This is a genomic window from Methylosinus sp. KRF6 (assembly GCF_018887255.1).
GTDB classification, from domain to species: Bacteria; Pseudomonadota; Alphaproteobacteria; order Rhizobiales; family Beijerinckiaceae; genus Methylosinus; species Methylosinus sporium.
This window is the reverse complement of the sequence record NZ_JAHLJF010000001.1, coordinates 1,948,510-2,006,180: the sequence shown is the minus strand read 5'-3', so window position 1 is coordinate 2,006,180 and position 57,671 is coordinate 1,948,510. Positions and strand designations below refer to the sequence as shown.

Annotated in this window: 48 protein-coding genes, 1 tRNA gene and 2 pseudogenes (1 of these 51 running past the window's edge); 31 read left to right on the top strand and 20 right to left on the bottom strand. The window is 61.9% G+C overall.

Annotated elements, in window-relative coordinates; genetic code table 11:
- Both KP010_RS09670 and KP010_RS09665 read right to left on the bottom strand, forming a co-directional pair.
- On the bottom strand, positions 1–83 hold the 5' portion of the coding sequence (locus KP010_RS09670; RefSeq protein WP_142863240.1) for a hypothetical protein. Its footprint begins 226 nt before the window's first position; 83 of the gene's 309 nt are visible here — the first part of the coding sequence; the start codon lies at positions 81–83; its stop codon lies off the left edge, out of view.
- Between the two features lie 194 nt (positions 84–277).
- Positions 278–1,021, bottom strand: a complete 744-nt coding sequence (locus tag KP010_RS09665) for a 16S rRNA (uracil(1498)-N(3))-methyltransferase (RefSeq protein WP_142863241.1) — start codon at positions 1,019–1,021, stop codon at positions 278–280.
- 176 nt (positions 1,022–1,197) lie between these two features.
- Here KP010_RS09665 and KP010_RS09660 point away from each other — a divergent pair, with 176 nt between their 5' ends.
- The 4 genes from KP010_RS09660 (at position 1,198) to dcd (ending at position 3,535) form a co-directional block, all read left to right on the top strand.
- Complete coding sequence (locus KP010_RS09660) at positions 1,198–1,614, top strand: hypothetical protein (RefSeq protein ID WP_142863242.1); 417 nt, start codon at positions 1,198–1,200, stop codon at positions 1,612–1,614.
- Positions 1,611–2,555: a 4-hydroxybenzoate octaprenyltransferase gene (ubiA, locus tag KP010_RS09655; protein ID WP_142863243.1), complete on the top strand. Its 945-nt coding sequence runs from the start codon at positions 1,611–1,613 to the stop codon at positions 2,553–2,555. The genes KP010_RS09660 and ubiA overlap by 4 nt, the downstream gene beginning before the upstream one ends.
- Positions 2,556–2,714: 159 nt before the next feature.
- Positions 2,715–2,978: a hypothetical protein gene (locus KP010_RS09650; protein ID WP_142863244.1), complete on the top strand. Its 264-nt coding sequence runs from the start codon at positions 2,715–2,717 to the stop codon at positions 2,976–2,978.
- Complete coding sequence (dcd, locus tag KP010_RS09645; protein ID WP_216280810.1) at positions 2,975–3,535, top strand: dCTP deaminase; 561 nt, start codon at positions 2,975–2,977, stop codon at positions 3,533–3,535. The genes KP010_RS09650 and dcd overlap by 4 nt, the downstream gene beginning before the upstream one ends.
- Before the next feature lie 21 nt (positions 3,536–3,556).
- On the opposite strand, the gene KP010_RS09640 is transcribed toward dcd, so the two are convergent.
- The gene (locus tag KP010_RS09640) at positions 3,557–4,087 is read right to left on the bottom strand and encodes a DUF6101 family protein (RefSeq protein ID WP_142863246.1); all 531 of its coding nucleotides are present in this window, start codon (positions 4,085–4,087) and stop codon (positions 3,557–3,559) included.
- Positions 4,088–4,327: 240 nt separating this feature from the next.
- Between KP010_RS09640 and KP010_RS09635 the strand changes: the two genes are divergently transcribed.
- From KP010_RS09635 to lpxK, 4 genes are all read left to right on the top strand, one after another.
- Positions 4,328–5,161, top strand: a complete 834-nt coding sequence (locus KP010_RS09635) for a 3'(2'),5'-bisphosphate nucleotidase CysQ (RefSeq protein WP_108917136.1) — start codon at positions 4,328–4,330, stop codon at positions 5,159–5,161.
- The gene (locus KP010_RS09630) at positions 5,158–5,406 is read left to right on the top strand and encodes a DUF4170 domain-containing protein (RefSeq protein ID WP_108917137.1); all 249 of its coding nucleotides are present in this window, start codon (positions 5,158–5,160) and stop codon (positions 5,404–5,406) included. Before KP010_RS09635 ends, KP010_RS09630 begins: the two co-directional genes overlap by 4 nt.
- Before the next feature lie 114 nt (positions 5,407–5,520).
- Positions 5,521–6,798 (top strand): 3-deoxy-D-manno-octulosonic acid transferase, encoded by a 1,278-nt coding sequence (locus tag KP010_RS09625; RefSeq protein ID WP_142863247.1) that lies wholly within the window; start codon positions 5,521–5,523, stop codon positions 6,796–6,798.
- A gap of 21 nt (positions 6,799–6,819) precedes the next feature.
- Complete coding sequence (gene lpxK, locus KP010_RS09620; RefSeq protein ID WP_216280809.1) at positions 6,820–7,803, top strand: tetraacyldisaccharide 4'-kinase; 984 nt, start codon at positions 6,820–6,822, stop codon at positions 7,801–7,803.
- Positions 7,804–7,809: 6 nt separating this feature from the next.
- Here the strand turns inward: lpxK and KP010_RS09615 are convergent, their stop codons facing one another.
- Together KP010_RS09615 and KP010_RS09610 are read right to left on the bottom strand one after the other, a co-directional pair.
- Positions 7,810–8,037 carry a DUF2093 domain-containing protein gene (locus KP010_RS09615; protein ID WP_108917140.1) on the bottom strand — a complete coding sequence of 76 codons (228 nt, stop codon included), beginning with the start codon at positions 8,035–8,037 and terminating at the stop codon, positions 7,810–7,812.
- A 227-nt stretch (positions 8,038–8,264) separates the two neighbouring features.
- Entirely contained in the window at positions 8,265–9,920 is a 1,656-nt protein-coding gene (locus tag KP010_RS09610) for an OprO/OprP family phosphate-selective porin (RefSeq protein WP_246728701.1), read from the bottom strand.
- Between the two features lie 569 nt (positions 9,921–10,489).
- Here KP010_RS09610 and KP010_RS09605 point away from each other — a divergent pair.
- The 3 genes from KP010_RS09605 (at position 10,490) to KP010_RS09595 (ending at position 15,937) form a co-directional block, all read left to right on the top strand.
- Positions 10,490–12,148, top strand: a complete 1,659-nt coding sequence (locus tag KP010_RS09605) for an OprO/OprP family phosphate-selective porin (protein WP_216280808.1) — start codon at positions 10,490–10,492, stop codon at positions 12,146–12,148.
- A gap of 212 nt (positions 12,149–12,360) precedes the next feature.
- A complete protein-coding gene (locus tag KP010_RS09600; protein WP_216280807.1) occupies positions 12,361–14,025 on the top strand; it encodes an OprO/OprP family phosphate-selective porin in 1,665 nt (554 codons plus the stop codon).
- 241 nt (positions 14,026–14,266) lie between these two features.
- On the top strand, positions 14,267–15,937 hold the full coding sequence (locus KP010_RS09595) for a porin (RefSeq protein WP_142863251.1): 1,671 nt from the start codon (positions 14,267–14,269) through the stop codon (positions 15,935–15,937).
- 32 nt (positions 15,938–15,969) lie between these two features.
- Here KP010_RS09595 and KP010_RS09590 read toward each other — a convergent pair whose 3' ends face one another.
- Positions 15,970–17,067 carry a Ppx/GppA phosphatase family protein gene (locus KP010_RS09590; protein WP_371824233.1) on the bottom strand — a complete coding sequence of 366 codons (1,098 nt, stop codon included), beginning with the start codon at positions 17,065–17,067 and terminating at the stop codon, positions 15,970–15,972.
- A 308-nt stretch (positions 17,068–17,375) separates the two neighbouring features.
- On the opposite strand from KP010_RS09590, the gene KP010_RS09585 reads away from it, so the two are divergent.
- A tRNA-Gln gene (locus KP010_RS09585) sits at positions 17,376–17,449 on the top strand.
- A 206-nt stretch (positions 17,450–17,655) separates the two neighbouring features.
- Complete coding sequence (locus KP010_RS09580; protein ID WP_216280806.1) at positions 17,656–18,585, top strand: hypothetical protein; 930 nt, start codon at positions 17,656–17,658, stop codon at positions 18,583–18,585.
- Between the two features lie 275 nt (positions 18,586–18,860).
- Here KP010_RS09580 and KP010_RS09575 read toward each other — a convergent pair whose 3' ends face one another.
- Complete coding sequence (locus tag KP010_RS09575; RefSeq protein WP_216280805.1) at positions 18,861–19,406, bottom strand: hypothetical protein; 546 nt, start codon at positions 19,404–19,406, stop codon at positions 18,861–18,863.
- 312 nt (positions 19,407–19,718) lie between these two features.
- Here KP010_RS09575 and KP010_RS09570 point away from each other — a divergent pair, with 312 nt between their 5' ends.
- Entirely contained in the window at positions 19,719–20,009 is a 291-nt protein-coding gene (locus KP010_RS09570; protein WP_216280804.1) for a MobC family plasmid mobilization relaxosome protein, read from the top strand.
- A 146-nt stretch (positions 20,010–20,155) separates the two neighbouring features.
- A pseudogene (locus KP010_RS23285) lies at positions 20,156–20,398 on the top strand (hypothetical protein); the annotation flags it as partial.
- Here the strand turns inward: KP010_RS23285 and KP010_RS09565 are convergent.
- Positions 20,366–20,752, bottom strand: a complete 387-nt coding sequence (locus KP010_RS09565; protein ID WP_216280803.1) for a hypothetical protein — start codon at positions 20,750–20,752, stop codon at positions 20,366–20,368. The pseudogene KP010_RS23285 and the gene KP010_RS09565 sit on opposite strands and share 33 nt — an antisense overlap.
- Before the next feature lie 94 nt (positions 20,753–20,846).
- On the opposite strand from KP010_RS09565, the gene KP010_RS09560 reads away from it, so the two are divergent.
- The 7 genes from KP010_RS09560 to KP010_RS09530 all read left to right on the top strand — a co-directional run bounded on the left by KP010_RS09560 (position 20,847) and on the right by KP010_RS09530 (position 29,017).
- A complete protein-coding gene (locus tag KP010_RS09560) occupies positions 20,847–21,080 on the top strand; it encodes a hypothetical protein (protein ID WP_216280802.1) in 234 nt (77 codons plus the stop codon).
- Between the two features lie 56 nt (positions 21,081–21,136).
- On the top strand, positions 21,137–21,814 hold the full coding sequence (locus tag KP010_RS09555; protein ID WP_216280801.1) for a hypothetical protein: 678 nt from the start codon (positions 21,137–21,139) through the stop codon (positions 21,812–21,814).
- Positions 21,815–22,102: 288 nt separating this feature from the next.
- Positions 22,103–24,247, top strand: a complete 2,145-nt coding sequence (locus KP010_RS09550) for a DEAD/DEAH box helicase family protein (protein WP_216280800.1) — start codon at positions 22,103–22,105, stop codon at positions 24,245–24,247.
- Positions 24,248–24,547: 300 nt separating this feature from the next.
- Entirely contained in the window at positions 24,548–25,876 is a 1,329-nt protein-coding gene (locus KP010_RS09545; protein WP_216280799.1) for a class I SAM-dependent DNA methyltransferase, read from the top strand.
- Between the two features lie 18 nt (positions 25,877–25,894).
- Positions 25,895–27,052: a restriction endonuclease subunit S gene (locus tag KP010_RS09540; RefSeq protein WP_371824232.1), complete on the top strand. Its 1,158-nt coding sequence runs from the start codon at positions 25,895–25,897 to the stop codon at positions 27,050–27,052.
- 19 nt (positions 27,053–27,071) lie between these two features.
- A complete protein-coding gene (locus KP010_RS09535; RefSeq protein ID WP_216280797.1) occupies positions 27,072–28,346 on the top strand; it encodes a DUF3644 domain-containing protein in 1,275 nt (424 codons plus the stop codon).
- 113 nt (positions 28,347–28,459) lie between these two features.
- Entirely contained in the window at positions 28,460–29,017 is a 558-nt protein-coding gene (locus tag KP010_RS09530; RefSeq protein ID WP_216280796.1) for a DUF6876 family protein, read from the top strand.
- 56 nt (positions 29,018–29,073) lie between these two features.
- Here KP010_RS09530 and KP010_RS09525 read toward each other — a convergent pair whose 3' ends face one another.
- From KP010_RS09525 to KP010_RS09480, 11 genes and pseudogenes are all read right to left on the bottom strand, one after another.
- On the bottom strand, positions 29,074–29,628 hold the full coding sequence (locus KP010_RS09525; RefSeq protein WP_216280795.1) for a recombinase family protein: 555 nt from the start codon (positions 29,626–29,628) through the stop codon (positions 29,074–29,076).
- A gap of 198 nt (positions 29,629–29,826) precedes the next feature.
- Positions 29,827–30,129: a hypothetical protein gene (locus tag KP010_RS09520; protein ID WP_216280794.1), complete on the bottom strand. Its 303-nt coding sequence runs from the start codon at positions 30,127–30,129 to the stop codon at positions 29,827–29,829.
- A gap of 151 nt (positions 30,130–30,280) precedes the next feature.
- Complete coding sequence (locus tag KP010_RS09515) at positions 30,281–31,954, bottom strand: site-specific integrase (RefSeq protein WP_216280793.1); 1,674 nt, start codon at positions 31,952–31,954, stop codon at positions 30,281–30,283.
- A gap of 6 nt (positions 31,955–31,960) precedes the next feature.
- A pseudogene (locus tag KP010_RS23280) lies at positions 31,961–32,128 on the bottom strand (DUF6538 domain-containing protein); the annotation flags it as partial.
- A gap of 607 nt (positions 32,129–32,735) precedes the next feature.
- Positions 32,736–34,376 carry a recombinase family protein gene (locus KP010_RS09510; protein WP_216280792.1) on the bottom strand — a complete coding sequence of 547 codons (1,641 nt, stop codon included), beginning with the start codon at positions 34,374–34,376 and terminating at the stop codon, positions 32,736–32,738.
- A complete protein-coding gene (locus KP010_RS09505) occupies positions 34,373–34,963 on the bottom strand; it encodes a DUF2924 domain-containing protein (RefSeq protein ID WP_216280791.1) in 591 nt (196 codons plus the stop codon). The genes KP010_RS09510 and KP010_RS09505 overlap by 4 nt, the downstream gene beginning before the upstream one ends.
- Before the next feature lie 4 nt (positions 34,964–34,967).
- Positions 34,968–35,585, bottom strand: coding sequence for a DUF3489 domain-containing protein (locus KP010_RS09500; RefSeq protein WP_253203599.1), 618 nt, complete (start codon positions 35,583–35,585; stop codon positions 34,968–34,970).
- A 295-nt stretch (positions 35,586–35,880) separates the two neighbouring features.
- The gene (gene terL / locus KP010_RS09495) at positions 35,881–37,311 is read right to left on the bottom strand and encodes a phage terminase large subunit (protein WP_216280790.1); all 1,431 of its coding nucleotides are present in this window, start codon (positions 37,309–37,311) and stop codon (positions 35,881–35,883) included.
- Between the two features lie 17 nt (positions 37,312–37,328).
- Positions 37,329–37,787, bottom strand: a complete 459-nt coding sequence (locus tag KP010_RS09490; protein WP_216280789.1) for a DUF5681 domain-containing protein — start codon at positions 37,785–37,787, stop codon at positions 37,329–37,331.
- Complete coding sequence (locus KP010_RS09485; RefSeq protein ID WP_216280788.1) at positions 37,784–39,223, bottom strand: DNA methyltransferase; 1,440 nt, start codon at positions 39,221–39,223, stop codon at positions 37,784–37,786. Before KP010_RS09485 ends, KP010_RS09490 begins: the two co-directional genes overlap by 4 nt.
- A 115-nt stretch (positions 39,224–39,338) precedes the next feature.
- Positions 39,339–40,262: a hypothetical protein gene (locus KP010_RS09480; RefSeq protein WP_216280787.1), complete on the bottom strand. Its 924-nt coding sequence runs from the start codon at positions 40,260–40,262 to the stop codon at positions 39,339–39,341.
- 340 nt (positions 40,263–40,602) lie between these two features.
- Here KP010_RS09480 and KP010_RS09475 point away from each other — a divergent pair, with 340 nt between their 5' ends.
- From KP010_RS09475 to KP010_RS09440, 8 genes are all read left to right on the top strand, one after another.
- Positions 40,603–43,599, top strand: coding sequence for a BPTD_3080 family restriction endonuclease (locus tag KP010_RS09475; protein ID WP_216280786.1), 2,997 nt, complete (start codon positions 40,603–40,605; stop codon positions 43,597–43,599).
- A 50-nt stretch (positions 43,600–43,649) separates the two neighbouring features.
- Positions 43,650–43,937: a hypothetical protein gene (locus KP010_RS09470; RefSeq protein WP_216280785.1), complete on the top strand. Its 288-nt coding sequence runs from the start codon at positions 43,650–43,652 to the stop codon at positions 43,935–43,937.
- A 3-nt stretch (positions 43,938–43,940) separates the two neighbouring features.
- Positions 43,941–47,024, top strand: coding sequence for a site-specific DNA-methyltransferase (locus KP010_RS09465; RefSeq protein WP_216280784.1), 3,084 nt, complete (start codon positions 43,941–43,943; stop codon positions 47,022–47,024).
- A gap of 3 nt (positions 47,025–47,027) precedes the next feature.
- The gene (locus tag KP010_RS09460; protein WP_216280783.1) at positions 47,028–47,855 is read left to right on the top strand and encodes a hypothetical protein; all 828 of its coding nucleotides are present in this window, start codon (positions 47,028–47,030) and stop codon (positions 47,853–47,855) included.
- 18 nt (positions 47,856–47,873) lie between these two features.
- Entirely contained in the window at positions 47,874–49,946 is a 2,073-nt protein-coding gene (locus KP010_RS09455) for a UvrD-helicase domain-containing protein (RefSeq protein WP_216280782.1), read from the top strand.
- Between the two features lie 147 nt (positions 49,947–50,093).
- Positions 50,094–52,103 (top strand): hypothetical protein, encoded by a 2,010-nt coding sequence (locus KP010_RS09450; RefSeq protein ID WP_216280781.1) that lies wholly within the window; start codon positions 50,094–50,096, stop codon positions 52,101–52,103.
- On the top strand, positions 52,100–52,963 hold the full coding sequence (locus tag KP010_RS09445; protein WP_216280780.1) for an OmpA family protein: 864 nt from the start codon (positions 52,100–52,102) through the stop codon (positions 52,961–52,963). Before KP010_RS09450 ends, KP010_RS09445 begins: the two co-directional genes overlap by 4 nt.
- A complete protein-coding gene (locus KP010_RS09440; protein WP_216280779.1) occupies positions 52,960–54,267 on the top strand; it encodes an EH signature domain-containing protein in 1,308 nt (435 codons plus the stop codon). Before KP010_RS09445 ends, KP010_RS09440 begins: the two co-directional genes overlap by 4 nt.
- Here KP010_RS09440 and KP010_RS22750 read toward each other — a convergent pair.
- Positions 54,216–54,524 carry a hypothetical protein gene (locus tag KP010_RS22750; RefSeq protein ID WP_253203598.1) on the bottom strand — a complete coding sequence of 103 codons (309 nt, stop codon included), beginning with the start codon at positions 54,522–54,524 and terminating at the stop codon, positions 54,216–54,218. The two genes, KP010_RS09440 and KP010_RS22750, sit on opposite strands and share 52 nt — an antisense overlap.
- Before the next feature lie 279 nt (positions 54,525–54,803).
- On the opposite strand from KP010_RS22750, the gene KP010_RS09435 reads away from it, so the two are divergent.
- Positions 54,804–57,362 (top strand): DEAD/DEAH box helicase, encoded by a 2,559-nt coding sequence (locus tag KP010_RS09435; protein ID WP_371824203.1) that lies wholly within the window; start codon positions 54,804–54,806, stop codon positions 57,360–57,362.
- Positions 57,363–57,671 lie beyond the last annotated feature (309 nt).

The following is a 57,671-nucleotide window of genomic DNA, read 5'->3' as shown; positions in this document are numbered from 1 at the left end:
GCGCCGATGGCGGCGCAAAGGCAGAGGCAGGCGACAATCCAGCGGACGTCGAGCCCGCGAGCTTCGGCGGTGAAAACGGTCATTCGCAGATCAGCCTCGAAAATGTCTCGCATCGCAACAACCGAATGGGCGATTTGCGCCGCGCTTCGATGTTGCCGCCCGATGTTTACCAACTCGTTACTTCGCACGCTTCGACGCGAGAGGTCACGCGACGGCGACCACTTAGGTCCAATAAGGTCGAATAATCGTGGCAGCATCGTGTCACTAAACGAGTCCGTCAACGCCAATCTCCGAGAACCGCCTGAACCATGGCGAGCGCCGCGACGGCGGCGGTGTCGGCGCGCAATATGCGTGGGCCGAGCGCGAGGCGCGTGGCGAGCGGGGCGACGAGAATCATCTTCCGTTCCTCGGGATCGAAGCCCCCCTCCGGGCCGACCAGAACGTCGACGCCCCTATGCGCCGGCGCCGCGCGCAGAGCGGCGATCGGATCGGCGAGCTCGGCGTCCTCGTCGCAGAAGACCAGCAGCCGTTCCGCCTCCCGCGCGGCGAGATAGGCATCGAGAGAGCGCTCCTCGACCACCTCCGGCAGGCTCAGCACGCCGCATTGCTCGGCCGCCTCCGCCACATTGGCGGAAAGGCGCTCCAGATTGACGCGGCGCGCCTGGGTGCGGCGGGTGATGATCGGCGCGAGCCGCGAAACGCCCATTTCGGTGGCCTTTTGGGCCATATAGTCGAGACGCGCATGTTTGAGCGGCGCGAAGCAATAATGAAGATCGGCGCTCGCCGTCTGCGCGCGCAATCGTTCCTCGACGACGAGAATCGCTTTGCGCTTCGCCACTTCCGCGAGGCGCGCGCGCCATTCGCCGTCGCGGCTGTTGAATAGCAAGATCGTGTCGCCCTCGCGCAGGCGCAGCACATTCAACAGATAATTGAGGCGGTCGGCGTCCGGAATGATACGCGCGCCGGCCTCGAGGGGCGCCTCGACGAACAGCCTCTGCGCGGAGAAATCATAACGTGACACGAGCTTTCCCGGAGCGTGAGAGGCAGGCCGCCATCAAGCCGCCGCTTTATCCGCGAAACTGCCGGATGCTTGCAAGTGGCGCAAGTCTCTTGCTAAGACCGCTTAAACCATAAAAGGGGAACGCCGCCATGAGGGCAAGGAGCGGTATCGCGCGGAACGCGCGGGCGATTGCAGGCATGATCGCAGGCGCGCCGATATTGGGAATTCTTCTCGCGACAGCGGGAGCGTCGGCCGCTCTGGCCCAGTCCTGCCAGGAGGATTTTCAGAAGCTCTCGCAGCGGCGCATGTCCCAGATCCAGACGCTCAACAATATCGGCAAAGCGTCCAAGGGCAAGATGGACCCGATCGCGGCCTGCCCGGTGGCGCGCAAGCTCGTCTCCATAGAGACCGAGATGGCCGCCTATATCGATAAGAACAAGGAATGGTGCAACATTCCCGACGCTATGGTCGACGGTTTCAAGCAGGCGCGCGGCAAGACGCAGACTTTCGCCGCCCAGGCCTGCGCGGTCGCCGCCAAGGCGAAGAAAATGCAGGAAGAAGCGGCCGCCGGCATCGGCCCGCAGGCGCAGAAGCTGCCCGCCGGCCCGCTGTGAGCGCGGCGGAACGGCCTCAGGACGAGCCGCGGCTGCCCGACGCCGTCGCCGACCATCCGCTCTGGCGCCTCGCGCCGGACCCGCTCCGTCCCTATGTGCAGCTCGCCCGCCTCGATCGGCCGATCGGCTGGTGGCTGCTGCTGCTGCCCTGCTGGCAGGGGAGCGCGCTCGCCGCCGCGGCGCTCGGGACGCCGCCGAATGTCTGGCATTTGCTGCTCTTCTTCATCGGCGCGGTCTCCATGCGCGGCGCCGGCTCCACCTATAACGACATCGTCGACCGCAAGATCGACGCGAAGGTGGAGCGCACGCGGCTGCGTCCGCTCGCCAGCGGCCGCGTCTCCTTGCGCGCGGCGATCGCCTTTCTCGTGGCGCAATGCCTCGTCGGGCTCGGCGTTCTTCTGTCCTTCAACGGCTTCACCATCGCGCTCGGCTTCGCCTCGCCGCTGATCGTGCTGATCTATCCTTTCGCCAAGCGCGTCACCTCCTGGCCGCAGGCGGTGCTGGGGCTGGCTTTCGCCTATGGCGCGCTGCTCGGCTGGACGGCGCTGACCGGCGGGCTCGGCCTGCCGGCCGTCCTCCTCTACGCCTCGGCGATTTTGTGGACGATCGGCTTCGACACGATCTATGCGCTGCAGGACAAGCGCGACGACGCCATTGCGGGCGTGCGCTCGACAGCGCTGCTGTTCGGCGCGCGCGTGCGGCTCGCGGTCGGCGCGCTCTATCTCGGCTCCGTCGTCTTCGCGGAACTGGCCCTGCTGTCCGCCGATGTCGGCGGCTTCGCGCAGCTCGGCCTCGCCGCCTATGCGGCGCATTTTTGCTGGCAGGTCTATCGGACCAGCGAATCCGCCGCGCCGGAGACGGCGCTCATGCTGTTCCGCTCCAATCGCGACGCCGGCCTGCTGCTCTTCGCCGGGCTCGCGGCGCAGAGCCTATCGGGCTGACCGATACAGAACCTCGACCAGACCACGGTTTTGTGCGGGACAAACGCTTATGTTCGCTGTATGTTCTTATCCGGACAGCGCCGAGTCGCGCATTCCACGAGCGCGGCGTGCTACCTAACGGGTGAGAACGAGATTTAGAATCGGCTTCAGGAGATGCCTATGATGAAACTCCGTGTCGATAAAATAGGCGATGGCCTGCATCATAGCGAAGTTGTCGTCACAATTCATGGAAACGACGGAGATGAAAGTCTGGTGATAGACAAACGCTCGCTCAAGAACGGATATGTGAGCGTGGGTTATCCCATTCGATTCGAAGGTAATTCGTATCTCGTCGAACTCCCGAGAGAAACGTCGGCGGGCAATTGGCGAATCTGGGTCGACAAAAACCAGCTGGTGGCGGGACCTGAAAGAGAAATCGCGTGATTTTGACCGATCGAGAAATTCGTACAGCGATCAAGAAAGGCGTGATCGTCATCGAACCACCGCCTGCCGAGAACGCTTACAGCTCGACGAGCGTCGATCTTACTCTCGATCACGAGCTGACGGTTTTTCGGGATGATGTTTCTGATAGTGGAATAGAAATGATTCTCGACCCGACGATGCGGAAGGTCGATACCGAAAGAGCGCTCGAAGCGATCACGACAAAAGTCGAAATCCCGCAAGACGGATATGTTCTTCATAGAAACAAACTCATCCTGGCCTACACAAAAGAATATGTCGACCTGCGAATTGACACCAGATATGCCGCGCGCGTCGAAGGGAAAAGCTCTCTCGCTAGATATGGACTCTCTGTTCATATAACTGCGCCTACGATAGACGCCGGCTTCGATGGCCGTATCCGACTGGAAATTATAAATCATGGGCCCTTGTCGATTAAGCTTCGATCGGGGATGCCAATCTGCCAGCTAATTTTCGAACAAACCCTCGGAACGCCAGACAAAGGCTACAATGGGCAGTTTTCAGGACAAAGCCCCATCTGACGATCGGTCGACGACGACGGCTCACTCATAGCAGACGATCTCGCGCTCGCCCTGGTGGACCGTCGCCATGCGCTCGCCCTCGCCTTCCTTGCGGCGCGCGCAGAAGCGCGGGCGGCGCTGGACGACGGACGTGTTCTTGCGGCGCGCGATGGCCTCACGCAGAGTGACGCCGCCGAGGCGCGGATCGATTGTCTCGAGCGCGCCGCCACGCGCGGCGAGGCGCGGCAGATCGAGATAGGACGCCCAATATTTCCAATCGGCCGAGATTGCGCCGCCGTCAGCCGTCTCGGTGAGGACGACGTCGAGATCGGGGTCCTGATGGGAGAGCGACAGCCGATAGGAGGCGCCGCCGTCCCGGCTCGGCTCGACGTCGAGAGCGACGCCGCGATAGGCCTGCACCGGCACGCTGATCATCATGGACACTCCGGCGAGACGCCGGGAAATCAGAATGTCGCGCCGGCCGACGCGCACCTGGCGCTGGCCGCCATCGGCGCGCCGATCGCGTTGGACGGCGAATTGAAGCTGCGTCTCCGCAATGCCGGTCTCGAACATGCGCCCGTTCCTTCGATCGTGATCTTGGCGTTTGGTCCCGCCTTTTCTGAGGGGCATGTTGGGCGACGGCTCGGCCAAAGCTCGCTAACAAGGCTGGTGAATCGCCCGTAAACCATTGCCTTTTCGACTGAATCTGGAGCATTGGGTTAGCATTGAGCAAACGAGATCGGCGAAATTCGCGGCAATTCGCCGAAAAGACCGCCTTGCGGGAGGGGCGCGGCTCGCTTAACGAAAGTCTCAATGGCCGACAATTCAAACGACTTGGCGCCGACCGAGCTGGCGGCTCGGCTGCCCCTGCTGGAAGCCGTCGCGCGGCGGGCGGGCGAAATCGCCATGGGCTTTTTCCGCCCCGGCGCGAGGACCAGCGCGGCCGTCTCCTATAAGGACGGCGGCTCGCCCGTGACCGAGGCGGATCTCGCCGTCGACCGCTTTCTACAGGAGGCGGCGTCGGCGCTGTTCCCGGACGCCGGCTGGCTCTCCGAGGAGACCGCGGACAATAAAGAACGCCTGCTGCGCCCACGGCTGCTCGTCGTCGACCCCATAGACGGAACGCAGGCCTTTCTGCGCGGCGACCTGCGCTGGGCGGTGTCGATCGCGCTGATCGAGGAGGGACGCCCGACGCTCGGCGTCATTCACGCCCCGGCTCTGGAATGGACCTTCGCCGCCGCCGCCGGCCATGGCGCGGCGCTCAATGGCGCGCCGATCCGCGTCTCCGAACGCGCCATTCTGGCGGGCGCGCGGCTGGAGGCGCCGCGCGGCCTTTCCGCCCGCTTCGCCGACTCCGAATATAAATTGGCGGTGCAGGATCGCACGCCCTCGCTGGCTCTGCGCGTCGCCGACGTCGCCGCCGGCCGCAATGATCTCACCATCGCCTCCGCGGATTCGAAAGACTGGGACATTGCCGCGGCCGATGTGATACTCACCGAGGCGGGCGGCGTCTTGTCCGAGCTCGAGGGGCTTCCTTTGCGCTATAATCGCCCGCAACTGCGGCGCGACATGCTGGTGGCGGCCCCGCAATCGATCTTTCCCGAGAGTCTCGCGCTGGCGCGGGCGGTTTCGAAGGGCGTGATATGAGCGAAACGACTACACAGGACGGCGGCGCGTCGCAGGCGCTTCATCTCGTTTTCGGAGGCGAGCTCGTCGACCTCCAGGGCGTCGCCTTCCGCGACCCGACGAAGCTCGACATCGTCGGCATCTACTCCGACAATGAAACCGCGCTCGCCGCCTGGAAGGCGAAAGCGCATGCCACGGTCGACAACGCTCATATGCGCTATTTTGTCGTGCAATTGCACAGCCTCCTCGATCCCGACCTGAAATGAGCCGATATCGGCGGGACCGCGCGCGGCGAGCCGACGATTCCGCATGATCTTTCGAGGCCGGCGCGCCGTGACCAGCGGCCGCCATTCTACTGGCGAGCTGCAACCGGGGCGTCGATGCCGGTCCTGACGATCTATCGATTGCTGACCATCGGATTGACGCCTCTCGCCGGCGCGGCGCTGGGCTGGCGCGCCAAGCAAGGCAAGGAAGACCCCGAGCGGATCGGCGAGCGCATGGGCGCGCCCGGTCTGGCGCGTCCCGCCGGACGGCTGGTCTGGCTGCATGGCGCGAGCCTCGGCGAGAGCCTCGCCCTGCTGCCGCTGGTCGAACGCTTCATTCAGCGCGGCGTCGAGGTTCTCGTCACCACGGGCACGGTCTCCTCCGCCAAAGTGCTGCGGGCGCGGCTGCCGGCCGGCGCTGTGCATCAATTTCTGCCGCTCGACGCGCCGCAATTCGTCGAGCGATTCCTCGAGCATTGGCGACCCGACATCGTGCTCTTCGCCGAGTCGGAGCTGTGGCCCAATATGATCCGCGCGATTCATGCGCGGCGGCTGCCGCTCGTTCTCGTCAACGCCACCATCTCGCGCCGCTCCGCCGCGCGCTGGCGGCGACTGCCCGGCGGCGCGCGAACCTTGTTCGGCGAGATCGATCTCTGCCTCGCGCAGAACGCCGAGAGCGCCGCGCGCTATCTGGGCCTCGGCGCGCCGCGCGTGCGGGTCTGCGGCAATCTGAAATTCGACGTGCCGCCCCCGCCCGTCGGCGCCGGCAGGCTCGCCGAATTCAATGGCGCCATCGGCCCGCGTCCGGTCTGGGCGGCGATCTCCACCCATGCCGGCGAGGAGGAGATCGCGATCGACGCGCATCTCTCGCTTTCCGGCGAGGTTCCATCGTTGCTGACGATCATTGTGCCGCGCAAGCCCGAGCGCGGCGCGGAGATCGCCGCTCTCGCCAGCGCCAAAGGCCTCGCCGTGGGCCTGCGCTCGCGCGACGGCGAGCCGCGGCGCGGCGTGCAGATCTATGTCGCTGATACGGTGGGAGAGCTCGGCCTGTTTCTCCGCGCCGTCAGCGTGGTGTTCACGGGAAAATCGCTGGCCGCCGAGGGCGGACATAATCCGATAGAGCCGGCCAAGCTCGGCTGCGCGATCCTGCATGGACCGCATGTCGAGAATTTCGCCGACATTTATGGCGAGCTGGCCGCCGCCCGAGCAGCCGCCCGCGTGAGCGATGCGGATTCGCTGGCGCGCGCGCTGCAATTCCTGCTCTCCGACCCCTCGCGAATGCGCAAGATGGGCCGCGCCGGCGCCGAAGTGGTGAGGAAGCTCGGCGGCGCCTCGCAGAGCATAATGGCGGCGATCGAGCCCTATCTCGCCCAATCGGCGCTGGAGCAGAAATGAGCTCGCGCCGCGCCTGCGAAAATGCGCGCGCCTGACTTCTGGCGACGCGCGCCGGCCTCGCCGCTGGCGCACGCATTGGCGCCGCTCGGCGCGATCTATGGCGCGATCGCTTCAGCGCGTATGAGACGGAAGGGCGAGCGCGCCGATCTGCCGGCGATCGTGATCGGCGGCCCGACGCTGGGCGGCGACGGCAAGACGCCGGCGGCGCTCGCTGTCGCCGCTTCTCTCATGGCAATGGGCGAGCGGCCGTTCTTTCTCACCCGCGGATATGGCCGCCGCGACATGCGGGGCGCGCCTTTCCTCGTCGATGCGAAAATCCATACCGCGCGCGAGACGGGCGACGAAGCGCTGCTGCTGGCGCGCTGCGCGCCGACCATCGTCGGCGTCGATCGCGCTGCGGGGGCGCGTCTCGCCCGCGATCTCGGGGCGACGGCGCTGGCGCTCGACGACGGATTGCAGAGCCGGCGGCTCGAGCCCGATCTCGCGCTGATGGTCGTCGATGGATCCTATGGCGCCGGCAATGGGCTGTGCCTCCCGGCCGGCCCGTTGCGCGCGCCCTTGCGGCGCCAGCTCGCCGCGGTCGACGCGCTCATGCTCATCGGCGAGGGCGCGGCGGGAGAAGCGGTCGCCGAACATGCGAGAGCGGCAGGAAAGCCGGTTCTGCGCGCCCGCATCGCGCCCTTCGCCGATCGCCTCCCCGAACGCGCGCTCGCCTTCGCGGGCATCGCGCGGCCGGAGAAATTTTTCATGACTCTCGAGGGTTTGGGCGTCGAGATCGTCGGCCGAAAGAGCTTCGCCGATCATCACGCCTATACGGCGCGCGAGCTGGCGGCGCTCGAGCGAGAAGCCGCGCGCCTCGGCGCGACGCTGGTCACGACGGAGAAAGACGCCGTGCGGCTTTCTCCCGACGCCGCCGCTCGCGTGCAGGCTCTACCGATCCGCTTGCGCTCGGAAAAAGAGGAAATGCTCCGCCGGCTTCTGCGCCGCGCGCTGGCGCGGAATTGAGACGCCTCACGGCTTCTTCGGGAAGCTCACGCCGATGCGGGCGAGCTTGGCGTCGGTGCTGGAATAGGCCTCTTGCAGGTCGACGTTCCAATAGCGGAGCTCTTCCAGCGGAATGGGCTCGCCGGTCACGGCGCAGCGCACAAAGGCGCCCGGGCGGCGAACGCGGAAGTCGCCGTCGCGATATTCGACCTCGGCCTCGACCGCGGCCTGCGGCTGTCGTTCGAACCGGTTCATGCGGATCCTGCGTCTCGCCCGCTCGGTAAAGCGGCGCACCGACGAAATAAACGAGGTCATGCCGGATTTTCAATAGGAGAGACGCGATTGGCAAGCCGAATCGCACGCGAGCGGCCGAGCCTTCGCCGTCCCGCCCGCTGCGGCCGCGCCGGAACGGCTGCCCCGAAACGCGAATGGCCGCCCCGAAGGGGACGGCCATCGCGGAAGGAATCGGTTTCAGGCGGCGCTCACCAGAAGACCTGGGCGCGGGCGAGGAACATGCTCGGGCGGTCGCCGTTGAGATAGGCGCGATCGGACGGGGCCGAGAGCGTCAGGACTTTCGTCCAATTGGCCTGGAGACGCACGCCCCTGACCGGATACCAATTCAGCGCCAGCGTCAGATTGCCCTCGCGCCCGCCCAGCGTGGCCGTGTTGGCGAGTGCCTTCTGCGCGGCGTTTCCGACGAGGGCGGCCGCATAGACATAGCTGCTATCGACGAGGCCGCCATTATTGAGGTTGAGCTCGCTATAGCGCGCGGCGAACTCCCAGGCCCCGAGGCCGCCCTTATTGAAGGGATTCTTGATCGCCACATCGGCGAATGTGCCGGGCGAGCCCCAGTTCTGGTCATAGCCGCGATAGGAGGCGGCGCGCGATTCGCCGGTCAGGAACACCGAGCCATAGACGTAATAGCCGCTATAGGAGAGGCTCGACCCGCCGGCGTTGCCGAGCAGTAGCGCGTTGAGCGGATCGCGCTCATATTGGGAGGCGAGATATTCGGCCTGGACCGCGAAGGGCCCATAGGCCGCCGACGCCTCGAAGGCGTAGCTATACGAATATTTCAGACAGCCGTTCTTGAGCGTGAAGGGCGAATAGAGAAGCGAGAGGCCCGTCGAGGCCGTCGCTAGGCTTCCGGAGGCCGCGCAAGTGAGATCCTGCGCCGTCGGCACGCGAATCAGAGCGCCGCTGCCGCCGAGAACGTCGAACTCGTCGCGCGTTCCCTGGCCGGGCCGATAGGTGTTGGCGTTGGTCGCCGCCGTCGCGTCATTGGGCTTGTGATAGCGGAAGGACGAGCCGAAATGCAGGAGCTTGTCCTCCTCGACGATCGGCGCATAGGTGGCGCGCACCGCCGCGTCCCAATATTGGGCGCCGCCGGTGGGCGGAGCCGTCGCCGTGTCCTGCGGGCTGGTCGAGAAGAAGCCGCCCTTGACGCTCCAATGCTTGTCGCCCGCTCCGACCGCGACGCCGATATGGCGGCTCGGCGCGAGGGCCTCGGTCATGGCGCGCTCGATGAAGGTGATGTGCTTGGTCGAGCTGACCGTCTCGAGGCTGAAGGGCTCGAAGAAATTGCCGACCTGGAAAGTGACCGGCTGCTTGGTGATCTCTTCCGGCAGCAGCTTGTCGCGATAGGCGAGGAAGGCGTCGCGAATGCCGGCGGCGCCGGAGCCGGTGAAGTCGTACTGGAACTTGTAGAACCAGTTTTTATAGGCTTTGCCCTCGACCTCGAGCTGAGCGCGGCGGAAGCCGGCGTTGCTGCGCGAGATGGTGTCCGCCGAGCTGGCGAAGCCGCCGTCGGTCTGGACGCGGCCGCCGATCTTGAAGTTGAACGCCTTGTCCTCGGTCTCGACGAAGAGGCCGTTCTTGAAGCTGACGAACACCGGCGGCGGGGCGACGAGCCCTGGCTGCGTCTTGGCGGAATTGATGGCGTTCTTGACCTGGGCGTTGGTCTTGGCCTGCTCGGTCATTCTCGCTTCGAGGCGCTTGATCTGATCCTTCAGCGCCTTGATCTCGCTCGCCGTATCGGCCAGCGCCGGGGCCGGAACGCCCAGCATCCCGCAGAAGGCGGCGAGCGCGACGCCGCCCGAAAGCCTCCGCGCCATTTTCGACCCGATATTCTGTTCTCTCATCAAAGCCCCCTGCGCTGAGCGTCCGGCGTCTCGCATGATCGGTTCGGACAATTCTTCGCCGGACGAGGCTTCATTCGGAGGAATGACTATTCGTGTCGACGACAAGTTATCCTGGACGGGAACCAAACACTGCGCGGCGCGCGTCATTTACGCTATTTGCCTATTGCTCGACTTATGATGCCAACATTCTCATCAGCCTTGCTCATATAGCGAGCTTCTACCGATGAAATGTTCTTTTGAAACATCACATGTAATTGTCTTACATTTCGATCGGCGGTCCGCGCAAGGCCGAAATCGGATTCCCTTAAGGTTTTTCACCTAGGTGTTGCAGATCGGACACAATTCGGCCTCTTTCCGATATGGGCTGCCACAATATCGCGCTCGGCCGCGATCACTCGAGCAGAGGAAAAATGCTGCAATTCGAAGGGCTAGGCGCCCCCCTACGTGGCATTTGAGCCACACCTCGAGGGGAAAGCGCCGTCACAAAGCCCCTCCCCTACGAATTGTGATGATTGTGTCACAGAACGCCTCTAGCGCTGCCCAAGCGGTAAGCAATTCAAGAGGCTGACATGACACATGTACCGAAGGTCCAGACGATCGCGAAAGGCGCGACGCCTTCGAAGCTGCTGGGAGGCGTGGCCGTTGTCGCGCTCCTCGGCGCTTTCGGCGCGCCCACGGCGGCTGTCGCCGACACGGCGAGCGAGATCAAGGCGCTCAAGGCGGAGCTGAAGCGGCTCGAGCACCGGCTCGAGGAGCAGGCCAAGACAACCCATCAGGTCAAGAATGCGCTGAACTCCGCGAAGAGCGCGCCCGACCACAAGGGTCCGCCGCCGGTGTTCGTCAGCTTCAAGAACGGCCTCTTCGTCGAGACCGAGGACAAGGACTTCAACTTCAAGGTCGGCGGCCGCATTCAGATCGACGGCGGCTTCACCAGCTATCCCTCGAGCGGCTCGCGCAGCAACGTCGACTTCCGCCGCGCCCGCCTCGAGGTCGAGGGCAAGGCCTATAAGAACTGGTACTACAAGTTCCAATACGACTTCACGGGCTCGGGCAGCCAGGGCATTCGCGACGCCTTCCTCGCCTATCGCGCCAAGCTGCTGCCGTCGGAGATCACCTCGCAGCCGGTCACCTTCCAGGTCGGCAGCCAGTATGAGCCGTTCAGCATGGAGACGGTGACGTCGTCCAAGCACATCACCTTCATCGAGCGCGCGCTGCCCGGCGCCCTGGCGCCCGACCGCCACATCGGCGCGAGAGTCGGCCTCGGCGACAAGCATTGGGCCGTGCAGGCCGGCGTGTTCTCGACCAGCTTCGGTCAAGACAAGGCCCAGAATCCGGCGGCGACGGGTCATCAATATTGGGACCTGACGACCCGCGCGATCTATGCGCCGATCGTCGAGGAGGACAAGCTGCTCCATTTCGGCGGCTCGTTCATGTATCATAAGCCGAACGACTCCACCGCCGCGCAGGATCCGAACAATCTGCTGCCGGGCAGCGGCAGCCGCGACGAAACCGACATTCTGAAGAATACCTACATCGTCGTGCCGTCGGCCCAGGCGTTGAACTGCAGCCCGGCCTTCAAGGCGGCGGCCGGCGTGGCCCTGCTGTGGACGCCCGGCTACCTGCAGAACGGCTGCCTGAAATCCAGCTACAACTACAATTTCGAAATGGCCGCCACCTACGGCCCCTTCTCGGTGCAGGGCGAATACACCGGCGCGCATTACGAGCGTGATGCGGGCACGGCGCTGGCGCTCGGCAACAACGGCGGCTCGAGCCTCGAATACAGCGGCTATTACGTGCAGGGTTCGGTGTTCCTGACCGGCGAATCCCGCGCAGCCTCCTATAAGGGCTATGACAAGGATTGGAATTCGCCGGGCACCTTCGGCGACATCGCGATCAAGAATCCTCTCGGCAAGGGCGGCTGGGGCGCCTGGGAAATCGCCGCGCGCTACAGCGAGCTCAATCTCAACAACGGCGGTCTCGTCGACAGCAATTACGCCTATCTGGCGGCGGTCGCCGGCAATGCGGCGCAGAAGGCGCTCGCCAACACCGCGACGCTGGGCGGCCGCGAGGAGAATCTGACCCTCGCGCTGAACTGGTATCCGGTGAAGGGCGTTCGCCTCCAGGCCAACTGGACGCGCGCCATGACGCTCGTCGCTCCGTCCGACAAGCCCTATCTCAACGGCCAGCACCCGAGCACCTTCCTGTTCCGCACGCAGGTTTTCTGGTGAGAGATAAAGGCCGGGCCTCTCGGCCCGGCGAGACGTTCGATCGAGAAGAGGCCGCCCTTCGGGGCGGCCTTTTTCATTATGGAGCCAAATTTCATGGCGTGACATTTCCGCAACAGCTGCCGCTGAAAACATCCCGCGCCGACCAGCAGCCTAGTCAACCTCTATAGTCTATGACTAAGATATACTACTTAGGCGTCAATACGGGGACACTGATGAACGGGCATAAGGGATCGCGCGGACGGATAATGTGGCGGCTCTCGGGCGGCGTCGCTCTCGCCGCCTTCGCAGCGACTTTCGGGCTTCCGGCTTCCGCTCTCGCGGATACGGCGAGCGAGATCAAGGCGCTGAAGGCGCAATTGAAGCGACTCGAGACGCGACTCACGGAACAGGCCAAGTCCACCGCTCAGGTCAAGAATGTGCTCAATTCCGCCAAAGGCGCGCCGGGAGCCAATGTTCCGCCGCCCGTCTTCGTCTCCTTCCGCAATGGCCTTTATGTCGAGACAGAGGACCAGGACTTCAGCTTCAAGCTCGGCGGCCACATCCAGGCGGACGGCGGCTTCGCCTCCTCCGCGGACACCATTTCGCGCAGCAATGTCGGCTTCCGCCGCGCGCGCATAGAGGTCGACGGAAAGGCCTTCAAGAATTGGTATTACAAGGTCCAATATGATTTCACCGGCTCCGGCGTCGCCGGCATCCGCGATTTCTATGTCGCCTATCGCGACAAATTTCTGCCGCCGGAGCTGACGTCTCTGCCGATCACCGTGCAGATCGGCAATTTCCGAGAGCCCTTCAGCCTGGAATCGACCGAATCCTCCAAGTATTTCACCTTCATCGAGCGCACGCTGCCCTCCGTGCTCTCGCCGAGCCGCCATATCGGCGCGGCGGTCGCGATCGGCGACAAGAACTGGGCGGTCAAGACGGGCATCTTCTCGACGAGCCCGCAGGACACGCAGACCAGCCCGCCCACCGGCGAGTCCCAATATTGGGACGCCGCGGTGCGCGCGATCTATGCGCCCGTCACGGAGGAGGACAAGCTGCTCCATGTCGGCGCCTCGTTCAAATATCACAAGCCGAACAACACCACCGCGGCGACCGACGCGGCCAATCTGCGCCCCGGCCAGTCCTCCGAGCGCGAGGAGACGGACGTGCTCGGCGGCGGCGGCGCCCTGACGCGCGTCTCGGCGGCTCAGGATCTCTCTTGCGCGGCCTCGTCGGCGACGCTCAACATTGCGACGACCGGCGTCGGCCAGCTCATCGCCCCCTTCGCCCGGCGCTCGAGCTGCCTGAAATATTCCTACAACTACGGATTCGAAGCCGTCGGCGCCTATGGGCCCTTTTCGCTCCAGGGCGAATATATCGCCGCCCAATATGAGCGCGACTCCACCAACGCCTTCCTCTACGGCAATGGCGGCGGAAGCAGCCTGCGCTACAGCGGCTATTATGTGCTCGGCTCGGTGTTCCTGACCGGCGAGTCGCGCGCGGCCTCCTACAAGGGCTATGACAAGGACTTCAACACGCCCGGCAGCTTCGGCGACGTGCAGATCAAGAACCCGCTGAACAAGGGCGGCGTCGGCGCCTTCGAATTCGCCGCGCGCTACAGCGAGATCAATCTCAACAATGGCGGCCTGGTCGACGGCAATTTCGTCTATGCGGCGACCGTCGCCGGCAACGCCGTCCAGAAGGCGATCGCCAGCACGGCGACGCTCGGCGGACGCCAGGACAATTTCAGCCTCGCGCTGAACTGGTATCCGGTCCGCGGCGTGCGCTTCCAGGCCAATTGGACGAAGACCCTCACGCTCGTCGCGCCCTCCGACCGCCCCTATCTCAACGGCGATCGCCCGAGCCTCTTCCTGGCGCGCGCGCAAATCTTCTGGTGAGGCCAAGACAAAATTCGATACATAGCGTTTCGAGCCATCGCGGCCGCCCTTCGGGGCGGCCGTCGCGTTTTTGGGCGAGAGGCTCGCGCCGCTCGTTGCGCGCGCTCGTTCCCGTCACGAAAAAAGTATAATAGAAAATTAGTAATTTTTCATCGCCGATTCGGCGAAGCGTCTGTGCTCTAGATATTACGTAAGTCTTTATACGCAGTTCTATCGAACATTGCTTCGACGGATCGCAGAAATGCCCAAATCGAATCTTTTTATTTTGGCTTATGTCGTCGCCATAGCCTGCCCGATCGCGGCGGACGCCGAAGAGCTCCCCAAGCGCCGCGCCGCCCCGGCCGAATATGTGCGCGTCTGCGATCAATATGGCGCGGCGTTCTTCTATATTCCCGGCACCAACACTTGCCTGCGCCTCGGCGGCGCCGCCGTGGGCGAATGGCGGAGCTGGAGCACCTCCTACCGAATGTCGCGCAGCATCATCGCCACCGACAATCCCGTCGCCTTCGGAACCGGCGCCGGCGGCAATCCGCTCGGCCTACCGGGCCATGTGCCGAATCTCGGCTATTCCAACGCCCGCAGCGGCGACAACACTGGCTTCGTCGGCATAGGCCGGGCGGAACTCGACGCCCGCGCGCCCACCGACTACGGCACGATGCGCGCCTTCGTGCGGCTCGAATCCTATTTTGGTTCGGACAGCAGCGCGGCGACGGGCTCGCTGAGCGGCGGACAATATTTCGGCGGCGCCAATTTCGCGAACGGCACGACGTTCCGCACCACGGCGCGCGAGACGACGATCCTCAACAAGGCATTTTTGCAATTCGGCGGCCTCACCGTCGGCCGCGTGCAGTCTTTCTTCGATTTCTACACCGACAACATCAATTGGGAGGCGCTTCGCGGCTCCAATGCGACGGTCGGCGCGCTCGCCTATACTTACAGCTTCCGCGACGGGGTCTCCCTGAGCTTCTCCCTCGAGGACAACGTCTCGCGGCGCGGCTTCATCGGCTCGACCATCGGATCCTATAATCTGATCGCGGCGGTCTATGGCCTCACCGGGGCCGCCGCGGATTTCGCGGCCGCGGCCTGGGGCACGCGCTTTTCCGGCGTCCCGGACGGCGTGAAAATCCCCGATATCGTCGGCGCCTTCCGCATCGACCAGCCCTGGGGCGGGGCGCAGATTTCCGCGGCCGCGCATCAGCTGCGCAGCTCGATCTACACCCGCAACGCCACTGTGGCGACGCCGGTCACCGGCGTGCCGCTCGGCACGGCGATTCCGGCTGTCTCGCAGGAGGATTACGGCTATGCCGCGCAGCTGGGCTTGCAGTTCAATCTCGACAAATTCGCCCCGGAGTTTTTCCCCGAGGGCGACAAATTATGGATCCAGGGAACCTACGCTCGCGGCGCCGTCGGCTATCTGATGGGAAATAATCTGAGCTTCAACGGCGGCCCGGTGAACGGCAACGCCTTCTATGGCTATGGCAATGGCGGGGTCAAAGCCAGCAATGGCTGGGAATTCACCAGCTTCGACTGCGTCTGGACCGCGGGCGCCCATTGCGACAAATCGACCGGCTGGGCGGCGCTCGCGGCCTTCAAGCATTACTGGACGCCGACGCTCTCCTCCGGCCTCTACGGCTCGGTTCTGGAGCTCTATTACAGCCCGAGCGCCATCGCCGATTTCGGCGGCGGCGTCGGCGCGGTGAATACGACGGAATATCGCATCGGCTCCAATCTCGTCTGGACGCCGATCAAGAATTTCGATCTCGGCGGCGAGCTCATGTATCTGCGCGACAATCACCACAGCCGGCCGGTGGGGCTCGCGCCGGACATAGCGCTGTGGTCGGTCGGCCTGCCCTCATGGAAAGGCGCCAACGCCACGGTCGAGGGGCGGCTGCGCCTGCAGCGCTCCTTCTGACGGCGCGATGGACCCGAGGCCGGCGGGCGGCCTCAATCCCCGCGCTGCGGCGCGAACGATCCGTCCGCCTCCATCATCTCGAGCAGCATCCCCTCGCGCAGGCCGCGATCGGCGATGCGTGTGCGAGAGGCCGGAAAGAGGCGTCGAATCGCCTCGAAGATCGCGCAGCCGGCGAGCACGAGATCGGCGCGTTGCGGGCCGATGCAGCCATTGGCGGCGCGCTGGTCGAAATCCATGGCGCGCAGCTGATCGATGGCGCGCGTCGCATCCTCGTCGGACAACCAGAGTCCGTCGACGCGCCAGCGATCATAGCGCTCGAGGCCGAGATGCACGCCGGCGAGCGTCGTCACCGTGCCGGAAGTGCCGAGCAGATGGAAACGCTCGCAGCGCCGCTCCGCGGCCGTGCGCTCGGCGAAAGCGGCGAGCGCCTCGAGCGCGCGCGCGATCATCGACTCGTAAACGGCCGGGCTCACGCTTTTGCCGCCGAATCGCTCGGCGAGCGAGACGACGCCGATCTCGAGCGAGGTCCAATGACGCAACAGACAGCCGCGCGCCGAGCGCGTCAGCCAGACGAGCTCGGTGGAGCCGCCGCCTATGTCGAAGAGCAATATGCTCTCCGCGCGAGGATCGGCGAGCGAGCCGCAGCCGCGCGCAGCGAGCCGCGCCTCGGTCTCGCGGTCGATGACCTCGAGCGAGAGGCCGGTGCGCGCGCGCACGCGCTCGACGAATTCGGCGCCGTTCTCGGCGGCGCGGCAGGCCTGGGTGGCGATGAGCCGGGCGCGCGAGACGCCGCGCAGGCTCATTTTCTCGCGGCAGATTTCGAGCGCCTCGAGCGTGCGCTCGATCGCCTGCTCGCCGATGCGCCGGGAGACGCCCATGCCCTCGCCGAGGCGCACGATGCGCGAGAAAGCATCGATGATGCGCAGCATGTCGGATTTGCGCCGCGAGCGCTGCTCGGGCCGCGCGATCAGCAGCCGGCAATTATTGGTGCCGAGATCGAGCGCCGCATAGACATGATCGTCGCGCCGCTCGCCCGCGGCGCGCGCGCTGCGGGCGTCGGGCGAGCCGGGGGCGTACGGGCGGGCGTGATCGCTCGATCCGTCGTCGGACGCGCCTGTCCCCGCGCCCATGCGCGGCGTTTCGCCGCCGCCCGGGCCCCCGCCCCAATGTTCCGGCTTTTTCAACCCGCCTCCCGACCGGCCCTCTTCCGTTCGCATCGCCGATCTTTGTCTCGACGAGACTCATGGCCGATCGCGGGAAGTGTAGCAAGGCCGGCGCGAATGCCCAAGGAGCGCGTTCGGGCGAGCATTTCGAGAGCCCCCGGCGCCGATCGTGAGCTCGAGCGCGCCGCCAACCGCGTCCAACCGTGGCGATCATGTTGACAGGAGGGCGTCCTCTCATTAGATCACCGCGACGCGCCGCTTCGCCGCGCGACCGTTGGGGGATAGTTCAACGGTAGAACAGCGGACTCTGACTCCGTTAATCTTGGTTCGAATCCAGGTCCCCCAGCCAAAATTCAAGACAGCCTAACCGATTGAAGGCACTGAGGTCCGACAAGCGCCGCCTGCGGCGATAGCCGTGACGGTGGACCAGCCCCGTGGACCAGTCAAGGGCCGCTCTTAACCCCGCGTAGAGACGCCGTCGGCACAGTCACGGAACAGGATCGTCCGCCGGGCGCCACGAGCGCAGCCAGCGGGGCTTGAGGGAGTCGCAGCATCTTGGCTAGGAAGACTGGTACGCGAGCCGACTTCGATCGCCCCGCTCTCAAGCGCACCAAGCTCAGCTACGACCAGCGCGCGGAAATCGATCGCCGCATTGCGACCAAGATCGAGAAACTAGGCGAGAATCCGCACCGTCCCATGTCGCCCGATTGGGATTTCGAAAATGGCGACTATCCCCATCCACGCAATCGCTGGATATTTCCTTCAGTTGCCTTCTCGCGCGCCGGCGACCATGCGCGCGACTTCGCGCGTGCGATGCAGGGCGTCAACACGTCTCAGTTCCGTTTGATCACGCTACGGAATCAGAACGAGCTGCCCAAGCAGGGCGAGCTTGCAACTCATCTCAACGACATTTCGGCAGCATTCAACGGCGTCGTGCGGTATCTCATTCGTAAAGGGATCGCGCGTCCGCAGCTTTCGGCGACCCACACGCGCTATAGCGCCGCAGCGGGTCGACTGGACCCGCACATACACGGAATTTGGGAAATTCCATCCGAGATGATCGAACGCGCCCGTTCGCTGCTGCAAAAGACTTTCGGCGGGGGTGTATGGATCGACGAGAAACCTGTCGAAGACGTCAGAAAAGCAGCGTTCTATATATGTTCTGGAATTATCGACCACGCCGCTGCGCCTAGCTGGCCGCCAACAGTTCTGGGAGAGGTGTGGCGGCTTTCACCGCACCTCCATTACGTCAGGCCCGCAGGACGTTACGCCGAATGGATCAAGCAACATAACCGGTCCGCGGATGGCGCATCCGCCAACAAGCCCGATCGACGGGGCAATCCTTTATACTCAGCAAGCCCACCCGCACAGGAAAATCACTCGGACTCCGATACCCCGGGAACAAACCCGACCGCCGACGGCACAGTTCCGTCACCGTCCGCTCTGGTCTTACATCTGTTGTTGGAGATCGCCAAGAATCGTTAGCGTACCGGCGGAAAACAGAAGTACCAAACCTAGGGAGTCGTCCGTACTCGAAAAATCTGAACTACCTCGTGCGCGACAATCCCACATTTGAAATAGGACGAAGCCCGTCAAAACCCCGACGAAAGCGAAATTCGCGTTTGACGAACCTTTTGATTGGAGAAATTTACTCATTGATATCAATATCATATGCTTGATCCGCCTCGAAGATGCAGGAGGCGCGGCGTCAAAACTGACAAAGCGCCTTGTCGTACGACGACGACGACGCCGAACTCCGCCTATGGCTCTAACGTGATCGTCTCCGCAAAGTGCTCGGCTTCGATCTCCGTGAGGAGCGTCTCGGCACAAAAGTAGGGAGGCGGCTCGCCTGGCACGACAGCCGGGAAATAAGGATAGTCCGCATCGATGTTCTCCAAGGCCGGGAGGGCAACACCCGGCCGGTTGAAGATCAACACGACCACCCACGCGAGGAGCACGAAGTCGCGAACAGACACACCCACTTCGTGAGCGAGCGCCTCGGCCGCGTCGAGCTTTTTGGCGGTGCAGACCAAGGCCGGCATGGCAAGGAAGCCACCGCCCCGTTTCATGGGAGTGAGGAGGCCGAAGTCGCGTAGAAGCCGATAAAGCTCCGATCTATGAGCACGCCTGAGATGCGATATGAAAAGGTGGCGCAACACGGCTCGCTTTACCGGCGGGTCGAGATCGGCACGAGACAAGATTCTACCGGCACAATCGAATAGTAGGCGCACAAATGCGCCGGCGGCAGCGTCCCATTCAACGGATTCCGATGCAACCTGCGCATCTCCAACAACTCTTTCGGCCATCTCCTGCTCCTCCACGGTAGGAAAAGCAAAGGTCAGAGAGATCGGACGAGTTTGCAATGGTAGCACTGCAAATTTTTCCGCGAACCATCCGACACCACGATTCTATATTTCGTACCGCCGTCGATCAGAGACAGAGGTGCTACCTTGACGTTTAAGATATCTCTGCGAATCTCAAGGTGATCTTTCTTCGAAGCCAGCAGTGTGCGGTGATACCGCACAGGCTGGCCAAGGGGGCGCGCCCCCTGTGGAACCCCGATCATGCCCGCGACTGTGCCGCGTTCATTTAAACTTCGTCCCGACGAGGACGACGCTATGAGAAAGGCAGCCGCATCCCTCGGCATAGGCCCGGCGACTTTCGCCGCCGAGGCCGTGCGCGCCGCTATCGGAACGAAACGCGTTCGGCCGCTTCCGAAGAGTCGCAGCGAGGTCGCCGAAGCGGTCCGCGAGGCGACCGGCGCAATCGGACGCGTCGGAAATAACGTCAATCAGCTCGCGCGCGTCGCGAATTCGGGAGGCAGCGTCGATGCGGCAGCGTTGGCGCCGATCCTCGCGAGCCTCGCCGAAATCGACGCAAAGCTCAGCGAATTGGCCCGGTTGTCGTGATTATCACGCACGTCCGCCATGGGCGTTCGGCGCGAGACGCCGCGAATCTCGCGGCGCACCTGCTCAAGGAAGGGGACAACGTATCGGTCGAAGTCGCCGCAATCGCCGGCTTGGCCGCGACGGACTTGCCCGGCGCAATAGGTGCGATGAGACGGCTCGCCACACGACGAGGCTCAGCCGCGTTCCATCATGTTTCGTTGTCACCGTCGGCCGATAGTGGCCGGGATGAGCTTCTCGCCGACGCGGCGCGAGTCCTTCGAGAAATGGGAGCCGACCCCGAAATCCACCCGCACGTCGTCGTCATTCATGAAAAGCCCTCGGCGGCTGGGAGGGCAGAGCTTCACGCGCATATCGTTTCAGCTCATTGGGACCTCGCCGGCAAGGCGCTCGACGATGGTTGGCTGCATCTCCGCCTCGAGCGCGTCGCGCGCGAGATCGAATTCGATCGCGGTCAACCGTTGACGCGGGGACGTCATGATAGAGCGATAGCCCGCGCCCTTCGAGAGCGCGGACGTCCTGAGGTTGCCGACGCCTTGGACGCTGTGGCGACCGAGACCCGGCCGCGCTCGGCGACGACACCGCGACGGCGCCAGCAGCTCAAGCGCGCCGGCGTCGCCGACGTGGACGCCCGCGTCGTCGTCAAATCGGCATGGGAGGCCGCCGGGAACGAGCGCGGGGCCTTCGTCGCCGCCCTTCAGAACGCCGGCCTGAAAGTCGCGCCGGGATTGAAGCCCGGCGCGCACATCATTTCGACGCTCGACGGCGTGGAAATCGGCGCACTCGATCGCATCGTGCGGGAGCGGCGCGCGCTCGTGAACGCCTTCATGGAGGGATCAGATGAACGAACAGCCCCAGTCGCCAGCGATTCCGCCGGCGCAGGAAATCCTGACGCGGACACGCAACATCGACGAGAAAACGGGCGAACTTCTGGCGCTCCTCGACCTGTTGGAGGAAAAGGAAGGCGAAAGTCCTTTGGAGGCGATCAGGGAGACACTGATTCAAATCCTCGTGGAGCAGAAGGACGCGGCCATGCGTCTGACGAAGATCGAACGGGCGATCGCCGGTCGGTAGACCCCGCCTCACGCCACCGCCGCGCTCGCCGTATCCGTGACGCTGCGGCGGCGCGCGTGCTCGGCCACGCGATCAATGTCAAAGGAGTCGGGGACGAGGCGGCGCGGCGCTTCGTTGCTCGCCGCATGAGCGACCTACGTCGAGTCTACGAAGCCGAGAAGGCGCGTGTCGGCGAACTGCGGCGGCCTATCGCCCACTCCACGGAGGTGGCGGCCGCCGAGGAGCAGGTGAGGAAGTCCGAGGCCGCGACCGAAGCCGCCAAAGTGGCGTTCGAAAAGGCGACCGCCAAGCTCACGGCTGTCGAAGCCGGCGCGCCGAGAGGCTGGCGACGGTGGATCGCATGGCTGACAGGTCAGTCGCGGCATTACGAGGAACGCCGCGTGCGAGCCGTTGCCGCGTTGGAATTGAAAAGCCAGCATCTTCGCGCGCAAGCGATAATTGCTCATGGCCATCGGCTCACCTACGAGAAAGTGGTCAAGCAGGACAAAATTCGCCGCGCCACCGAAACCGCCGACCGCAGGGAACAGGAGCGCGAGGCGTTGGCGAAGATGGAACAGGTGCGGTTGGCAGCGGACGCGTTGCGCCGGGTGCCGAGCATGGCGTCACAATCGCTTGACGACCTGCTGCGTTTCGGGGAGGCGGAACGTCGGAGACGCCTAAGCGCCGCCGAGGAAAAAGAGGCCAAGATTGCGGCCTCTTCCCGACTCAGCGCTCCCCGCCCCAGATTGTTTTGATCCTCGTTCGAGGTGCGGGACACTCGGTCGAGGTGTGATCGAGCATCTCACTCTATTTGCATCAGGAATCTTCAGAAATTCGTTGGACTTGCCGGGAATACGAAAATACATATAGTCACATGATCGAAGGCTCATATGGGTGGCTTAAAGTCGCCGTGACTAGGCCGTACATCGGAAATTCGGTTTGGCCTGTTCGCCGTCCAGTGCAGAGAGGCGCCGCCTGACGTCAAAGCCCTCAAAGGCTTCGGCGGGACGGACATCCTCAGGATTTTAGAACGCGACAGACGCATGACTAACGAGGCCTTCGCCCGCGTCAAGATCGATCAGCTTCTCAAGGACGCGGAATGGCGGCTGACAGATGGCCGCAGCGTCCGCTTCGAATATCCGCTCGATGACGGCGGCAAGGCCGATTACGTCCTGTTCGACCGGCAAGGTCGCGCGCTCGCCGTCCTCGAGGCCAAGCGAACGAGCGTCAATTTGAGCACCGGCGAGGCGCAGGGGCGCCGCTATGCCGCTCAGCTCGGCGTGCCGATGGTCTTTCTATCGAACGGCGAGGAAATCTGGTTTTGCGATACCGGGCAGGACGCCCACTTTCGAAAAGTCGAAACCCTCTTCAGTCAGGACGACCTCGCGAGGCGGAAGGCGGCGCGCGATATCCGCCGCAATCCGCTCGACATCCCCATCGACTCGCGAATCGCAGGCGCCGGCGGACGCGTCTATCAGACTGCCTGCATCGAAACCCTATGCCGAGAGATCGTCAATGGACGGCGCAAGATGCTGGTGGAAATGGCGACTGGCACGGGCAAGACCCGCACCGCCGCCGCGCTCTTGAAGCGCTTGTTCGAAGCGAATTGGGCGACCCGCGCCCTATTCGTCGTGGACCGCAACACGCTCGCGATTCAAGCCGAGGACGCCTTCGCCGAGCATTTGCCGCATCTACCGTGCTACCGCGTGCCACGCACCGGCCGGCGGTTTCAGGACGAGAAGCGCGTCACTATCGTGACCTTGCAGACACTGGTCAATGAATACGCCAAATATTCCGCCGGCTATTTCGACCTCATCGTGATCGACGAATGTCACCGCAGCATATACGGGCAGTGGAAGCGCGCGCTCGACCATTTCGATGGCGTCAAGATCGGCCTCACCGCGACGCCATGCGTCATGCAGGAGGCCCCAGATGTGGACGAAGAGGACCGGCAGGCCATTCGCGACACGTTGCGATTCTTCGAGGTCAATCGTCCGTCATTCAGCTACACCATGACGGAGGCCATCGCCGACGGCCACCTCGTTCCTTATGAAATCTACCGCGCCATGACGGCGCGCACCGCCGCGACGGAAGGCTCCACTATCAACCGCGCCGAGATCGATTGGGGAGCGCTGGAAGAGGCCCCACGTCGGGAACTCGAGGCCCTTTTCGCCGGCGACGACGAAATCATCGTCGATCCGACTGCGCTGGAGCGGAAATTCACGATCCCTGAGCGCAACCGCGCCATGGTGCGAGAGTTCCGCGAGGTTCTGGAGAACGGCTATACCGGCCTCAATGGCGTCCGCCGGGCGCCCGATTGGGGCAAGACCATCGTCTTCGCCGTCACCAAGCGCCACGCCGAGACGCTTGCGCGCATGTTCGACGACGCATTCGCCGACAAGAAGCCGAGCCCCACGACCCGTTATGCCGATTTCGTCATATCGGGTATGGGCGCAGACGACACCGTGGACGGGCAGGCGAAGATCAAGCGCTTCAAAAAGGAGGAATTTCCGCACATTCTCGTGAGCGTGAACATGCTCGACACCGGTTTCGATTGCCCCGAAATCCGCAACCTCGTGATGGCGCGCTTCACCCATAGCTCGATTCTCTATCAGCAGATGCGGGGACGCGGGACGCGGCATGCACCCGGCAAGAACCGCTTCACGATGTTCGATTTCACCGGCGTCACGCTGCGCCATGGCGACGACGAAACGCCTGGCGAGGGCGGCGTCGTGGTCGTGCGCGACGCCGTGCGACCGCCGGCCCGGCCGCGCCGCCTGTTGACCCTCGACGTGCATGACGAAATCGACCCGGCCACCCGGGAATGGGTAACGGTCGACGAAACGGGCCACGCGTATCTCGACGCGGAAGAGGCCGCAGTCGAGGCTCTCGGCGCAGCCTTCGAGACATGGCTCGACGGTCAGGACTTCAATTCCGACCAGCTTCGCCTCTTGCGTCTCATCGAGGAGCAGATCAAGGCGAATGCCGCCGAATTGCAGAGTTTCGAGAGCTGGCGCTTCGACCAGCCGCCTTTGTCGATGAACGGCGGTTACGAGCGCGCCCGCGCGGTTTTCGGGGGCGAGGACGAGCTTGCGCACATTCTCGATAAAATGAATCGTGCGGTCTTTCCCGATTCGGGCGCCCGTGCGCCGGGCGACGCAGCAAAGCCCGAAAAGCCCGTGAATTAGAGGCCCTAAATGCCCTTTACGCCTGATATGCGTCGCCGGGTCGATCAGATTCGCGACTACCTATACGGCGGCGGCTATCCCGACCCGCTGTCCAATGCCGAACAGCTCAGCTTCCTGTTCTTCTTCTACATGATCGAGGGCATCGACGCGGCCAATCTGCGTCAGGCGAGCCAGACCGGCCGCCCATATGAAAGCCTGTTCGCCGGCGAATGGACAATCAAAAATCCGCTCAACGCGCCGCAGGAAGGCGTCAAGACCGTCTCGCGCGACCGCTTGCGGTGGTCGATATGGGGCAACGCCATGTCGGGCCAGCAACTCGTCACATGGGTTCGCGACGAGGTATTTCCCTTCTTTGCCGAGATCGGCGACGCCTTTGGCATGAGCTTCATGGCGCAGGCGCGCCTCACCGTGGACGAGCCGACCGTGCTCACGCAGGTCGTGACGCTCGTCAACGAATTGCGCCTCGAGCAGGCCGACCCCGACACCAAGGGCGATCTGTTCGAACATGTATTGCGCCAAATCAAGCAGGCCGGCGAACTCGGCCAGTTCCGCACGCCGCGGCATATCATCCGCGCGATTGTCGAACTGGTCGATCCACAGATCGGCGACGCGATTTATGACCCGGCCGCCGGCACGGCGGGCTTTCTGGTCGCGGCCTATGAGCATATCCGCCTAGCGAGTTCCTCGCCGAACGGCCGCGAGCGGGCTGATTTCGAGGGCAAAGTCTTCGAGCGCGGCTATGGCGACCGGCTGAATCAAAAACAATGGCGGAAGCTGCAAACGGCGACCTTCTACGGCAATGACGTGGACCCCAAGATGGTCAGCCTAGCATCGATGAATCTCGCGCTTCGCGGTTTGCCCGATGTGCGAATTCTCAAGCGCAACGTGCTGACGACGAGCTTCGACCGTCAAGCAAAAGCCGAGAAGGGGCTGCCGCTCGACGGCTATGAGGTAGTGCTCGCCAACCCGCCTTTTTCAGGCCGAATCGACAAGGATCGAATCGTCGACGACGTGAAGATCGGCACGACCACGGCGACCGAACTTCTCTTCGTCAAATATATGATCGACAGCCTGAAGCCCAATGGCCGTTGCGGCGTCATCGTGCCCGATGGCGTCCTGTTCGGCTCGACCGGCGCGCATAAGGAATTGCGCCGCATCCTCGTCCAGAATAACCGCGTCGAGGCGGTGCTGTCCCTGCCCGGCGGCGTCTTCCAGCCCTATTCGGGCGTGAAGACCTCGGTTCTTGTGTTCCAAAAGGGCGGGCGGACCGAGCGGGTCATGTTCCTCCATGCCGACAATGATGGCTTCAAGCTCGACGCCAACCATGACCAACCGATCGAAGCCGACGACATTCCCGGGCTCATCGCCGCTTACAACAGTCGTGAGGAACTGTGGGCCGACTGGCGCGCCCGAGACAAGGATGTACCGTGGACGGAGAAATGGTGGTTCGCGAACGCCGGCGCGATCGAGGACGAGGACTTCAACCTTTCCGCCTCGCGCCACCGTCCTCAAAGTCGGGAAGCGGCCAACCATCGCGACCCGCGTGAGCTACTTGCCGAACTTCGCGATGAGACCGCCGCGATCCTCGGCGACATCGAGGCGCTCGCTGCTGAGCTTGGGAGCACTTAATTGAGCCCCCTTCCGACTGTGCCGCTTTATCAGCTCTGCGCCATAAACATTGGGCGGACACCCCGGCGTGACGAACCGAAATTTTGGAGCGGTTCGAACCCTTGGGCCTCTATACGCGATCTTGCTCAAGGAACAGTATTCTCGACACGGGAGTATATTTCTAATGAGGCAGTCGGATCAGCTATGCCCGCGCCGGCCGAAGCGGGGACACTTCTTGTCAGCTTCAAATTGACTATCGGTCGCGTGGCTGTCGCTGCCAGAAAAATGCACCACAACGAAGCAATAGCTTCGTTGCCGCTAAAGCGAGCGGACTTGGTCGACCGCGACTATCTTCGTCATGTTTTGCCCCGCATTATGGCCGGGGAACAAGCAAACGATGCCGTGCTCGGGCGGGTATTGAACAAGTCCAAATTGGAGCGGCTTCAGATTCCCCTTCCGTCCCTTGACGAACAACGTCGCATCGTTGAGCTGCTGGACCGTGCGGCCGAGATCAGACGCCGAACGGAAGCCGCCCGCGCCAAGACCCGCTCTATCATCGCCGCCCTGTTCCTCGATACTTTCGGCGACCCGCTTACGAACCCGAAGCGCTGGCGGAGGGTTGCTTTGGGTGATGTAATCCTCGAAGGCCCACAGAACGGCCTCTATCGGCCAGCTTCCGATTATGGTGATGGTGTTCGAATACTTCGAATAGACAGCTTCGACGACGGAATGATGGTTCCACAGGATGAATTGAAGCGTTTGCGGATCGACGCCGGGACCGCAGAGAAATTTGGGCTTCGACGGGATGACATCGTCATCAATCGTGTCAACAGCCCGTCCCACTTGGGAAAATCGGTTCTTATCCCTGACCTCGCGGAACCCGTGGTCTTCGAATCGAACATGATGCGTTTCCGCGTCGATTCAAGCATACTGTTGCCGCAGGTGGTAGGTTCGATGCTTCAGCTCGATTCCGTGCGGCGCGGTTTGATCAAAAACGCCAAGCACGCCATCAATCAGTCCAGCATCAATCAGGGTGACGTGAGGGCGGTCGAAATCTTTGCGCCCCCTCTCCCGCTTCAAGAATTATTTGTCGAGCAAGTCTGCCGTCTCAGAACGATTGCACTTTCGCTCGATGGCGCCGCCGCCACAGCCGACGCGATGGCCGCATCTCTTTCGGCGGAGATATTCGACGCATAGCGGATGAAAGGAAACGGCCATGACAGTGCGACGGCGGGGCAATAGACTCGAACGCTGGGAGATTGCGCTCGTCAAGGCGATGATTGACGATGGGCGATGGCCGAGCGATCAGGATATCCTCGCCTATTTCACGCGCCCAACGCGCTCCGTCAACCATCGCGCTATAAGTGAAATTCGTACGGGCGCAAAACACACGGCCATCAAAGCCGCTTCAGCGGAAGAGTTGGATAGCTTCCTAGCGGCATGGCCAGAGATCGACCGAGAAACCGGCCTCTCATTGCGCGGCGACGAGTTGCTGATAAAGGCCCGCGAGGCGATGATCGCGGCGGTTCAGACATTCAACAGTGGCGGCCTGACATTCCGAGCCGAATTGTTCATCGTCACCGCAGTCATCGCATGGACCTATCTGTTGCACGCTTGGTTCAAACGCGAGGGCATCGATTACCGACACACGAGAAATGAGGACGGAAAGAAGGTCGTCTCCAAGACACCGAGCGGCGCAGAAAAATATTGGGAATTGGCGCAGTGCTTGAAACATGCACGCTGCCCTCCCGTCGAACCCGGCACAAAAGCCAATTTGCTATTTCTCTTGGAGCTACGACACGAGATCGAACATCGTTCGACCAATCGCATTGACGACGCCGTGAGCGCAAAACTTCAAGCCTGCTGCATAAACTTCAATGACGCCATTAAGACTTTATTCGGGGTACAATATGCCCTCGAACGTCGTCTGCCGATCGCGCTGCAATTCGTGACCTTCAGTCCAGAGCAGCTCGCAATCTTGAAGCGCGCCGGCGGTTTGCCGCGCAATGTCGAATCGATGATGGACGAGTTCGAACGCCATCTGACCCCCGAGCAGCAAGCCGATCCTCGTTACGCCTTCCGCGTGTTCATGGTCCATAAGACCGCCAACCGGGCGCCGAACGCCGATCTCGCCGTCGAGATTGTACCGCCTGGATCGGAAGTCGCGGAGAAATTCGCCATAGCGCTGAAGGAGGTCGAGAAGAAGAAATATCTCCCGGGCGACATCGTGAAATTAATGCGTGCCGAAGGGTGGACCGGTTTCAACATGGAGAGCCACACAAGGCTCTGGAAAAGGCTCGACGCTAGGAACCCAGCCAAGGGCTACGGCGCCATAGCGGTCGGAAAAACTTGGTGTTGGTACGAGCCTTGGTTGAACCGCGTTCGGGAAGAGTGCGAGCAACATCCCGAGCAATACCGCGCGAAAACGACAAATGCGACGAAGGAACCCGATCGATCCGCCTCCGATCCGAGGCTGCTCGAGGCATCGTAAAAGCCTCATGATATCAAAATGTTATTTGTCGGATCAAAAGACGAATCAAAGGCCGAATCGAAGCGCGAATCAAAGGCTTCGATTTACCTCTGTCTCCTTTCGTCGGCCGCTTCGTGGCGGCGAGTTTCTCGCTTAGGGGCCAGCCCCTCGGCGCGGCGCAACGACAATCGGCGCGACCGTGGCTCGCCTTCGGCTGCGCCCGCACCATCGCGCCGATTCTCATTGCGCCTTGCACACCCCGGTCTCGGCGACGGCCAGACCCGCACGCGCGACGTGCGGCTCATGCCGAGAAGGGGACCACCATGCAAGCGAACAGGATCATCACGGCCGACGACCTGCGACAGTTCACCGGGACCGCCAATTGGCATCGCCACGGCATTGTCCGCGGCGTTCTCTTCACCGACGGCGCCAAGTTCCTCGCGGACCACGCCGGCGCGTATTGGCTGCTCGACGAAATCGCTTTTGGCCAACGGCAAAGGAAGGTCGCTGTCGAAGGCTTCCAACTCTGGCGGTTGTCCGTGGACCTTGGGAAGAAAGCCGGCGCGCTCGCTTGTGAGGACGGCGATGAAAAGACCGTCTATCGAAAACTTGTTCCCTATACGGACTTTCCGCTGGCGGAGATCGTTCTCTATTTCGTCGACGGTGTGATCCTGCTGCCGAGTGAATATTGAAGACCAATGCGCGACGGCGACGGCGCCCGGTGCGCCCAGCGCCGCCGCGCGCCGTGTCAAGCGGTTGTGCTGATATGGCGGTAAAGCGTGGCCTTAGAGACTCCGAATCTGGCGGCAACTTCCTTAGAGGTCATAGACCCGGCGGCGAGCAGAGCCGCGGCCGCCGCGGCGTCTTTTTGCGTGAGGCTTCGCGGCCGACCGCCTTTTTTCCCTTTTCGACGCGCTTCCGCGAGGCCGGCGACGGTCCGTTCACGAATCAAGGCGCGCTCGAATTCAGCGATAGCGCCGAGCATGTGAAAAACGAGCATCCCGCCAGGCGAAGAGGTATCGATGGCGTCGGTCAGGGAAACGAGGCCGATCCCGCGAGCTTTCAGGTCATCAGCCGTTTCGATGAGCTGCTTCAACGATCGGGCCAGCCGGTCCAGCTTCCAGATGACCAAGGTGTCTCCTTCACGGAGGATGTCCCGCAGGAGGCGCGTCAGCTCAGGCCGATCTCGGCCGCTCGACATCCGCTCCACGATTACCTTCTCGCATCCCGCCTCACGGAGCTTCTCACTCTGGAGGTCGGGATTCTGATCGAAGGTCGATACTCTGGCGTAGCCGATCCGCATTGGAGAGTCTCAAAACTCGTTAACAAGCTGGCATAGTGAGACGCCTTTTTCAAGACTGGTTTTGAGACGCAAATAATCAGCCGGCTCCCACAATCCCCCCGGCCGGGCCACCGTCTCAAAAACGTTCGATTTTGGATCGGCTGTTTCTTCAATGCGAAAGCCCCGGCGAACCGGGGCTTGATCAGATAGGGGTCGTCGTCAGTTGGACGAACGCGAGAAAGCGTCTAAAGCGAATTGCATTTGCACATCTCGACTTGCCGTTGCCTTCGGCAACCCATTATCTTTGTTGACTTTTCGTAGAAACGTCGACAGTGCGCTTTGGGCCGCTTCCGCTGTCTCGAAAGGCCCTACCAAAGCTTCGGTCAGACTATTACCCGTCCAGTCGACAACGCAAACGCCAAGAAGGTCGATTTTCAGAAGTATTCGATAACCACTGCCGAGGCTCTCTGGTATTCTATCAACAAAAAAATCTCGGCCTTCTTTCATTTTAACGATCTTCATACTCGACTCCACTCTCTACCGCGCCACACGCACCGTTTGGTGCCGAACGCAAGTATAAAGTGATTCGTCGTATACAAAACAACTATTAATGGTTAAAAAACGGTAAATTTATGCTTAGGAATTTGGATCTGATGTTTATATTATGTTCTCGCTACTTGAGGCGCGGCCACGCTGCGCTTCGATCACGCCGATCCGAGCGCCGTCGCGCCGCGTTTAGCGCCTCGACGTCCACGGGAGGCAAAAATCTATCAATGTACAATTTCAGGTCCGCCAGAAGTCGGCCATGATCATACACAGCCAGAACAGACTCTCGTTCCTCGCCTTCGTGCCCACATATTTCTTCGACATAAGCCTTAGGCACGCCTGCATTCAAAAGTTCGGTTGCAACAGTGTGGCGGAACGCATGAAAATCAAGTTTTTCGTCGGTAAGACCGCAGTGGCGCCGAAAATTCAGAAACCACTTTCCAAATGGATCGGCCTGTCTTTCTCGGATCGAGCGCGAAACAGCATCAGGAAATAGGCGAGCCTCAGGGTCCCGGCCAGCAACACGGGCTTCAATGAAGCCTAAATCGAGCAAGTATTTATGAAGCGGAACAAGGCGCGGCGACCCAATAGATTTTAGCTCTTCTGCAAGCTCTCCATCAAGTAAGTCAAAGTGCCATACTCCATGTTCATATTTCACATGCTTAACTTTAAGCAGCACAGGCTCTTCCCGACGCGTCCCATGCAGCAAACCGATCAAAACAAGCCAATATCGATGATCTCTAAACACGAGCTCGCCAGGCAACTTCCAACGATGCTGGGATCGACTGCCTAGGAAAGTTGGACTATTTAGAAATTTCTGTATTTCATCTTTTGTATATGGCCGCCGGGCGTCTGAGGTTAACCCACGCCGTCCACGCCTTTTCTTAGGGATATGAATAAATAGCCCGTCGCATGGAGATTTAGCCTCGGCAGGCAAAGCCTCTCCTTGTTTTTTTGCCCATTTATAAAGCTCGCTAATACGAGACAGGTGCTTGTTCCACGTCTTAGGCGTGGTCCGCTCACACTCCACCGCCATTGCGAGTTCAAAAACCGCCCTCACGCCTTTTGTTTTATAGGTGCCTTTCCACTTAGAACTATGATAATAGTCATGAGGAAGGCCTAGAAATATCGTTCTAAACTGCTCCACATCGGCCGGCGAATAACCCTCTAGCGGCTTATCCCCAAGAACAGAGATCCAAAGATTCATTGAAGCACTAGCAGCATCTACCTCTGCTTTTCTCCACTCTCGCCCGACACTTTTAGACTCAGAAAACTTAGTCCAAACTTCAGACATAACAATTCCAGCATTCTTCAAATGTTTAATTTGTTTATCTTGCACAATTACCGGATCACAAGCATCATACCAGTCGTATATTTCTTTCGGAATAGGCAAGCCGCGCTGCGATAAACGTATCGATTTTATGAGGAATCGCATATTTCTTAACACGCTGCGCCGTAATAATTTATACTCTTCTACTGATACCAATTTCAGTCCCAATTGTTCGATGCTGGCCCCCACAAGCAGCTCTGTCGATTCCGTGCCTTGTTCAAAACCGGCAACGACGCTAGACAGGACATCACCCGCCTTTTGCACCCTGTCGTCAATCATAAATTTGACAAGAGCTTCGAGTTCTTGTGACTGCTCAACCCCCATCTTCTCACGCTCTTGTGGGGTGAAGATACTCGTCATGCCGTCGTGCATTGCGAGAACCCGATCATAATCCAGTGCGAGCGTTGCGATCCATGCACGAACGCGCTTCTCGATTTCTCTCTGAGACATTCCTCCTTCAATCTCCGACATGATTCGGTCCAACTCGCTTCTATGTGCCCGCGCCATCCGAAGGGCATGCTCGAATCGCCCTGTTCGCAGAGAGATTACGACCTCGGTCTGATTGAGAAAGGGGCGAAGTTTTGTGGGGACGCGAATGCGGAGGTGGTAAGTGCCACCGCGCAGACGAAGGAAATGGCCAGACATGAGGCTTCCGTGGACCAACCTTGTGGACCACAGGCTGCGTTTGTCGATCTGACTGGCACTTCTAACCAATTGGTCCGATTAAGAGTCCGTGCAAACGATGGCGCAGGGTCCAGGTCCCCCAGCCAGGCTAAGTTATTGTTTTTACAGTGTTTTTATATGGTGAAAACACCCTTTAAATATCCGAGCCCTTGAAACTGCACCGTTTTCGCCCAGACGATTAGATCCCGGATTTTGAGGCCTTTTTCGCCCTTTCTGGCGGCGCGTCTCTGCAGGTCAAATTCGGTTTATCGGAATTTACGACGCGCGCGAATCGCAGACCGGTTCGAGCCGAGCGCAGAGGGGTTCGCGTTTCCTGGGCCGCGCCGAAGCAAGAGCCGAGGCCGGTTCGCGAAACAACGCGTTCGCTTTCGGTGGGCGCGTGTTTTGATTGGTCGAGGCGCCGTCACGCTTCACAGACAACGCCTCTCTTGGGCGCGCCTCGACATCCACAATCACGAGTTGAATGCGGATTTTGCGGTCAGGCTCGCCGCGCGACAACTTGAGAGACGGGGACGCTCCGCAACTCGCTTATCGCCGATTGGTGTTTGCACATTCGACGCGCAAGTCGTCAGGCGATTTCGAACTTCCGCTCCTGCGCGTCCCAAGCGAAGGGTAGGGAGAGCGTAAGCGCCGATACGGTGCAACTCGCCGGAGCGACGCCGCTTACGATGGCGCGAAGGATTTTCGGGGAAAGGAAAGCCAATACGGCGAGACGACGGACATAGGATTCGTTCAGATTTTCCGCCGCGGCGATTTCTTCGAAGGAGGCGATCCTGCCGGCGAGGATCGCCTCCATCCAGCGTCGCGAGCGGGCGACGGAGGCAAGCAGCTGTTCGGAAGCTTCGGCGCCGAGATGTTTCGCCTCGCCGCCCGGCGCGTAGACAACTCCCTTACGCGGGTTCTTGGTCGGCGCAAAAGGGATGCCGATTTTCGTCGTTGGTCTTTCCACCAGGCCGCCTGGCTCGATTTCGTCGGAGTCGGCGTCGTTATCGCCCGTTCGACTCGATCCCTCGGCGGCTCCGTCCAAGGCCTCGAAGAACTCGGCGTCGATCCGGTCTGCGCCGATCATGACGCGCGCGACATGCGCTGCGATGAAGGCCTTGTCCATGATCACCGCATCGTCTTTCAACCTCAAAGCTCGGCGCAACGCCGCGCAGACGCGCTCCTCGACCTCCGGCGCCGAGACGCGCGGAAGCGAGCCTGCATTCGCCTTGTCGCCCTGCAGCATTGCCTGCGAGACGTAATAGCGGTAGCGCACGCCTTTCTTGACGGCATAGCTCGGGCTCATCGCATGGCCGCGATCGTCGAACAGCAGCCCCGACAGAATCGCCGACGATTTCGCTCGCGCCTTTTGCCGCGCAATCGCGCCCTCGGCGAGCTTTTCCTGCACCGCCTCGAACAGTTCCTTGTCGATGATCCCCTCGTGCTCGGCCGGAAAGGCTTCGCCGCGATAAACGATCTCGCCGACGTAGAATCGATTCTTCAGCATTTGCGCGAGAGCTCCGACCGAAAATCGATCTGTCTCGACGATGCGGCCGCTCGAAAGTTCACGCCGCTTCGGCGTGACCCCTTCTTTTGCGAGCGACGCCGCCAATCGGCCGAGCGATCCGATCCGCAGATAATCGGCGAAGATTTTTCGTGCGACTTCCGCGTCCTCCGGGACGACAATGATTTTCTTGTTTTCGCTGCGATAGCCGAGCGGCGCATTGCCGCCCATCCACAGCCCCTTGCGCTTTGACGCCGCGATCTTGTCGCGCACGCGCTCGCCGATCACCTCGCGTTCGAACTGAGCAAAGGATAGCAAGACGTTGAGCGTCAATCGTCCCATGCTGGTCGTTGTGTTGAAGCTCTGCGTCACCGAGACGAAGGAGACGTTGTGTTCGTCAAACGCTTCGACCAGCTTGGCGAAGTCCGCGAGCGAGCGGGTCAGGCGATCGACTTTATACACGACAATGACGTCGACCCGCCATTCACGAACAAGGTCGAGCAGAGATTGCAGCGCGGGGCGTTCTAACGATGCGCCCGACAGGCCGCCATCGTCGAATCGATCCGGCACGAGCCGCCAGCCCTCATGCGCCTGACTTTTCACGTAGGCTTCGCAGGCCTCGCGCTGGGCGTCGAGCGAGTTGAAGGCGAGATCGAGATTATGCTCGGTTGATTTGCGCGTGTAGATCGCGCAGCGTTGCGGTTTCGGCGACGGCGCTTTCATGATGTGTGCGCCTCTGCCGTGGAAAGGACCGATGCCAGTGGAGGACGGCCTCTCCTCTTCTTTGCTGCCGGCGATGGCGGGTTGTCTGACATCGCGGTCTTGTCGACCGGCTCAGCTTCCCCGCTCTCCTTCAGCCCGAAGAACCGAGGTCCGCTCCAGCTGACCCCGGTGATTCTCCTGGCGACGATCGACAGGCTGGAGAAAACCTCGCCGCGCCAGCAATAGCCCTCCGGCACGACGAATACTTCGTGCAGGACGCCGTCGTGCTCGCGAACGAGCACCGTTCCCACCCTGAGCCGACGCGCCGGCTTCTTCTTTCCGCCGCGCGCAAGCGCGACGAGTTGTTTTTCGAGCGCCGGACTGAGCCCGCCGAGCCTTTGTTCTTGCAGTCGATAGGCGAGCAGACGCGCCATCAGATCTTTGGTCAGCGCCTCGGGCGCCGGCCTGCCGTGGGTCTCGCGCCAGAGATGGCGAAGGTCGACAACGCTCATCGCTTCTATTCGCTGAAGCGCTTCTGCAAGAGTGAGGTCGCCCAAAGGGTGCGGCGCGCCCTTCGGCAGCGCCGCAATTCGCAGTCGTTTCGACATCGGTTCACGCCTGCGTCGGGGTCGCCGTGACGATCCGGTACAGCGAACCGCCGCTTTCGCTTGCCGTTCGTGCGATCTCGAACCCGCGTTTGCGCAGGCCGGTCAGAGCGGCGCGCGTCGTATGGGGCAGCCAACCCGTCGCCACGGTCAGCTGGTCGATCGTCGCGCCCTCTTCATTCGACAGCAGGTTGACCACAAGCGCCTGTTTGCTGCCGACGCGCGGCGAAGCCTTGGACTTTTTGGGTTGCGGCTCACCCGCGGACGAAGCGTCGTCTTCGCCAGCCGCGGCAACGCCGTCAGGGGACGCCGGGGTGACGCACGCGCCAGATTTCGCGACTGCCGCCCCGTCGCATTTTGCGACCGGCTCGAGAGCGCCGTCGCGCTCGCCGGCGCCGCTTCCACAAGGATCGGCGCCGCGTTCGATGTCGCTTTGCCCCACCTCGACGCGCGTCGCCGCCTTTGCGACTGCAGCCTCCTCGACGCCGATGGCGTCGCGACCGGCGCGGGTGAGGATTAAGCTGAAGCGACGCCCATCCGCATCTTCGCGCCAGATGGGCAACGCGCCTTTGGCGCGAACCTCCCGCATCAGCTTTTTCGTGACGAGACTCGCGCCGACTTTCATCGCTGCGGCTTTGGGCATTTTCGCCGGAACGATCGCTGCGCCGTCCTCGCGCGCGGCGGCTTTCGACAAAAGGATGAGTTGCGCGTCCGTCAGCTTAATCATGTGTTTCTTCTCCATCGGTTGCGACGGTCCATCCCGTCACCGCCGCAACCCCGCGGGCGGCGCAAAGCCGGCGGGGCGTGGAGAAGAAGCGCGGGCTTTGCGCCTCCCGTGAACCAAGCAATGCTTCCTTTCACAGCGAAGTCCACTCGGAACTTGCTTCAATCAGATCGCGACCAATGCACGGCGCGGGCGCCTATAATCGCCGGATTCTCGGCTCCGCGATCGGCCGCGACATCCAGGCCAGCGCCTGCGAGATGGAATCGACCTGATCGTCGTGCTTGCTCTGCGGAAAGGCGAACAGTTCCGCTTCGAGATCGGGAAGCCAGCTCGCGCGCTCAGGGAAGATCACGCGGCCGCTCTCAAACAGCGGCGCCTTGACCGCGAGCCGCGTAACCTTGTCGGCCTCGGGTCTGATTGCAATCGCGGCGAAATTTTCAACGCGCAGATCGGCGATCAGCGCCGAGCCGACGCCCATATCTTCGATCAATATCGCATCTGGCGCGTCGCGCAGCGCGAGAGTGCGCGCGCGACGTTTCAGGTCCTGATATTCGAGTCGCTCGCGAATGACTTCGATCAGACGATAGCCTTCGGGCCCGACGCGCCAGATCGTGCAGACCGACCAGTCGTTGTTCTCGCCGGCCTTGGTCGCCGTGTCCCAGCTGTGGATGAGCTTTTCGCCCGGCGCCTTGCTCAACGGGATCGGCGCGCGGCGCACCCAAGCTCTTCGGATCAACGCGCCGCCGGGCGGCACGGGCGATTGCTGATATTGGGCGGCGAAGAGATCGGAGCCGAGCGAAGCCTTCAGCGACGCGAGCACCGAAAGCGGCTCGCGCGCCTCGTGGAGGAGATGGCCGATCGGACGGCGAATCTTTCGATGCGCGTCGATCTCAACGACATGTTCTTCTTCGGCGATCGCCGGGAGAGACAATACATTCCACTCCTTCAGACTCTGCTCCAACAAATGCCCGACGAGATCGTTCTGATGCACGCGCTGCATGACGATCACGATCGCGCCCTTGCGCTTGTCATCGAGGCGCGAAAGCAGCGTATTCGAAAACCAGGCGTTCACCGCTTCGCGTTTTGGCTCCGAATGAGCGTCGGCGGCTTTGAGCGGATCGTCGATGACGATGAGATCGCCGCCGCGGCCGGTAAGCGTGCCGCCGACCGACGTCGACAGGCGATGCCCGCGGCGCGTCGTCGCAAACTCCGACTCGCTGTCCTTTCCGGGGTCGATCACAGTTTGCGGAAAAAGCCGCCGATACCACGTGGAGCGCATCAAGGCGCGGCAGTCGTTGGCGTGCTTGATCGCGAGATCGGCTGAATAGCTTGCCGTAATGATCCGGCGCGACGGATCATGGCCCAGGGCGAAGGCTGGGAAGGCGACCGACGCGGCGATTGATTTCAGGCTGCGCGGCGGCATTGCGATGATGAGTCGTGTAATCCGCCCCTCAAGAACTTCCTGCAACCGCCAGGTGATCGCATCGATATGCCAATTATGATGATAATCCACCCCGGGCGCGACCGATCCGAACGATTTGCGGATGAACGACGAGAGACGCGTTCGCAACAAGGCGTCGACGAACGCCGGCGGGATGTTCGGCGGCGCCGAGTTCGCTTCGTTCATGGGACTCCGGCGAAGCGTCATTTTCGATCCTCGCTTTCCGGCTCAAGCTGCCGCGCCTCCTGCAGCGTCGCAAGGAACTCTGCGATGATCGCCTGATCCTCGGCGCTGGACACGGCGCCCGTCTCGGCGTCCTCCAGCGTCGGAAGACGGTGCTGCAGATCGAGCATGATTTTGGCCGCGCGATTGTCGCCGCGCACAGCACGCTGGATTGTCGCGAGCACGATCGCTTCCACGGCCGTGACTTTTCGGCGGCCGCCGTTCTCCTGGATCGTCACCTTGCGCGACAGCAGCGAGCGACAGAGCATATCGATGTTTTTTGCGCCCTTCGGCCGGCCGCGCGGATTTCCGCTCTGACCGGGCTTGAAGCGGGTATGCAGCGGCGGGCGGCGATAGCCGACTTTCGGCGCGGCGCTCTCCACGTCCGCGTCGTCGGATTCCGGCGTTGCGCCGTCATCACGTTCAGATTTGCTGCTCATGCGCGACCCCTTTCACGCTTGAGCTCAACGCTCGCAGCGCGCTCATCAAAAGTCTCGCCGCTCTCGGCATGAACCGCATCCTTGCCAGTCATTTTTTGCCAACGCGTGATCGCGACATCGACATAGAGAGGATCAATCTCGACGCCGTAGCCGCGCCTACCGACTTTCTCCGCCGCGAGGAACAAGGTGCCGGAGCCTGAGAAGCCGTCGAGCACGACGCCGCCGCGCGTCGAACAGTCGCGCATGGCGTCGGCGACCATGGCGACCGGCTTGACGGTCGGATGCAGCGCCAACTGCTCCAGCCGACCGGAGCCGAAACTGTTGACGCCCGGATAGGTCCAGACATTCGCGCGATTGCGTCCCGCGCCAGGCAGACGCGCGGATTCGCCAGCTCGCGTTCTCGCCCGTTGTGCGTCGGCCGCCGTTCCCGCGCCGAGCCCAAAACTGTTGATGTGTTCCGCTTCTCCCTTCTTGAACGCGAAGACGAGTTCGTGTTGCGAACGATAAAAGCTTCCTTGCCCGGCGTTGGTCTTCGTCCACACGCAGAGGTTCTTGAGTTCCGAATAAACCGCGTCGCCGGCCGCGAGCAATTCGCCCATGTGCCGCCAATCCATGCAGATGAAATGGATCGCCCCGTCCTTCGACGCCGAAGCGAGATTGCCCAGCGCCGTCGTCAAGAACAAAGTGAATTCCGCGGCGCTCATCTCGCCGCTCGCCATGGCGAATTCGCGGTGGCGGATTTTTCCGCGCCCGATAGCGTTGCCGTCGATCTTCACATTGTAGGGTGGATCGGTGAAAACCATCTCTGCCTCAGCGCCGTCCATAAGGCGCACGACAGCGTCCTCATCGCGCACGTCGCCGCACAGCAGGCGATGGTTGCCGAGAAGCCACAAATCGCCGGCGCGCGTAACGGGCGCCTTGCGCGCATCGAGCGGCGGCAGCTCATCAGCCGGGTCCGCTTTCGGCGCGGTAAAATCCTCCAGCAGCATGTCGATCTCGCCGATCTCGAAACCGGTGATCGACACGTCGAGATCAATCATCGGCAGGAGATCAACAAGCACGCCGAGTTCACTCGCCAGAAGCTCGCGATCCCAGCCCGCTTTTTCGGCGATACGGTTGTCGGCCAGCACGTAAGCACGCTTTTGCGCCTCGCTCATGCCGGAAAGAATCATCGCCGGCACGCTCTCGAACCCCAGAGACTTCGCTGCCTCAACGCGGCCATGGCCGGCGAGAATGACGCCGTTCTCGTCGATCAGAACGGGATTGGTGAAACCGAACGCCTTGATGCTATCGCCGATCAGCCGAAGCTGTTTCTTCGAATGTGTGCGGGCGTTTTTCGTAAAAGGCCGCAGCGACGCGATCGGTCGGAATTCGATCGCGTGCGAGCGGCGCAGATGCTCGGACGCAAATGCGCGCGAATGGGAAGCAGCCTGCATGGTCGACTCCAGAAAGAAAAAGCCTCGGAGCCGATCGGACCAAATTTATCGAAATCGCGCCTTGGACAAATATCCCGCCAAAAGCGCGCTTCTAGTCCAGGAGAGAACATCATTATTATTCAATATTTTCTCTTTCCAGCGCCTCCAGCTCCTCGCGAACGATGCGCGTGAGCGGTGGCGGGCCGACGCGCTTCGGCGTCTTTTTCTTTTCCGACGGATGGCCGGTCTCCGAGTCGAGCGCCGCGCGTGCCGATTCGGATCTTCTCCTACTCGTTGCTTTGCCTATGCTCGGCCCCGATCGCGGGTTGCTGTTCGACTTTTTCGTCTTCGGCCGGTTCAGGGTTTTGGGCGAAAGCCGAAGCTCCTTCCCCAATTGCTCCGCGCGCGCGAAGACCAGCGCCGCGAGGCGTCGCGAAAGACGCAGGAACCAACCGTCGTCGACCTGCGTCGTCGCAAATCCGACGACGGCGGACTTCACGGATCGCCTCGGCACGACGCCGGTCGTTGCGAAGATCAACGCCGCCAGCCCACGCACCATCTGCCGCCACACCGCGCCGCTCTCGCCTTTCACCGGCGTAATTTCCAAACGCCTGCTTGCGGCGACAATGACGCCGATCAGATCCGACGTCGCCTTTCGCCACTGCTCGATGGACGTCGTCGGAAGATGTCGCGGCGCGCTTTGAACTTGCGCGAACATCGCAAGTTCATCATCCAACAAACGCCGAACGCCAATGTCGAGTCTGTCAATCGCCTCCTGCGCGCGCTCCATATCTTTCAGGAAGGCGCCCAATCTGTCGCGAATTTCAACAACGAGAGAATCGCCATATCTGCGTTGCGTTAAAAGCCCATCGACGGCGAAAGCGAAAATGTTTTGCACATAGACGCCGAACTGCTCGCGTCCATTCTCCCTAAAGGACGGTTCGACGAGCGCCGCCAATTCCTCGAGCTCGGCGTCGCTCAATCGGGGACGATCGGCCGCCCAGCCGCTCGGAGGCGCAATTCGAATCTGCAAGTCGAGAGGGGAAAGCTTCTGAGACATTTTCTCAGCGTAATCCTCGTTGACGGCGTTTCGATGCAATTCGTCTCGGCGCTTATAACTTGTTTCTGGGCAGTCCACTGCAGTCCCGCGCCGCGCGCGCCTGCTTCGATCGGCGCGCGCCGAACGTCCTCGCCGAGCTATGCATATCGCCGCCGCTTAATGGTCGGCGTCCGAGCTTTAGTATTTATATAATTGATTTTATACTATTTTTATGGACAAAGTCGCATTCGTGTCCATTGGAGATGTTCTGATTTCGGATGCCGCCAGGCGTCCGAGCTCCTTGCCGAGGACGGCGTTTGCCGGATAGAACTTGGCTAGAAATTTGATCTGTGGGGCCGCGTTGAACAGTTTTTATGAACGCCCGATTCTGAACTCGCCCTACCGCGCGCCGGAATTGCATCATCCGCTCGACAAGAATGGTCAGCCGCTTGAAGGCGAGCCGCTGCGCGGCCGTCGTCCGTCGCGCTTCATCGTCCCCGTTCCCGCCTCCCGAAAAAAGCCGTCGGCCGGGCAAGCGTCGCTCGACCTCGAGACCTACACCGAAAATGCCCTCATCAACGAGATTCGCGGCCACGTCGAACGATGGCGGAGCCTGCGCAATCCCGCCGACTGGGGCGTAACCGGCGTGACGCAAAGGCTTCTGGAGCATTGGCGTCATCACGATTTCGTCGGCCCGCGCCCGTTTTTCTGCCAGGTCGAGGCGGTCGAGACCATCATCTGGCTGACCGAGGTGGCGCCGCGGCGCGCCGTGACCAAAGGATTGCTGGACCAGATCGCCAAGGCCAATGAGGAAGCCAATCCCGAGTTGTTCCGCCTGGCCATGAAGATGGCGACGGGCAGCGGCAAGACGACCGTGATGGCCATGCTGATAGCCTGGCAGGCGGTAAACGCGGCCCGCAAGGACTCGAAAGATTTCTCCCGCGCCTTCCTGATCGTCGCGCCCGGCATCACGATCAAGGATCGGCTGCGCGTCCTTCAACCAAGCGAGCCCGACAATTATTACGAGACGCGCGAGATCGTCCCGCCCGAGATGCTGCCCGAAATTCGTCGCGCGGAGATCGTGATCACTAACTATCACGCCTTTCAGCATCGCGAGACGCTCGCCTTGCCCAAGGTCGCGCGCAGCTTCCTACAGGGCAACGATCCCGAGCCGCCGAAAACGATCGAAACCGACGCGGCAATGCTCAAGAGGGCTTGCGGAAAGCTTCTCAATTATGATCGCGTCAACGTGATCAATGACGAAGCGCACCACTGCTACCGGCACAAGGTCGGGGGCGACGCGGAAGGCGCACTGACCGGAGACGAGAAGAAAGAAGCGGCCGAGAACGAGGAGGCCGCGCGGCTCTGGATCAATGGCATCGAGGCGCTGGACCGCAAGCTGTCGAAAGGCGTACGCGCCGTGTATGATCTGTCAGCCACGCCGTTTTTTCTGCGCGGCTCTGGCTATGAAGAAGGCACGCTCTTTCCGTGGGTCGTGTCCGACTTCAGCCTGATGGATGCGATCGAGAGCGGCATCGTGAAGCTGCCGCGCGTGCCGGTGACCGACAATCTCGTGCAGACGGACACGGTCGTCTACCGCGATTTGTGGAAACACATCGGCAAAGCGCTGCCGAAAACCGCCGCCGGCGCCGGCAAGCTCAGCCCATTCGATCTGCCCAACACGCTGATAACCGCGCTGAACGCGCTTTACAGCCATTACGAGGGCGAGTTTGAGCGTTGGCGGAAAGCCGGAATCGGCGTGCCGCCGGTGTTTATCGTGGTGTGCCAGAACACCGCGATCTCGAAACTGGTGTTTGAATGGATCGCCGGTTTCGAGCGCGGCGACGCCGAGGAAAGCGAGCGCGTCGCCTTTCACGCCGGCCATCTCGAACTCTTCCGCAATTACGACGACCAGGGCGGCCGGCTCCCCCGGCCGCGCACGCTGCTGATCGATTCTCGCCAGATCGAATCCGGCGACGCACTCGACAAGAGTTTTCGCGAGGCTGCGGCTCCCGAAATCGAAGAGTTCAAGCGTGAGCGGAATGCGCGCGTCGGCGCGGGCGCGGCAAACGGCGAAGCGAGCGAAAGCGACTTGTTGCGCGAGGTCATGAACACTGTCGGCCGTCCGGGCCGGCTCGGCGAACAAATTCGCTGTGTGGTGTCAGTGTCCATGCTTACCGAGGGCTGGGACACCAACACCGTCACCCACATCCTGGGCGTTCGCGCATTCGGCACACAGCTTCTCTGCGAACAAGTGGTCGGGCGCGGCTTGCGTCGGCAATCCTACGACCTCAATCCCGAGACGGGCCTGTTCGATGTCGAATACGCCGACATCATGGGCATCCCCTTCGATTTCGCCGCATCGCCGCAGGTCGCAAAGCCCACCAAGCCGAAACCGGTCACGCGCGTCCATGCGATCAAGGAGCGCGCGGCGCTGGAGATCGTCTTCCCGCGCGTCAGCGGCTATCGTCGCGATCTGCCGTCGGAGAAGCTGGAAGCCGTCTTCACCGAGGACAGCCGGCTGGAAATCACGCCGGTCGACATCGGCCCTACCTCGGTCGTCATGGAGGGGATCGTCGGCGCCGGCGTCACCATCACGCCGAAGGTGCTGGAGCGGCTGCGCCCGTCCGAGATCAGCTTCAATCTCGCCAAGCATCTCCTGTACACGAGTTTTCGCGACGAGGACAGCTTCCCCAAACAGCATCTCTTTCCGCAAATCCAGCGCATCGCTCGGCGCTGGCTGGACGAGGGCTATCTCGTCACCAAAGGCGTTCCCGTCGGCGCCATTCTGTATCAGGACCAGCTCGCGCGCGCGGCTGATAAGATCGACATCGCCTGCGCGCGCGCCGGCGACGGGCGTCTCGTCGCTGTGCTCGATCCCTATAATCCGAAGGGCTCGACGCGGCATGTCAATTTCATTACCTCGAAGAGTTGCTGGGCGACCGGCGCGCGTCCGCCCAAATGCCACATCAGCCATGTCGTGCTCGATTCAAGCTGGGAGGAGGCGCTGGCGAGCACGCTCGAAAACCATCCGCGCGTGCTCGCCTACGCCAAAAATCAGGCGCTGGGCTTCGACATCCCCTATAGCGACGGCGGCGTCACCCGCCGCTATGTCCCGGATTTCCTCGTCCGGCTCGACGACGGCGGCGCCGAACCACTCAATCTTGTGCTCGAAGTGAAGGGGCTGCGCGACGAGAGCGACAAGGCCAAGGCGCAGACAGCGCGCGAGCTTTGGGTTCCCAGCGTCAATGCGCTCGGCGGTTTTGGCCGCTGGGCTTTCGCTGAATTTCGCGACTGGGCGACGATGGAAGAGGATTTTGCGGCGATGGTGGAGACGGTGTTGGGTGGTAGAGCTTAGGCAGTAGGAATTGGGCAGCAGGCAATAGGCGGCGGGGCTTGGGAGTTAGCATGGCGACCGACATGATTGTGCAATTGACCGAGAGACGCCCCAGCGTCGTCATGGCCGGGCTTGTCCCGGCCATCCACGCGAGCGGGCGTCAAACCGGGAGACCGATAAGCGCGTTCGAGCGGCGACGTGAAAATGTCGTGCGTCCCTTGCGCACTGAACGGCGCGGCGTGGATGGCCGGGACAAGCCCGGCCATGACGCGGTTTGGGGCCAGACGGACCATTTTGCCAATGTCGGGAAAATGGTCGACGCGGCATCAGGCGCCGCGCCCGATCGCCTTGAGGACTAAACGATGGCCCGCACCCCCAAAGCCGCCAACGGCAAGCCCTCCAAACAGGTCGACGCGCTCAAACACGCCGAGGCGACGCGCAAGAATATTCCGACCGCCGAGATGGAGAGCTTTTTTCGGCGGGACGACGACGCGGCGCCGATGGCGCCGAAGCATTATCCGCGCGCGCGGCCTCTCGCTGAGGGGGAGACGCGCACGGCCGAGGAGCCGCGCCAGCCCGAACTCATCTGGAACGGCGCGAAGATCGCCATCACCGATGCGCAGAAGAAAGAGCTGGCCGAGACCGGCACGCTCACACTGTCCGACGCGCAGCTTGTCTGGCGCGGCAAGGATAAGCAGGACTGGTCCGATCTTATCGTCAATGTGCCGCCGCTCTATATTCAGGAGAAGATTCACCCCAAAGCCATCATCGACGACTTAAAGCGCCGCACCGCCGCAAAGCGCGAGGCGGAAACCGACGCGCCGGATCTCTTCGCCGATTTCAACGGCGTCACGCCGGAGCAGCGGGCGGAGTTTTATCAGCACGACCAGCATTGGTCGAACCGCATGATCTTGGGCGACAGCCTGCAAGTGATGGCGAGCCTCGCCGAGCGCGAGTCTTTGCGCGGCAAGGTGCAATGTATTTATTTCGATCCGCCCTACGGCATCAAGTTCAATTCCAACTGGCAGGTCTCGACGCAGTCGCGCGATGTGAAGGACGGCAAGCAGACGGATATTTCCCGCGAGCCCGAACAGGTGAAAGCCTTTCGCGACACATGGAAGGACGGGATTCACTCCTACCTTGCCTATCTGCGCGACCGGCTGACCGTGATGCGGGATTTGCTGACGGAGAGCGGATCGGTCTTCGTGCAGATCGGCGATGAAAATGCGCATCGCGTAAGGGCAGTGATGGATGAGGTGTTTGGGGAGGGGAATTTTGTAAGTCAAATTAATTTTGTAACGACGACGAGTCAAACTTCAAGATATCTGCCGCCCATTTCAGACATCGTGTTATGGTACTCGAAACACCGCGATAATTTAAAATATCGACAGATATTGAATTCAAAGGACTACGAATCGCAGGCGTCGTCTGCATTTGCATTGTTTGAAAACGACCTGGTCGTCGATAGGAAGAGAACAAATCGGCCTGGAGAGAAGCTTCTTGTATACGACAATTTAACTTCACGATCGGGCGGAGAGTCTTCGACAAAGCCCATTGTGGCGTTTGGACGAGAGTTCCGACCGAAAACGGGCGGTTGGAAGACGAGCATAGCTGGCGTGGAACGACTAGCGCGCGCAGGGCGTATTGGACTCCGAGGTTCAGGAGTTTTCTACGTAAGGTATTTTGACGATTTCCCGGTCGTGCCGATGAATAATTATTGGCGCGATACACAATCGGGTGGGATGGGCGCTGAAACAAGGCAGTACGTCGTCCAAACCAACGAGTTGATAATCCAACGCTGCATCCTGATGGCCACCGACCCCGGCGACCTCGTGCTCGACCCCACGTGCGGCTCGGGCACGACGGCCTTTGTCGCCGAGCAATGGGGGCGGCGGTGGATCACCATGGACACCAGCCGCGTCGCGCTGGCGCTCGCCCGCACAAGGCTGATGGCGGCGCGCTATCCCTGGTATCTGCTCGCCGACAGCCGCGAGGGCCGCGCCAAAGAGGCGGAGCTGACCCGCCGCGCGCCGGCAGACACGCCGGTTCATGACGACCTCCGCCAGGGCTTCGTCTATGAGCGCGTGCCGCATATCACGCTCAAATCCATCGCCAATAATCCGCTGATCGACGACATCTGGGACAAATGGCAGGCGGTTCTCGAACCGCTGCGCGCCGAGCTGAACCGCGCGCTCAGCCGAAATAAGCCATGGGAAGAATGGGAAATCCCGCGCGAGCCCGGCGACCCATGGGACGCCGAGGCCGCAAAGCTGCACGCCAAATTGCGCGAGGCGATCGACGCCGGCAAGAAGACCGAGCCGCTACTGTCGAAACTCAATGCAAGGCTCGGCCGCGAATACACGCTCGCGCGCCTGCCGGAAAAACCCTTCGAGCCCTGGACAAACGCCGAGGCGATCCGGCTGCATGGCGCGTGGTGGGAGGCGCGCATCGCCCGCCAGAAGGAAATCGACGCCTCCATCGCCGCCAGAGCCGATGTCGAATATCTCTACGACAAGCCCTATGCCGACGCCTCGCGCGTGCGCGTCGCCGGGCCGTTCACGGTCGAAAGCCTGTCGCCGCATCGCGTGCTGCCGGCGAGCGAGGAAGAACTCATCGACGAGTTAGAGGCCGCCGAGGGCCGGCGTTCGCCTTCGGACGCCGATCTCGCGAGCCAGGATTTCGCAAGCATCGTCATCGACTATCTCAAAGCCGAGGGCGTCAAGCAGCAGGCCAGGGGCGACCGCATCACATTCGAGAGGGGCCTCACGCCCTGGCCCGGCAATTTCGTCGGCGCCAGCGGCGTGTTCATCGAGGGCGAGAACGGCCCCAAGCGCCGCGCCGCCATTCTGATCGGCCCGGAATATGGCACGGTCGGCCGGCAGGACATTGTCGCCGCCGCACGCGAGGCGGTCGACGCGCGCTTCGACGTGCTGATCGCCTGCGCCTTCAATTTCGACGCCCATTCGTCGGAACTGGCGAGTCTCGGCAGCCTGAAAATTTTAAAGGCGCGCATCAATCCCGACATGCATATGTCGCAGGAGCTGAAGAACACCGGACGCGGCAATATGTTCGTCGTGTTCGGCGAACCCGATGTCGAAATCCTCGACGACGGCGGGCCGGACATTCGCGTGAAGGTGAATGGCGTCGATGTGTTCGATCCCAACACCGGCGACATTCGCTCAAACGACACGGCGGGGATCGCCGCCTGGTTCATCGACACCGACTACAACGAAGAAAGCTTCTTCGTCCGCCACGCCTATTTCCTCGGCGCGAATGACCCCTACGAGAGCCTGCGGACGGCGCTGCAGGCGGACATTGACGAAGAGGCGTGGGCGACGCTTTATTCAGACACGTCGCGTCCGTTTGCGCGGCCGGAGGGCGGGCGCATTGCGGTGAAGGTCATCAATCACTTCGGGGACGAGGTGATGAAGGTGTTTCGGGTGTGAAAAATGAAACCGCTGATATCCAAGCCGGCGAACAAAATGCAACAGGTCTTCAATGAGTTGTGTGAGAAAGGCGGAGGCGCTGGGGGTGGGCCTGCACGCCCGAAGGTGCTTGAATTGCTGTTCAGCGGCGGACAATCGCTCAACAAACTAGCTTACGAGGAAACGGCCAACCATTTTGCGGAATTGGCAGGTGCAAATCCGTGGCATATTTGCTTTGCGATTGCACTAAGTTGGGGGCACCTCGCCAAGCTTGAGCTCGATTTTACAATCGCGACCGTTAAGACCCTTGAGACGTGGCAGTCTAGCGACCTTAGAGCAGCTTGTTCGTTTCATTTAGAACGTGGCCCCGCACCTATCGAGCAGTCACTTACCGGCGCGCGAATCCTTTTTGAGAAGGTGACGCTTCCAGAGCAGCTCCCGGCAAGCCTGGAGGGTCTTGGGCGTGCGCAGGAACGATGGCTGTCACCTGTGCTCAATCCCAAGACGAGACCTCCATACATAGGTGCATGGAACTCGACAGCCATGTTCATGGTAGCGTTATTCGCACAACCCTCTTTGGCGGCTACCCATAAGAAAGGGTCACCCGCGCTGCCTCCGGGTGGACCTATTCGCATGGGTTTGCATTACTTACACCAAGCGAAAGTTATTAGCGCCGGTCCGTCAGGTAGTGAACTCGATGACGGGTCGTTTGAGCCGGGCGTCATTTACGCTGATAACGGCCTCTTTCATGAGCTTTGTGCCCAACGTCCAGACTGGAGTTTGATTGATGTTCATAGCGGATTATACATGTTGGGAACTAGAGATCGTCGTTCGGCTGAGTGGGACATGTGACTTAACGGGAACGGATATTTGAACTTCCTGATCGCCGACACCTTCACCGCGTCTTTCAACCGCCTGTCCGGCTTGGACCAGAAAGCGGTTAAGGCCAGCGTGTTCGATCTTCAGATGGACCCGACCGGCAACGGGCTCCAGCTGCATCGCATCGACAAGAGCAAGGACCAAAACTTCTGGTCGGCGCGCGTCAATCGCGACATTCGCCTGATCATTCACAAGACCAGCGACAGTCTGCTCGTCGCCTATGTCGGCCATCACGACGACGCTTACGCCTGGGCGGAGCGTCGGCGGATCGAGGCGCATCCGCGAACCGGCGCCGTCCAGATCGTCGAGGTGCGCGAGCGTGTCGAGGAAGTCGCCCCCCCGGCGACGTTTGACTTCGTGTTTCCAGAACCCGCCAAGTGCAAGGAGAAAGAGACGGCGGCGCCCGCGCTGTTTTCCGCGCTCGACGATGATGCGCTGCTCGCCATCGGCGTGCCCGCCGACTGGCTGTCCGATGTGCACGCGGCAACCGAAGACCGCTTCTTCGCGCTGACCGCTCATCTGCCGGCCGAAGCCTCCGAAGCTCTGCTGGAATATGCCGCAACCGGCAGACTCGCAGCGCCCGCTCCGCAGCCGGCGGTCACTGATCCCTTCGCGCATCCCGATGCGTTGCGGCGGATCAAGCTCATCTCGGACCAAACGGAGTTGGAACAGGCGCTCGCTTTTCCGTGGGAGAAATGGGGCGTCTTCTTGCATCCCTCTCAACGGGCTCTGGTCGAGCGATCCTTTTCGGGCCCCGCTCGCGTGGCCGGCTCGGCGGGCACCGGCAAGACCATCGTCGCGATCCATCGCGCCGTCGCGCTCGCCCGCGCGAACCCAGATGCGCGCGTGCTGCTGGCCAGCTTCTCCGAGCCGTTGGCGGCGGAGCTGGCGAAGAAGGTGCTGGTGCTGGCGCCGGAAACGGGCGGCGTCGTCGCCCGCATCACGACGGCGTCGTTTCAGAGCGTCGCCGAGCAGATGTTCCAGCTTGAGCATGGCCTGCGTCCGCGCATCGCCAGCGACGCCGTGCTGCGCGAGCGTTTGCGCGCGGCGGCGGCTACCGAGAACCTTAAAGGCTTTTCCGAGCGCTTCCTGTTGTCGGAATGGACCAATGTCATCGACGCCTGGGGCCTCGCGTCGCTCGAAGCTTATTCGACCGTCCAGCGGATGGGACGCAAGAGCCGCCTCGGCCCCAATCAACGCGCGAAATTATGGCCGGTATTCCAGTCTGTGCGCAATGCGCTGACGGCGGAGCGCTACACGACATGGGCGAACGTTTTCACCGGGCTGGCGGAGGCCTTGGCGCAGCGCTCCCGCAAGCCCTTCGACCATGTCGTCCTCGACGAGGCGCAGGATCTCGCTCCAGCCGAGCTGCGGTTTTTTGCGGCTCTCGCGCCGCCGCAGGCGGATGGCCTGTTCCTGTCCGGCGATGTGGGTCAGCGCATCTTCCAGCACCCCTTTTCCTGGGCCGGCCTCGGCGTCGATGTGCGCGGCCGTTCGCACACGCTCAAAGTCTGCTACCGCACCTCGCAGCAAATCCGCCGCGCCGCCGATAAATTGTTGCCGACGGTCCTGCGCGACGCCGATGGCCTGGAGGACGAGCGACGCGGGATTATCTCAGTCTTCGACGGCCCCGCTCCGGAAATGAGATCGCTCGCAACCATCGCCGCCGAAGCTGACGCGGTCCGCCACGCCGTCGAGAGCTGGGTCAGCGACGGGATCGCGCCGCGCGAAATCGGCGTCTTCGTCCGGACGCCGCACCTCGTCGCGCGCGCCCGGGCCGCGATCACCGCGTGTGCCGGCGCCGATGAGATCACGACCGCTCCCATGAGCCTCGCCAAAGGCCTGGAATTTCGCGCGGTCGTCGTGATGGCCTGTGATGAAGGGGTCCTTCCGCTCGATGCGCGCATCGCCGACGCCGCGGACGAGGCGGAGCTGGACGACATTTACGAAACGGAGCGCCGATTGCTCTACGTCGCCTGCACGCGGGCGCGCGAGCATCTGCTTCTGACGGGCGTAACGCCGACATCGGAATATCTCACTGATTTTACATCCGATCTATGCTGAGATTATCGGCGCGCGGGAACATGCCGCCGCCGCCCGCCCTTTGAGCGTCCCGCTCCGGTTTGCCTCTGCGCCGCCAGTGCGCGTATGGGTTGATATCGCGCAGTTTTCGCTGACCGAGGGCAGCGCATTTTAGAACGGAAGATCGGGATGTTCGAAGTTGTTTCGCGCCTGGGGACGGTTATTCGAGACAGTGTTCTGTGGTTGGCCTCCCTTCTGAAATTTGACGCGGCGCCCGGTCTTGCGACGCTGTTTCTGCTTGTGGCGCTCGTTGCGGCTATCATTTTCTACTACCGCGAGGTCATTTCCCGCCGGAACGCCGCCGCATGGCTGCGACGGCTTGTCGAGGAAGCCGAAGATGAAATCGCACTCGGCGGATCGATCTCCGACATCGATTACAGGATTCAGGCAGAAACGAAAGGCGAAGCGCGCCGCCATGTCGCGGTCGCTTGGCGCGAATATCGGGAGACATTGGTTCCTCATTACGAAGACGACACCGTTGTGCTTAGAAATTCCGTGCGGCCGTCCATATTTTTCAATCCGGACGAATTGCATTTTGGCGCTGGAGGCTGGCGGACAGGACCCGGGCTGTTTGTCAGCGTAGGGCTTCTCCTGACATTTCTCGGACTCATCGCTGCATTGTCGTCGATGGATTTGAATGGCGGCGAGAATATCCAGAAATCTCTCAAAGAGCTGCTGACGATCGCTTCGGCCAAATTCATCATGTCGCTTACGGGGCTTTTCTGTTCGATCATCTTCACGGTCGTCCTGCGACGCGGCATGTCGACTGTCGACAAGGCGCTGCACGAGCTTTGCGTCTCGATTGAAAAACGGCTGAAATTCATCAGCCTCGAATATCTCGCCGCCGAACAGTTGAAGGCCACGCGCGATCAGGTCGCCGATTTCCGGCAAATCGGGACTGAACTGGTGGCCGAACTCGGCCGACCGCTGCGAGAGGAGCTGCCGGCGGCGGTCTCGCATGCGATCAGCGAGGCGATGAAACCGCTGATACAGCAAGCGACGCAGGCCAACGCCGACGGAATGGGCGAGATGGTGAAAGATCTGTCGACCCGGTTTTCCGAAGACGTCGGCAAGGCACTGGCCGAAGCGAGCGCGAGCCTTGTGATCGCCGGGGATCGGATCGCAGCCCAGTCAGACCGCATGGATCAGAGTTCTGGCCGCGTCGGCGCGGAACTCGACGGGGCGGTCAATCGGTTGACGCAGACGCTGGACGAACTGCGGAATATGATGGGCGCATCGGTCCAATCGACTGCGAGCGCCTTCACACAAGGCGCGGAACAATTGCTCGCGGTCATGAACCAAACGCTCGAAGGCATTCGCGACAATACCGCAGAGGGTTCGAGCGCGCTCAGCGCCGCAGCCGGCGACATGCGCGAGGCGGCGCAACGCTTCCGCGCTGAAATCGAAGACGCCGCCGCCCAGGGGCGCACCGCCGCTCAGCAGAATATCGTCAGCGAAGGCGACGCCGCCGCGAAGGCAATCCAGATTGCCGGCGCCGGGGTCGTCGGCGCCGTCGAACTGTTCACGCAGAAGGCGGCGCAGGAGCTTTTCGCGCCGATGGAGCAGATCAGCGGTCAAATTGGCGCGCTGGCGGACTCGCTTTCGCAGGGAACGGCTGAAATGCGGCGCCTTTCCGACGGCGTCCGCGCCGGAGCGCAGGCGAGCGAGCAGGCGGCCGGCAGCTTCAGGGCCGCGTCGCAGGATCTGACAGCCGCCGTGACGCCGATCCGATCAGCGAACGAGCGGATCGAGACGGCAATTTCGCAATTACAGAGCAGCACGTCGACTGCGGCCGACACGGTTGCGCGCTCGTCCCGGGAAACCGCCAGAAGCGCCGCAGAGACATTGGCCGCGGCGCAGCAGACCATGGGCGGCCACGCCAAATTGATCGAAAGCTCGCTCAGCCAGCTCGGCGTCGCGCTGGACCGCATGAAGGGCCAGGGCGATCGGCTGGACGACATGGACGAGAAGCTGGACAAGGCCTTTGACGAATACACGCGCCGGGTCGCGACGGCGGTCGAAAGCCTGTTCGGCCATGTGCGGGACATGCAGAACGAATTGGCTCCGGCGCTGGACACTTTGCGGGCGATTGTCGAACAGGCTGAACAATTCACGCCGCAAAGCAGGAGGCCCAATTGAAAGGCGTCCGGCGGCGCCAGCATGAGGATGAAGAGGAATCCGCTTTCGTGTCCATGACGGACATGACCGTGAGCTTCCTCTTCATTGTCATGATTCTTCTTGCCTTCTTCGCATCGCAACTGAAGCCGGACAGCGTCCCGCGGGCAGATTACAATCGTGTCGTCAGCGAACGCGACACCTTGAGGGTGGAAGTTAAAGTCCTCAAAGAGAAGCTGAAACAGCTCGAGGAAAATCCGGTGGAGATTTATCTTGGAGCCGTCGCACAAGAGCGCAAACGCATCCTACAGGATTTGCAATCGAAATTGCGCGCCGACTTTCCCGATCTTCAGGTCGTGATCAGCGAGGAAATGGACGCCCTGCGGTTCAAGGGGGATGGCCTGTTTCTGACCGGATCGAGCGAATTGCGGGCCGAAAAACGCCGCATCGTCGAAAGCATCGCTACGCGTCTGGGGCAAGTGTTGCCCTGCTATACGCTCGGACGGCTATCGTCATGGAACAATGGCTGCAACGCGGCAGGCGCCGCCATCGAAGCCGTGCAGATCGAGGGGCACACGGATTCCGATGGTCAGGACAACAGCAATCTCACATTGTCGACGAATCGCGCCAATGAAACCTTCTTTGCGATGCTGAAACGCGAAGCAAGCCTCGTCGAGCATCGCAACAATCGTGGGCAGCCCGTATTGTCGGTGGCCGGGTATGGCAAGATGCGTCCGGTCGCCGACAATCGCACCGCGGACGGAAAGGCGACGAACCGCCGCATCGATCTGCGCATCATCATGTATACGCCTCGCTCACTCGAGGAAATCCAAAAGGTCCAGGAGGATCTACGCAAGGGCGTCCTATCGGGAAGCGTGCGATGAAACTTGAAAATTTGTCAGAGTTCACTGCGCCCGCGCGGCCCGCGCTGGACATTCTCGTGCGCGCGAAAAACAGGATTCTGGATCGCTGGCCGGACGTTGTGTCCATTCCGCAGGAAAAGGATCGCGAACGCCTTGTGCAGGAGGTGGATCGTCGCAGGAAGGATGACCAATGGGACGACACGCCCATGTCGCTCGTCGCCTCCGCCGCGGTGGCTCTCTTTGACGAAAAGCGACAGGAACGGCGCGAGCTCTCCGAACTGCGCGAATTCTACTACGCCGAAAGCGCCATCTCGACGCAGCGCGTCTTCATCGATTCGATGCTCTCGGTCTACGTCGGATCCTATCGACCCGGCGCCGATCATACGAAGCGCCTTGCCGCGGCGCTGGCGCCGTCTCTTGCGCACGCCGGCGCACGCGCGAGGCGACTCATCGAAAATATTCCCGACATCCTCGATCCGCTTCGGGCGCCGCAGGCAATCGCAGCGAAGATGACGCAGATGGCGGATTGCTGGATGGGACTAAAAGAGCTGGGTCTGCGCAGCCCCCACGCGCCGGGCGTCATGGACCACGCGCATCTGGCCTTTGTTGAATCGATGCGACCGGCGCTGAAAACGAGGGCTGGCCTTGAGCGACTTCTCGACTGGCTGAAACCATCGGGACAGGCGCCGAGAACATCCGGCGCGGCAGAAGCGATCACCGCCGCCATCGACCCATGGCTGACGCGCGATCCGCCCGAAAACGAAATCTCGTTCATCACGGAACGATTGCAGAGTCTTTACGGCGATCCGCGCGTTACGGGAGGCGGCGCATGGGCCGGCGTGCCATCCGAGCATCTCGCCGTATTGATGAGATGGCTGACCGGAGAAAACATCCGGTTTTTTCTCGACGTGGTGTCAGAGGTCGAAGCGAGCCATATGTGGGCGCCGCGTCGTAATTTCTGGCTCTCCCTGCACGAAGCAAAACGAATCGACGCAGCATGGGTTGCGTTCAGCGGCAAGGGAGCCGCGCTTGCGACAAGCCGTCTGCGCGCAGGTGGCGCGAGAACCACTTTAGCGTTCGGCCGGCAAATCGCGGGCGGAAATCGCGCGGACACATCGCTTCTGATCCTCAAAATCGGAAAGAGGATCATTGTCGAGGGATCGCACAACTACAAGGTTCATATATTCAACGATGGCAACGCGCTCGCCCCAAAACTCTATCAGCAGCGCTATGATTGCGATGACATCCGGCAGCGTAGCAATGCCGAGAAACCTCATCTCGGGGACTGGCAAGGCTGGGTGTTGAACGAACTCAGGAAGCCGTGATGTTCGACCTTCAGTTTGATCCCGCTGGTATTCGCCTCACCCTCAAGCAGGCGCGGGACGGACTGCTCGGCCGGCTGCTGTCGCGCGACAAAAAGCGCGATCTGACGCGCTTGCCGCCCAGCGATTACGATCTTCTCCTCGCGCTCGGCGATCTCCGGGCGCTGGCCGGCGACAAACACGATGAGCTGGAGATCGGCGCAGATCATATCTCGCTGTCCCATCGCCTCGCCGCCTCGCTTTCCGGCGATTCGGCGCAATTCCTCGGGCTCCCTCCGATCGTCGATCTGACATTGAAGACGGACGCCGCCGGGCTCGTCGGTTCTCCAAATTTCCGACTCGAGGTCGAGTGGTCGAAGAATGGTCAGCGGCAGACGCCGCGGCGCACGGGCGCGATCCTCGAGACCTCAAACGGTCCGCGGCGTCTGCCGCAGTGGCTGCTTGAGGCGCTGGATGTCGCCGATTCCTTTCGGCCGGGCGGCGATATCGTAGATCACTGGGGCGCGTTGGCCCGTTTTCGTCAGGCGCTGGATCCGGGCGTGCGCGTCGGCGACGCCACGCGCGAAGCCAGGGTTTCGATGACGGATTTCCTTTCCGGGCTTCAGGTGCGCATGGCGGACCGCCTGTCGATTGCGGCGAACAGCGATAACGATGATTTTGAAGTGATGCCGTTTTCGAGCCGCCGGATTGACGAGGTGGCGGACAACGGCGTCATCTCGGAACGCGACAGCGAGCTTTCCGGAACGGATCTCTCCGTCTTCCAGCGCCGGGTGCGGGAGCGGGGCGCGCTGCCCGCCTATCGCCTGGGCGCTGGCAGCTTTCTTGTCGTCGATCGCTCGGCGCTGCCGGCGCTTGAGGTGATGGCCGGGGTGCAACGCGCTCCGAAAGCCGAGCGCGAGGCCTTCATCCGGAACCCTCGCCCTCGCATTACCGAAGCGATCGAAGCGGCGCTGCGCAAGGACGGCGAGCTTGACGATCTCAGTCCCGAGGGCGAGGAGGAGGCGCTTGAAGCTGCCGCCGGGCCCGTCTTTGTGGAAACCCGGGAATTCTCCGATCGGGTGACCGGCGTCGCGATCCATCAGAAAACGAATATCGTCGGCTACGGGACCGGCGGAACGACATGGCTGCCGGAGGACTTCGCTGAAAAGATCGCAGAGACGCTGAGCCGGCTGTCGACGGGGCGGCTGGAAGATGTGCGCGCCGATGTCAGCAGCGCGATCGAATCTGGGCAAGAGTCGGTCCTGGTCGACGACATCGCACTGCCCGCGCGGCCCGCGATGCTGTCCACGATCGACGCGCACCTCCAGGCCCGCAGGGACCCGGAGGCCTCTCCGTCGCAGGAACGGTCAGCGTCCGAAGGGCCAGTTGTGCTTGTCGGCAAGGAAAACTTCGAGCAGCTCGCATGGTTCTCGAAGCTCGAACCGCGCGCCGCGCTCCTTCCCTCGACGCCGCCCGTCGCCATTCGCACCCCGTTGAAGCCTCATCAGATCGAGAGCTTCGAATGGCAGGTCGAGGCCTGGCGCGCCGGACTTCCGGGCGTTCTCAACGCCGACGAACAGGGCCTCGGCAAAACGCTCCAGACGATCGCGTTTCTCGTCTGGCTAAAAGCCCATATGGCGCAACCCGGAGCGACACAGCGCGGACCTGTCCTCATCGTGGCGCCGACGTCGCTGCTGGAAAACTGGGAGCAGGAAGTGGCGCGTCATGTCGAGGAGCCGGGTCTCGGGCATCTCGTGCGTCTCTATGGCGGCGCCGTCTCCAGCCGAAAAATCTCGGGCGCAGCCGGCCGCGACATCGACAGCGGCGAGACGAAGCTCGATTTCGCCTTCCTGACCGAGGCGATCGCGGAGGGCCGCGCCCATCGCTACTGGATTCTCACGACCTACACGACGCTCACCAATTATCAGCATTCGCTTGGCCGCATTCCCTTCGCGGCGCTGGTGTTCGACGAAATTCAGACGCTGAAAAATCCAACCAGCCTGCGTTCGAAGGCGGCGCTGTACATGAAGGCGGATTTTCGCATCGGCCTGACTGGCACGCCGATCGAGAACAGCGTCCTCGATTTTTGGGCGGTCATGGAACAGCTTGCTTCGGGCGCGCTGGGATCGCTCGCGGAATTTAGGAGCCGCTACGGCGCGCTCGACATCGACAATATGCGGGAGCTGCACGCACGCGTCTTCAAGCCGGGTGGCGCGCGCCCCGCCCTCGGCATTCGGCGCATAAAGGATGTCGTTGCGCGCGATCTGCCCAAAAAGACTCGTCGCCTCCACCCCCGCCTCATGCCGCAGGATCAGGCGATCGCCTATGACGATGCCCGGCTGAAGCTCGCACAGGGCGGCGCCGGCGCGGCGCTGAAGGCGTTGCACCATATCCGAACGGTATCCGTGCATCCGGGCTTGCGCATGAAAGCCGGCGCCGCCGACTTCATCGCCGCTTCGGCGCGACTTGCGGCGACTTTCGAAATCCTTCACGCCATCGCGACGAAGAAGGAGCGCGCGCTCGTCTTCATCGAACATCGCGAAATGCAATATCGTTTCATCGAATTGGCGCGCGCCGAATTCGGTCTGAACCGAATCGATCTAATAAATGGCGACACGCCGATCCGACAGCGACAAGCGATCGTCAACCGTTTCCAAGAGCATCTGGAAAGCGATCGGGGCTTCGACCTCCTCATTCTCGGCCCCAAGGCCGCCGGAGTCGGGCTCACCCTGACGGCGGCGACGCATGTGATCCATCTGTCGCGCTGGTGGAATCCTGCCGTGGAAGAGCAGTGCAACGACCGCGTGCATCGCCTTGGGCAAACCCGCCCGGTCTCCGTGCATCTACCGATGGCGATACATCCCCGCTATCGAGAAAACAGCTTCGATTGCCTTCTCCAGAGCCTCATGCAGCGCAAGCGCAAATTGGCGAGTTCTGCGCTCTGGCCCATGGGCGACACGGACGCGGATGTCGGCGAGCTCCAGAAAATGCTGCAAGGCGAGGGTGCCGAAACTGTCGGGGACCCCGTGTCCTCCGCGCTTGCTGTTCTTTTCCGCCGCGACGAGATGCCCCCGCCCATCAAAGACGCAGATGGCTCCGTGCCATTGCCGGCCGGGTGACACATGTGAATCGGCATCGAGATTTGGCTCTGATGCAATCTTGGTTTCACGCCTCGACTTTGAACCATCATCACAAGCCCGATTATCGTTCTGCGTGGGGTCCCAACGCCGATCGGCACCGCAAGTAGCTGAAACTACGCCCTCCAATAGGGTCATTCTCCGCAGCCGATTCACAGTCAGCTCATAGCGGGCCATGGCGAAGCTTGCCGAGAAACCTAGGTTCAAGGCGAATCTGCAAATCTCCAAGCAAAGAGGCTGTCGATTTCCGTCGAGATTTGACCCAGGATTTCCATTGAGAAGTGACCCGGG

What these genes read in the sequence shown, in the direction of transcription:
- KP010_RS09550 (WP_216280800.1), top strand. Translation starts at nt 22,103, where the DNA reads ATGACTAACGAGGCCTTCGCCCGCGTCAAGATCGATCAGCTTCTCAAG.
- KP010_RS09545 (WP_216280799.1), top strand. Translation starts at nt 24,548, where the DNA reads ATGTCGGGCCAGCAACTCGTCACATGGGTTCGCGACGAGGTATTTCCC.
- KP010_RS09535 (WP_216280797.1), top strand. Translation starts at nt 27,072, where the DNA reads ATGACAGTGCGACGGCGGGGCAATAGACTCGAACGCTGGGAGATTGCG.
- KP010_RS09500 (WP_253203599.1), bottom strand. Translation starts at nt 35,585, where the DNA reads ATGAAAGTCGGCGCGAGTCTCGTCACGAAAAAGCTGATGCGGGAGGTT.
- KP010_RS09605 (WP_216280808.1), top strand. Translation starts at nt 10,490, where the DNA reads ATGACACATGTACCGAAGGTCCAGACGATCGCGAAAGGCGCGACGCCT.
- KP010_RS09640 (WP_142863246.1), bottom strand. Translation starts at nt 4,087, where the DNA reads ATGTTCGAGACCGGCATTGCGGAGACGCAGCTTCAATTCGCCGTCCAA.
- KP010_RS09505 (WP_216280791.1), bottom strand. Translation starts at nt 34,963, where the DNA reads ATGTCGAAACGACTGCGAATTGCGGCGCTGCCGAAGGGCGCGCCGCAC.
- KP010_RS09460 (WP_216280783.1), top strand. Translation starts at nt 47,028, where the DNA reads ATGAAACCGCTGATATCCAAGCCGGCGAACAAAATGCAACAGGTCTTC.
- KP010_RS09610 (WP_246728701.1), bottom strand. Translation starts at nt 9,920, where the DNA reads ATGAGAGAACAGAATATCGGGTCGAAAATGGCGCGGAGGCTTTCGGGC.
- KP010_RS09525 (WP_216280795.1), bottom strand. Translation starts at nt 29,628, where the DNA reads ATGCGGATCGGCTACGCCAGAGTATCGACCTTCGATCAGAATCCCGAC.
- KP010_RS09660 (WP_142863242.1), top strand. Translation starts at nt 1,198, where the DNA reads ATGATCGCAGGCGCGCCGATATTGGGAATTCTTCTCGCGACAGCGGGA.
- KP010_RS09480 (WP_216280787.1), bottom strand. Translation starts at nt 40,262, where the DNA reads ATGTCTCAGAAGCTTTCCCCTCTCGACTTGCAGATTCGAATTGCGCCT.
- KP010_RS09520 (WP_216280794.1), bottom strand. Translation starts at nt 30,129, where the DNA reads ATGAAGATCGTTAAAATGAAAGAAGGCCGAGATTTTTTTGTTGATAGA.
- KP010_RS09595 (WP_142863251.1), top strand. Translation starts at nt 14,267, where the DNA reads ATGCCCAAATCGAATCTTTTTATTTTGGCTTATGTCGTCGCCATAGCC.
- KP010_RS09490 (WP_216280789.1), bottom strand. Translation starts at nt 37,787, where the DNA reads ATGAGCAGCAAATCTGAACGTGATGACGGCGCAACGCCGGAATCCGAC.
- KP010_RS09570 (WP_216280804.1), top strand. Translation starts at nt 19,719, where the DNA reads ATGAGAAAGGCAGCCGCATCCCTCGGCATAGGCCCGGCGACTTTCGCC.
- KP010_RS09440 (WP_216280779.1), top strand. Translation starts at nt 52,960, where the DNA reads ATGAAACTTGAAAATTTGTCAGAGTTCACTGCGCCCGCGCGGCCCGCG.
- KP010_RS09600 (WP_216280807.1), top strand. Translation starts at nt 12,361, where the DNA reads ATGAACGGGCATAAGGGATCGCGCGGACGGATAATGTGGCGGCTCTCG.
- KP010_RS09465 (WP_216280784.1), top strand. Translation starts at nt 43,941, where the DNA reads ATGGCCCGCACCCCCAAAGCCGCCAACGGCAAGCCCTCCAAACAGGTC.
- KP010_RS09575 (WP_216280805.1), bottom strand. Translation starts at nt 19,406, where the DNA reads ATGGCCGAAAGAGTTGTTGGAGATGCGCAGGTTGCATCGGAATCCGTT.
- KP010_RS09630 (WP_108917137.1), top strand. Translation starts at nt 5,158, where the DNA reads ATGAGCGAAACGACTACACAGGACGGCGGCGCGTCGCAGGCGCTTCAT.
- KP010_RS09590 (WP_371824233.1), bottom strand. Translation starts at nt 17,067, where the DNA reads ATGGGCGCGGGGACAGGCGCGTCCGACGACGGATCGAGCGATCACGCC.
- terL (WP_216280790.1), bottom strand. Translation starts at nt 37,311, where the DNA reads ATGAACGAAGCGAACTCGGCGCCGCCGAACATCCCGCCGGCGTTCGTC.
- KP010_RS09515 (WP_216280793.1), bottom strand. Translation starts at nt 31,954, where the DNA reads ATGTCGGAGATTGAAGGAGGAATGTCTCAGAGAGAAATCGAGAAGCGC.
- KP010_RS09485 (WP_216280788.1), bottom strand. Translation starts at nt 39,223, where the DNA reads ATGCAGGCTGCTTCCCATTCGCGCGCATTTGCGTCCGAGCATCTGCGC.
- KP010_RS09470 (WP_216280785.1), top strand. Translation starts at nt 43,650, where the DNA reads ATGGCGACCGACATGATTGTGCAATTGACCGAGAGACGCCCCAGCGTC.
- KP010_RS09650 (WP_142863244.1), top strand. Translation starts at nt 2,715, where the DNA reads ATGATGAAACTCCGTGTCGATAAAATAGGCGATGGCCTGCATCATAGC.
- KP010_RS09510 (WP_216280792.1), bottom strand. Translation starts at nt 34,376, where the DNA reads ATGAAAGCGCCGTCGCCGAAACCGCAACGCTGCGCGATCTACACGCGC.
- KP010_RS09560 (WP_216280802.1), top strand. Translation starts at nt 20,847, where the DNA reads ATGAACGAACAGCCCCAGTCGCCAGCGATTCCGCCGGCGCAGGAAATC.
- KP010_RS09635 (WP_108917136.1), top strand. Translation starts at nt 4,328, where the DNA reads ATGGCCGACAATTCAAACGACTTGGCGCCGACCGAGCTGGCGGCTCGG.
- KP010_RS09625 (WP_142863247.1), top strand. Translation starts at nt 5,521, where the DNA reads ATGCCGGTCCTGACGATCTATCGATTGCTGACCATCGGATTGACGCCT.
- KP010_RS09615 (WP_108917140.1), bottom strand. Translation starts at nt 8,037, where the DNA reads ATGAACCGGTTCGAACGACAGCCGCAGGCCGCGGTCGAGGCCGAGGTC.
- lpxK (WP_216280809.1), top strand. Translation starts at nt 6,820, where the DNA reads ATGCGCGCGCCTGACTTCTGGCGACGCGCGCCGGCCTCGCCGCTGGCG.
- KP010_RS09450 (WP_216280781.1), top strand. Translation starts at nt 50,094, where the DNA reads ATGTTCGAAGTTGTTTCGCGCCTGGGGACGGTTATTCGAGACAGTGTT.